This window comes from Acidobacteriota bacterium (assembly GCA_039030395.1).
GTDB lineage: Bacteria > Acidobacteriota > Thermoanaerobaculia > Multivoradales > JBCCEF01 > JBCCEF01.
This window is the reverse complement of record JBCCEF010000004.1, coordinates 1-57671: the sequence shown is the minus strand read 5'-3', so window position 1 is coordinate 57671 and position 57671 is coordinate 1. Positions and strand designations below refer to the sequence as shown.

46 protein-coding genes (1 of these 46 running past the window's edge) are annotated in these 57671 nt (G+C 66.1%); 26 read left to right on the top strand and 20 right to left on the bottom strand.

Going from position 1 to position 57671, the window contains the following annotated elements:
- The 5 genes from AAF481_06140 to AAF481_06120 all read right to left on the bottom strand — a co-directional run.
- On the bottom strand, positions 1-658 hold the 5' portion of the coding sequence (locus tag AAF481_06140) for a pyridoxal-phosphate dependent enzyme (GenBank protein MEM7480733.1). It extends 332 nt beyond the left edge of the window; the window shows 658 of its 990 coding nt (coding positions 1-658); it begins with the start codon at positions 656-658; the stop codon falls past the left edge of the window.
- 361 nt (positions 659-1019) lie between these two features.
- Positions 1020-1442: a PIN domain-containing protein gene (locus AAF481_06135; protein MEM7480732.1), complete on the bottom strand. Its 423-nt coding sequence runs from the start codon at positions 1440-1442 to the stop codon at positions 1020-1022.
- Positions 1439-1669, bottom strand: coding sequence for an AbrB/MazE/SpoVT family DNA-binding domain-containing protein (locus AAF481_06130; GenBank protein MEM7480731.1), 231 nt, complete (start codon positions 1667-1669; stop codon positions 1439-1441). The genes AAF481_06135 and AAF481_06130 overlap by 4 nt, the downstream gene beginning before the upstream one ends.
- 33 nt (positions 1670-1702) lie before the next feature.
- Entirely contained in the window at positions 1703-2413 is a 711-nt protein-coding gene (locus AAF481_06125) for a hypothetical protein (protein ID MEM7480730.1), read from the bottom strand.
- Complete coding sequence (locus tag AAF481_06120) at positions 2410-3090, bottom strand: hypothetical protein (protein ID MEM7480729.1); 681 nt, start codon at positions 3088-3090, stop codon at positions 2410-2412. The genes AAF481_06125 and AAF481_06120 overlap by 4 nt, the downstream gene beginning before the upstream one ends.
- 231 nt (positions 3091-3321) lie before the next feature.
- On the opposite strand from AAF481_06120, the gene AAF481_06115 reads away from it, so the two are divergent.
- The 4 genes from AAF481_06115 (at position 3322) to AAF481_06100 (ending at position 10043) form a co-directional block, all read left to right on the top strand.
- Positions 3322-4077: a response regulator transcription factor gene (locus AAF481_06115; GenBank protein MEM7480728.1), complete on the top strand. Its 756-nt coding sequence runs from the start codon at positions 3322-3324 to the stop codon at positions 4075-4077.
- Positions 4074-5717, top strand: a complete 1644-nt coding sequence (locus tag AAF481_06110) for an ATP-binding protein (GenBank protein ID MEM7480727.1) — start codon at positions 4074-4076, stop codon at positions 5715-5717. Before AAF481_06115 ends, AAF481_06110 begins: the two co-directional genes overlap by 4 nt.
- 27 nt (positions 5718-5744) lie before the next feature.
- Positions 5745-6875: a hypothetical protein gene (locus AAF481_06105; GenBank protein ID MEM7480726.1), complete on the top strand. Its 1131-nt coding sequence runs from the start codon at positions 5745-5747 to the stop codon at positions 6873-6875.
- Between the two features lie 147 nt (positions 6876-7022).
- The gene (locus AAF481_06100) at positions 7023-10043 is read left to right on the top strand and encodes a hypothetical protein (GenBank protein ID MEM7480725.1); all 3021 of its coding nucleotides are present in this window, start codon (positions 7023-7025) and stop codon (positions 10041-10043) included.
- Positions 10044-10046: 3 nt separating this feature from the next.
- Here the strand turns inward: AAF481_06100 and AAF481_06095 are convergent, their stop codons facing one another.
- Entirely contained in the window at positions 10047-11036 is a 990-nt protein-coding gene (locus AAF481_06095) for a cysteine synthase family protein (protein ID MEM7480724.1), read from the bottom strand.
- Positions 11037-11193: 157 nt separating this feature from the next.
- On the opposite strand from AAF481_06095, the gene AAF481_06090 reads away from it, so the two are divergent.
- Positions 11194-11988, top strand: coding sequence for a VOC family protein (locus AAF481_06090; GenBank protein ID MEM7480723.1), 795 nt, complete (start codon positions 11194-11196; stop codon positions 11986-11988).
- Between the two features lie 28 nt (positions 11989-12016).
- On the opposite strand, the gene AAF481_06085 is transcribed toward AAF481_06090, so the two are convergent.
- Entirely contained in the window at positions 12017-13699 is a 1683-nt protein-coding gene (locus AAF481_06085; GenBank protein ID MEM7480722.1) for a CRTAC1 family protein, read from the bottom strand.
- A gap of 147 nt (positions 13700-13846) precedes the next feature.
- Here AAF481_06085 and AAF481_06080 point away from each other — a divergent pair, with 147 nt between their 5' ends.
- Positions 13847-17509, top strand: coding sequence for a hypothetical protein (locus AAF481_06080; GenBank protein MEM7480721.1), 3663 nt, complete (start codon positions 13847-13849; stop codon positions 17507-17509).
- A 127-nt stretch (positions 17510-17636) separates the two neighbouring features.
- Entirely contained in the window at positions 17637-18047 is a 411-nt protein-coding gene (locus AAF481_06075) for an OsmC family protein (protein MEM7480720.1), read from the top strand.
- A gap of 15 nt (positions 18048-18062) precedes the next feature.
- Here AAF481_06075 and AAF481_06070 read toward each other — a convergent pair whose 3' ends face one another.
- From AAF481_06070 to AAF481_06045, 6 genes are all read right to left on the bottom strand, one after another.
- On the bottom strand, positions 18063-20927 hold the full coding sequence (locus tag AAF481_06070) for a tetratricopeptide repeat protein (GenBank protein MEM7480719.1): 2865 nt from the start codon (positions 20925-20927) through the stop codon (positions 18063-18065).
- A 104-nt stretch (positions 20928-21031) separates the two neighbouring features.
- A complete protein-coding gene (locus AAF481_06065) occupies positions 21032-23950 on the bottom strand; it encodes a TonB-dependent receptor (GenBank protein MEM7480718.1) in 2919 nt (972 codons plus the stop codon).
- 350 nt (positions 23951-24300) lie between these two features.
- Positions 24301-25566, bottom strand: a complete 1266-nt coding sequence (locus AAF481_06060; protein MEM7480717.1) for a tetratricopeptide repeat protein — start codon at positions 25564-25566, stop codon at positions 24301-24303.
- Between the two features lie 176 nt (positions 25567-25742).
- Positions 25743-26642: a histone deacetylase gene (locus tag AAF481_06055; protein MEM7480716.1), complete on the bottom strand. Its 900-nt coding sequence runs from the start codon at positions 26640-26642 to the stop codon at positions 25743-25745.
- Positions 26643-26649: 7 nt separating this feature from the next.
- Positions 26650-27432, bottom strand: a complete 783-nt coding sequence (locus AAF481_06050; GenBank protein MEM7480715.1) for a tryptophan 2,3-dioxygenase family protein — start codon at positions 27430-27432, stop codon at positions 26650-26652.
- 99 nt (positions 27433-27531) lie between these two features.
- The gene (locus AAF481_06045; protein ID MEM7480714.1) at positions 27532-28218 is read right to left on the bottom strand and encodes a metal-dependent transcriptional regulator; all 687 of its coding nucleotides are present in this window, start codon (positions 28216-28218) and stop codon (positions 27532-27534) included.
- Between the two features lie 259 nt (positions 28219-28477).
- On the opposite strand from AAF481_06045, the gene AAF481_06040 reads away from it, so the two are divergent.
- Genes AAF481_06040 through AAF481_06025 form a run of 4 tightly spaced genes read left to right on the top strand, consistent with a single transcriptional unit; the run spans position 28478 to position 32677 of the window.
- Positions 28478-29332 carry a zinc ABC transporter substrate-binding protein gene (locus AAF481_06040; GenBank protein ID MEM7480713.1) on the top strand — a complete coding sequence of 285 codons (855 nt, stop codon included), beginning with the start codon at positions 28478-28480 and terminating at the stop codon, positions 29330-29332.
- On the top strand, positions 29329-30153 hold the full coding sequence (locus tag AAF481_06035; protein MEM7480712.1) for a metal ABC transporter ATP-binding protein: 825 nt from the start codon (positions 29329-29331) through the stop codon (positions 30151-30153). Before AAF481_06040 ends, AAF481_06035 begins: the two co-directional genes overlap by 4 nt.
- Before the next feature lie 20 nt (positions 30154-30173).
- Positions 30174-31511, top strand: coding sequence for an iron chelate uptake ABC transporter family permease subunit (locus AAF481_06030; protein ID MEM7480711.1), 1338 nt, complete (start codon positions 30174-30176; stop codon positions 31509-31511).
- Positions 31508-32677 carry a metal ABC transporter permease gene (locus tag AAF481_06025; GenBank protein MEM7480710.1) on the top strand — a complete coding sequence of 390 codons (1170 nt, stop codon included), beginning with the start codon at positions 31508-31510 and terminating at the stop codon, positions 32675-32677. The genes AAF481_06030 and AAF481_06025 overlap by 4 nt, the downstream gene beginning before the upstream one ends.
- 170 nt (positions 32678-32847) lie before the next feature.
- Here AAF481_06025 and infC read toward each other — a convergent pair whose 3' ends face one another.
- The 3 genes from infC to AAF481_06010 all read right to left on the bottom strand — a co-directional run bounded on the left by infC (position 32848) and on the right by AAF481_06010 (position 34822).
- Positions 32848-33393 carry a translation initiation factor IF-3 gene (gene infC, locus AAF481_06020; protein MEM7480709.1) on the bottom strand — a complete coding sequence of 182 codons (546 nt, stop codon included), beginning with the start codon at positions 33391-33393 and terminating at the stop codon, positions 32848-32850.
- A 200-nt stretch (positions 33394-33593) separates the two neighbouring features.
- Positions 33594-34310, bottom strand: a complete 717-nt coding sequence (locus AAF481_06015; protein MEM7480708.1) for a metal-dependent hydrolase — start codon at positions 34308-34310, stop codon at positions 33594-33596.
- Positions 34311-34495: 185 nt separating this feature from the next.
- Positions 34496-34822, bottom strand: a complete 327-nt coding sequence (locus tag AAF481_06010) for a metalloregulator ArsR/SmtB family transcription factor (protein MEM7480707.1) — start codon at positions 34820-34822, stop codon at positions 34496-34498.
- 534 nt (positions 34823-35356) lie between these two features.
- Between AAF481_06010 and AAF481_06005 the strand changes: the two genes are divergently transcribed.
- Both AAF481_06005 and AAF481_06000 read left to right on the top strand, forming a co-directional pair.
- On the top strand, positions 35357-36028 hold the full coding sequence (locus AAF481_06005) for a ferritin-like domain-containing protein (protein ID MEM7480706.1): 672 nt from the start codon (positions 35357-35359) through the stop codon (positions 36026-36028).
- A gap of 94 nt (positions 36029-36122) precedes the next feature.
- The gene (locus AAF481_06000; GenBank protein MEM7480705.1) at positions 36123-37010 is read left to right on the top strand and encodes a 3-hydroxyacyl-CoA dehydrogenase NAD-binding domain-containing protein; all 888 of its coding nucleotides are present in this window, start codon (positions 36123-36125) and stop codon (positions 37008-37010) included.
- A gap of 28 nt (positions 37011-37038) precedes the next feature.
- On the opposite strand, the gene AAF481_05995 is transcribed toward AAF481_06000, so the two are convergent.
- Positions 37039-38352 (bottom strand): aminotransferase class I/II-fold pyridoxal phosphate-dependent enzyme, encoded by a 1314-nt coding sequence (locus AAF481_05995; GenBank protein ID MEM7480704.1) that lies wholly within the window; start codon positions 38350-38352, stop codon positions 37039-37041.
- A gap of 168 nt (positions 38353-38520) precedes the next feature.
- Here AAF481_05995 and AAF481_05990 point away from each other — a divergent pair, with 168 nt between their 5' ends.
- The 7 genes from AAF481_05990 (at position 38521) to AAF481_05960 (ending at position 45880) form a co-directional block, all read left to right on the top strand.
- Complete coding sequence (locus AAF481_05990; protein ID MEM7480703.1) at positions 38521-38907, top strand: DUF1499 domain-containing protein; 387 nt, start codon at positions 38521-38523, stop codon at positions 38905-38907.
- 108 nt (positions 38908-39015) lie between these two features.
- Positions 39016-40824: a translational GTPase TypA gene (gene typA, locus AAF481_05985; protein ID MEM7480702.1), complete on the top strand. Its 1809-nt coding sequence runs from the start codon at positions 39016-39018 to the stop codon at positions 40822-40824.
- 187 nt (positions 40825-41011) lie between these two features.
- The gene (gene map / locus AAF481_05980) at positions 41012-41902 is read left to right on the top strand and encodes a type I methionyl aminopeptidase (protein ID MEM7480701.1); all 891 of its coding nucleotides are present in this window, start codon (positions 41012-41014) and stop codon (positions 41900-41902) included.
- Positions 41903-42058: 156 nt separating this feature from the next.
- Complete coding sequence (locus AAF481_05975) at positions 42059-43084, top strand: LamG domain-containing protein (protein ID MEM7480700.1); 1026 nt, start codon at positions 42059-42061, stop codon at positions 43082-43084.
- A gap of 255 nt (positions 43085-43339) precedes the next feature.
- Positions 43340-44062 carry a DNA alkylation repair protein gene (locus AAF481_05970; GenBank protein ID MEM7480699.1) on the top strand — a complete coding sequence of 241 codons (723 nt, stop codon included), beginning with the start codon at positions 43340-43342 and terminating at the stop codon, positions 44060-44062.
- A 25-nt stretch (positions 44063-44087) separates the two neighbouring features.
- Positions 44088-45494, top strand: a complete 1407-nt coding sequence (locus tag AAF481_05965; GenBank protein MEM7480698.1) for an ankyrin repeat domain-containing protein — start codon at positions 44088-44090, stop codon at positions 45492-45494.
- Positions 45491-45880 (top strand): S4 domain-containing protein, encoded by a 390-nt coding sequence (locus tag AAF481_05960; protein ID MEM7480697.1) that lies wholly within the window; start codon positions 45491-45493, stop codon positions 45878-45880. Before AAF481_05965 ends, AAF481_05960 begins: the two co-directional genes overlap by 4 nt.
- A gap of 159 nt (positions 45881-46039) precedes the next feature.
- On the opposite strand, the gene AAF481_05955 is transcribed toward AAF481_05960, so the two are convergent.
- The 3 genes from AAF481_05955 to dinB all read right to left on the bottom strand — a co-directional run bounded on the left by AAF481_05955 (position 46040) and on the right by dinB (position 49277).
- Positions 46040-47170, bottom strand: a complete 1131-nt coding sequence (locus AAF481_05955) for an AI-2E family transporter (protein ID MEM7480696.1) — start codon at positions 47168-47170, stop codon at positions 46040-46042.
- Between the two features lie 301 nt (positions 47171-47471).
- Positions 47472-48173 (bottom strand): urease accessory protein, encoded by a 702-nt coding sequence (locus AAF481_05950; GenBank protein MEM7480695.1) that lies wholly within the window; start codon positions 48171-48173, stop codon positions 47472-47474.
- Between the two features lie 27 nt (positions 48174-48200).
- Positions 48201-49277: a DNA polymerase IV gene (gene dinB / locus AAF481_05945; protein ID MEM7480694.1), complete on the bottom strand. Its 1077-nt coding sequence runs from the start codon at positions 49275-49277 to the stop codon at positions 48201-48203.
- Positions 49278-49392: 115 nt separating this feature from the next.
- On the opposite strand from dinB, the gene AAF481_05940 reads away from it, so the two are divergent.
- From AAF481_05940 to AAF481_05915, 6 genes are all read left to right on the top strand, one after another.
- The gene (locus AAF481_05940; GenBank protein ID MEM7480693.1) at positions 49393-49947 is read left to right on the top strand and encodes a hypothetical protein; all 555 of its coding nucleotides are present in this window, start codon (positions 49393-49395) and stop codon (positions 49945-49947) included.
- 75 nt (positions 49948-50022) lie between these two features.
- The gene (locus AAF481_05935) at positions 50023-51003 is read left to right on the top strand and encodes a hypothetical protein (GenBank protein MEM7480692.1); all 981 of its coding nucleotides are present in this window, start codon (positions 50023-50025) and stop codon (positions 51001-51003) included.
- Between the two features lie 121 nt (positions 51004-51124).
- Positions 51125-54592 carry a tetratricopeptide repeat protein gene (locus AAF481_05930; GenBank protein MEM7480691.1) on the top strand — a complete coding sequence of 1156 codons (3468 nt, stop codon included), beginning with the start codon at positions 51125-51127 and terminating at the stop codon, positions 54590-54592.
- Between the two features lie 57 nt (positions 54593-54649).
- On the top strand, positions 54650-54940 hold the full coding sequence (locus AAF481_05925; protein ID MEM7480690.1) for a hypothetical protein: 291 nt from the start codon (positions 54650-54652) through the stop codon (positions 54938-54940).
- Between the two features lie 129 nt (positions 54941-55069).
- The gene (locus AAF481_05920) at positions 55070-55951 is read left to right on the top strand and encodes a serine/threonine-protein kinase (GenBank protein MEM7480689.1); all 882 of its coding nucleotides are present in this window, start codon (positions 55070-55072) and stop codon (positions 55949-55951) included.
- A gap of 284 nt (positions 55952-56235) precedes the next feature.
- Positions 56236-57036, top strand: a complete 801-nt coding sequence (locus AAF481_05915; protein MEM7480688.1) for an EAL domain-containing protein — start codon at positions 56236-56238, stop codon at positions 57034-57036.
- Positions 57037-57671: the final 635 nt, after the last annotated feature.

Below are 57671 nucleotides of genomic sequence, written 5' to 3'. Positions count from 1 at the left end.
CGGCGAAGCTGCGGTGCATCGAGTCCGCCCCGGTCGGTTCAACGCCGATCACCCGACAGGCCGGCCGCATCTGCTTCACCGCCGCGGCCACCCCGCCGCACAGCCCACCGCCGCCGACGGGAATGATCACCGCATCGAGATCCGGCACCTGCTCACACAGCTCCAGGCCCAGAGTCGCCGTGCCCAGCGCCGTCGTCGGTCCGTCGAAGGGATGCACGAAATAGCGGCCTTCCTCGCGCTCGATCTTCCGCACCCGCTCGAAGGCGTGATGAACATCCGGCGCCAGCAGCACCTCCGCCCCCCAGGCGCGGGCGGCCTCCACCCGGAACGGATCGGCGTTCTCCGGCATCACGACCTTGGCACGGCGCCCGGTCGCTTGAGCAGCGAAGGCCACCGCGATGGCGTGATTCCCCGCCGACACCGCCGTCACCCCCTGGCCTTCGGGAAGATCGAGGCAGTTCAGCAGTGCGCCCCGCGCCTTGAAGGTGCCGGTGACCTGGAAGATCTCCAGCTTTAGGAAAACAGCGGTGTCGTCGCCGAGGCGCTCGGTCAGTTCACGGCTGCGCCACTGCCAGGTGGGAGTGGTCACTACGCGATCCGCGAGGCTCTTCCGCGCAGCGCGGATATCCTCAGGAATCGGGATGGATCCGTCGCTCATGGGTGCGATCTTATTGCGCGGCACGGCGGCTCCGCGCCGTCGATCGAGAATCACTAGAGAGCACACGAAATGGTCCTTCGTTTCCAGGGATCTCTTTCAAAGACCAAGAGTTCGCCCAAGACAGCTAGATCGAACGAGCAAACATTGACGTATCCCATCACGTTAGCCATAAGGGCCACATCGGACCGACTTTGAGATACCGCTAGCGCCTTGACAGCTTTGATTCCCTCGAGGCTCTTCTCGAGCACGGCCTGTTTATCTCTCCAGGACTCAAGCAGTTTGGAACGATTGGCGTCTATCAATCGTTCGAGCTCCTGCGAATGATCAGAGTCAGGCCCGTAGAGGCTGGGAAAGTCCATATCTACCCGAGGTCATTCTTGAAGGGATCCACCCATCTCACTTTAGCCAGTTCAAAATCACGCTGATTTCGTGTTGCGACCGTGAGATTCTGAGCCAGTGCCGAAGCCGCGATCATGCTGTCCTTGATCGGCATGGCGCGACCGGCAGCGCGGAGATCAGCCAGCAGCCTAGCCCAACGCATCCCGGTAGATGCGCTCCAACTCAAACACTCGATCGACGCGATTCCCTCGTCGAACCATTCTTCTAGACGACGCCGGCGACGCCCCTTTGGCAACCTCAAGATGCCAAAGCGGACCTCTCCCAAGACGATGGGATCGATCACGATCTCGCGTTCGTGTCGGAATAGCCATTCCAGGACCTCTGGGGCAGGATCGGGCTTGGTCGGTTCGCTGAGGACGTTCGCGTCCACCAGGTAGCGAGTCACAGGGTGTCTGTCGACTCCGATTCGATGGGAACGAAGAAACCTTTCTCAGGGCAGCTCAATAGCCAGTCCACCAACCCTCGATTCTTCGGCGGATCGAGCCGTTTCAGCCGGTACTCTCCATCATCCAGCCGCTCGAACTCGAAGGTTTGGCCGGGTTCGATATGGTCCTGCCGGCGAACTTCCGCCGGAACGACGAGTTGGCCTTTGCTTGAAATCGTCGTCTTCATGTCGGGTAAGATATCGTCTTACTCGATACCTGTCTACTGCCCCTCCCCACTCACATACTCCCCAGCCTCCACAAACCGCACCAGAAACGACCCCTTCTCCAGCGGAAACAGCGCCTCCTCCGGTTGGCGCACCAGCACCGGTCCCAGGTAGGCGACGAGTTGGAGCACCACCAGTCCGAACATCGCCGACCACACGAGGATCGGGCCGACGGCCGCTCGGTTGCCGAGGGAGCGGAAGAGGAATCTCGCACCGAGGAGGGCGACGAGGGTCCACAGCAGCGCGTGGAAGAAGACGACGAAGCCGAGGGAGCGGCTGGAGACCGAGAACAACCAGAGGATCGGGCCGAGGGCGAGAAGAACCAGGCCGGTGAAGGCGGCGTAGCCGGCGAGGAGGGGAGCGAAGGCGCGGCTGGGAACGTGCACTTCGCCGAGGCGGTGGAAGACGATGAAGCTCGGGATGCAAAGGAAGAGCGCGCCGGCGCCGATGAGCGTGGCCTTGAGGGTGGCGATGAACACTTGCCCGCCGCCCGGCTCGAAGAAGCCCGCAAGGGCGCCGTAGAGGGCGAAACAGGCCAGGGCGATGACGCTGAGCCGCACGACATCCCGGAGGGTGGCGCGGACGATCCACGGAGCGAGACCCTCGCCGGCGCTTCCCGCCGAAAGAACGTGCGACAGGAGGCCGCCTTCGTTCTCGATCTCGACGGCTGGGGAGTTCACTTTCGGTTTCAACTCTTCGTCGGTCATCTCTTCCTCTCCTTCGGATCTGCAGCGGATGCTCCCGCCGGCTCCGCCCGCTCGGGCGCGGCCAGCAGAAAAGGCGCGATGTCGCGCAGGATGAATTCGTAAACGTTGCCGTCGAGGGCGTCGGCGCGCAGGAAAGCCACCGGCTGGTGCACGCTGCCGACGAACGGGCGGAGGGCCCAGGTGACCTCGCCGCCGACCAGGGCGAGGGTCAACACCCAGGCGACGAACAGGTTGCGAGCGCTCTTGCCGCTGGCGCACAGCCACCGCAGGCGGGATCGCAAGGCGAGACAGCCGGCTAGACCGGCTCCGCCCACGGCCGCGACATGCAGCAGGTACAGCAGGTTGTGGGTGGCTTGCGCTTCCGGCGAAGGCTCGTCGAGGGTATGGGTGAAGAGCGCCGCCACCGGCGCCAGCGAGGCCAGCACGACGGCGGCGCGGGCAAAAGTGGCGAGGTTGAGGGCAACGACCGCGCCGAAACCGAGGCGTTCCCCGAAGACTCGGGCGATCAGCACGTTGAACAGCAGGGCGAAGCCCGCCGTCACCAGCAAGGCCAGGGGCAGCTTGATCGCGGCGTAAAGCGCCAGTTCCGCACCGGACCATGAGCCGAGCACCGCTCCGTAGAGGCCGCCGCCAGCGAGGGTTGCCGCAAGGTCGCGTCCGGGTCTGGAAGGGCTCAAAGACTCTCGATCACCGTCGGTCATGGCGGACTGGCGCCGGACCCCGCCGCTCTCCTCAGGATTGAGGAGCCCTGGGTCGAAGGGTCTGGGAGGGGCCGGCAAGGTGATTGGAGCGCGCCGCGGTGCCGAGATCGAGCCGCTCTCGAGGCGGTGTCGTGGCCGAATGTGGCAAGGCGCGGGCACGAGCCGCGAGCGCTTGTCAAGGGCCGCGGCGTTCCGTAAATTGGGATCATGGATACCCACGGAAACGTTGACGGAAGCGGTCGCATCGCCCTGGTGGACGACGAAGAGAACATTCGCGACACGGTGGGCTTCGCCCTGCGCCGGGAGGGCTACCAGGTGGACGCCTATGCCGACGGCGGCGCCGCCTGGGAAGCGCTGGAGAACCCACTGCGCCGGGCCAACGGCGAGGCGCCGCAGGTAGTGATCCTCGACATCCTGATGCCGCGCATGGACGGCCTGGAGCTGTGCCGCCGCTTGCGGAGCGCCTCGGAGCGCCTGCCGATCCTGTTCCTCACCTCGAAGGACGACGAGTTCGACCGGGTGCTCGGCCTAGAGCTGGGGGCGGACGACTACCTGTGCAAGCCGTTCTCGATGCGCGAGCTGCTGGCGCGGGTGAAGGTGCTGTTCCGGCGGCTAGCCCTGGGATCGGCGGGAAGCGACGCTTCGCGCCGGTTGGTGGTGGGGAATCTCGACCTCGACCTCGATCGCTACCAGGCGCGCTGGTGCGATCAGGCCCTGCCGCTGACGGTGACGGAGTTTCTGATCCTTTGCTCCCTGGCGCGGCGGCCGGGCCACGTGAAGACCCGCCAGCAACTGATCGAGGACGGCTATCCGCACGACACCTATGTCAGCGAACGCACCATCGACAGCCACATCAAGCGTCTGCGCAAGAAGGTGGCCGGCGCCGCGCCGGAATTCGACGCCATCGAAACGGTCTACGGCCTGGGCTACCGCTACCGGGACGCGGAGCTGCCCGAGGGGTGAACCGCCTCCGCTCGCTTTCGCCCCTCACCCTCCGCCTGCTGGCCTTCAACTTCCTGCTGGTCTTCCTGCCGGTGGCGGGAAATCTCTCCCTCGGCACCTACGAGCGCCAGCTCCTCGCCTCCCAGGAGCGCGCCATGGTGCAGCAGGGGCGGCTGCTGGCGGCGGCGTTGGCCCGCGGCGCGGCGGATGACAGCACCACCGCCGGCACCGGCGGCGACCCCGGAGGCCTCGACGTGGCCGAGGCGGAGCGGGTTCTCGCTGCCCTCAACCGGCGCCTCGAGGCCCGCCTGCGGGTGGTCGACGCGAGCGGTCGGGTGGTGGCCGATTCAAGCGGCTTCGGGCCGCGGCGCGATCAGACCGAGGTCACCTCGAAGATCTCGCGGAACGACCCGCCGGCCAGCCGCGAGAATGTCCTCTACCGGGTCGCCTCGGCGGCCTACCAGCTCTATCGGCGGGTGCGGCCGGGGCCGGAATTGCCGACCTCCGAAGCCGGCCTCTACAGCACGGCGGAGCCCGGCGGCACGCTCTCCGGCCTGGCGGTGCGGGAGGCCCTTGCCGGGCGCTACGGAGCGGATTTGCGGGTGACCCGCGGCAGCGGGCCGGAGGGCCGCGCCTTTACCACCCTGCACATCGCCATTCCCATCCCCGCCGGCGAGCGGGTGATCGGCGCCGCCCTGGTCTCGCAGTCCACCTTCCGCATCCTGCGCGCCCTGTCGGAGGTGCGCCTGTCGAACCTGCAGGTGTTCGCCGCCTCGCTGGTCGCCGCCTTCGTGCTGTCGCTCCTGGTGTCGACCACCATCGCCCGGCCGCTGGTACGCCTGCGGGACGAGGCCCGTGCCCTGGTAGACCGCCGGGGCCGCCTCAAGGGGCGCTTTCAGGGCTCCGAGAAGCGCGGCGAGATCGGCGACCTGGCCCGCGCCCTGGAGGATCTCACCCGCCGCCTCGAACAGCGCGCCCGGCTGACCGAATCCTTCGCCGCCGAGCTGTCCCACGAATTCAAAAACCCCCTCGCCTCGATCCGCATGGCGGCGGAGATGCTCGGGGACGTGGAGTCCGGCGACGACCGCCTGCGCTTCCAGCGCATGATCCTCGATCAGGGCGCGCGGCTGGAGCACCTGCTGTCGGCGGTGCGCGAGATCAGCGGCATCGACCTGATGATCGACCAGGAAGAGGCGAGCCCCCTGCGCCTCGATCGGCTGCTGGCAGCGGTGGCTGAGGGCTATCGACTGCGCGGCGAGGAGGTCGATCTGGGATACCTCGCCCCGGTCTTCGTGCGAGCCACGCCGGAGCGCCTCGCCCAGGTAGTGGAAAACCTGCTGGACAACGCCATCGGTTTCAGCCGCAGCAACTCGGACAGCCCGCCGGTGCGGCTCCAGCTTACGGCCGACGAAGACTTCACCACGCTGACCGTCACCGACCGCGGCCCCGGCATTCCCACCGAACACCTGGACCGCATTTTCGACCGCTTCTTCACCTATCGCCGGGATTCCGACCGGGAAGGTCACATCGGCCTGGGGCTGGCCATCGCCCGGGCGATCGTCGAGGGCTATGGCGGCACCCTGACGGCGGACAATGTGACGGTGGCCGGCAAGGTGCGGGGCGCCCGATTCACCGTGCGCCTGCCGCGCGAACGGAAGTGATCCTGTCGGCCGCGCTATCCTTCGGAGATGATCGGCGCACGCTCAGCTCTCACCTTTCTCTCGGCGGTCGCCCTCGCCGGCACCCTGGCGGCCTGTGAGACTTCGAGCCGCGAGGAGAACCCTCCGCCGGTAGAAGCCAACCGACCTTCCGAAGCGACCGCGACCGGCCGCTCTCTGGCGCCACCGATCCGCGGCATCACCGTTTCCACCCACCGCGACGGACAGGACTGGGGGAACTACGAGATCGGCCCGACCTTCGACGAACTGAAGGATCTCGGCACCAACTGGGTGGCGACGCACCCCTACGGCTGGATACGCGCCGACGGTTCAGTGCGGTTCCGGTCCTTCGACCCGGAGAATCCCCCGGCGCACCTCACCCGCCCGATCCGCGAGGCCCATGCCCGCGGGTTGAAGATCCTGATCAAGCCGCACCTCGGCTACTGGCGTTCACCGTTCCGCTGGCGGGGCGACATCACCTTCGAGGACGACGCCTCCTGGGAGCGTTTTTGGACCACCTATGAGGCCTGGATCACCGCCATCGCCCGGGCGAGCAGCGGAGCGGATGCCTTCGTCGTGGGGGTGGAGCTCGACCGCACCCTCGACCACGAGGCGCGCTGGCGCGAGGTGATCGCCGCCGTCCGGCGGGAGATCGACGCGCCCCTCACCTACGCCGCCAACTGGCCGGACTTCGAGCGGGTGGGGTTTTGGGACGCCCTCGACCTGATCGGCATCCAGGCCTATTTCCCCATTCTCGAAGGCCCGTTCCGCCCGGGTCCGACGCCGCCGCTGGCCGACCTCGACGCGGGATGGCGGCGGGTGATGGCGCGACTCCGGACCTTCGCCGACGAGCGCGAGCGCGACATTCTTTTCACCGAGCTGGGCTACAACCGCTCCTTGACGGCGCCGGTCAGGCCATGGGAGTACGCCACCGACGATGGCCCCGAAGCCGAGGCGGTGCAGCAGGCCGCCCTGCGCGCCGCTCTGGCGGCGGTGGAAGAAGAGCCGCGAGTGGTCGGCTCGTTTCTTTGGAAATGGTTCCCGATCCCCCATCAGGTGGGTCGCGACTTCCAACTCGCCACCCCGGTGATGCGCCGGGCGATTGCCGATTCCTGGAGCGACGATTCCGGGGCGCCGATTCCCGGAGCGCCGGGAGAATGAAACGGTCCCGGGCCGTCGGCACACTAAAGTAAGCAAACGAATTCCTTTCGCGACTTTGGGCGCGACGAGCGATTCGCTCCGGCGTACCGAGTCCATCAACACCGCCCGGTGGGGCTGCCCGCCGCGGCGGAAGCTCCGGGAGGTGCCGTGCCGAATCCCCAATCGCTGTTCCAGAATCCCGAATTCAAGCTGGACGTCGGCATGGCCGGAGAGCTGGTGGAGCCGGTCGGCACCCAGGCCTTCTCCCTGCCGGAACAGGCCGTGGCGACGGACGGTGCCAGCCTGCAAATTTTCGACCGCGCTCTGCCGGTGAGCGGTTCCGCCGCGGCGACGGCGGAGATTCTGGCGGCGGACGACAGCGTTGCCGATCTCTTCGGCGACGGCGTCGCCTACCGACCGGCGGACGGCGAAAGCCTGGCGCGCCTGAAGGCGGCGGGGCACTTCGGTATCCGTGGCTCCGATGCCGGCGCGACCATTCCCGGAGACCCGCTCTCCCTGACGGCCCGGGGCTCCGTTGACGGTGGCCTGACCTTGACCACGGTGATTGCCGTTGCGGAATCGAACCAGCGCCTCGACGCCTTCCGCCGACTGGCGAAGGCCACCCGCCTACCGGGCCAGATCCATCCCGCCGGCTGGCCGCGGGGCGCCGTCCAGTCCCTCGGTGCCACCTTCGATCTGGAGCTCGGCATTCAGGGACAGTACGGCACGGAGTTCCGCGCCGCGCTGTCGAAAACCGTCTTCGAAGGACTGCCCGTTGCCCTCAAGGTGCAGGGCGAGATCACCGCCAAAGCCTCCCTTGGCCTACACCTCCACGAAGCGATGAGCCTCACCGTCGGCAGCGGCCCGGGCCTGACCGTCTACCCGGACTGGGTGCGCGTCCGCATTGCCCGCCGGCACCAGCGGCAGATCACCTTCGGGGCGATGATCTCGCTGCAGGCGGAGTACGACCTCGGCAGCAGCCTGATCGCTATCCTCGACCAAGCGCTGGCGGACCTTCCGCCGCTACCGCGCCTGGCGCAGTCCTTCATCGAGATCGATCGCCTGATCGCCTCCGGCGACTGGGACACGGTGAAGTCGCAGCTCTCGGGGCGAGCCGCGGACGCCCTGAGCGAATGGCTCGACGGAACCGGCTGGCAGCAATGGGCCGCCGGCTCCCCAAAGGTCAAGGCGCTGCTGAAGGACATCAACGAAGTCGTGGATGCCTACCAGGATCTTGGACCGCGCCTCCAGAGCTGGTGGAATCAGCTCCTCGGGGCGGTGGATCTGGCACCGGGCTCGCCGGTGCGCCAGGCCCTCCAACAACTGGCCGGCCTCGACGCCGATCAGCTTCCCCTCGACGAGCTGCTCACCGGCGACGCAGCAAAGGTCGCCCACCTGGTCGAAGTGTTCACCGGCAAGAGCCTGGAGGACCTCCTGCTGCCGCCGGATTCGGACGGCCGCGAGCTGCTGCGAGATGCCGTCGCCGATGCTCGAAAAGCGGACGACTTCCTGAACTCGGTGCCGAAGAACGTGTTGGGGAAGATCCAGGACTTCGCCGACCGCACCGGAGCCGCCGGCACCATCCGCTTCCTGGCCTCGAATGCCACCTCCCTCGACCAGGCGGAGGCCTGGGTGTCCGAGCGGGTGGAGAGCTTCGCAAGCCGGCTGGTGGACAAGGCCTTCGGCCGACTCACGGCGACGGACCTGAAGAAGATCCAGGGCTGGGCCCAGCGGGTCGAGAAGCTGCTCGACGAACCGAGGGAGCTCGAGGCCAAACTGCGGGCGGCCCTCTCCAAGCTCAAGGGCGATCTCGGCTTCACCCTGTCCCTCGAGTTCGATCGGCTGGTGGACCGGCAGGCCTTGATCGACCTGGAAGTCGATCCGGAAAACAAGTTCGAACGGCTCCACGGCGGGGTGCAAAAGGGGCTCACCCGCGGCAGCATCCGCACCATCCTGCAAACCCTCGAAGCGGAAGGCTCGGAGAAGGAATACCAAGAATCGCCGCTCCCCTTCCTGCTGCGGGAATGCGCCTTCGAGAGCCGCAAGGTGCACACCACCACCGCCTCGACGCTGCTCCACCTCACCGGCCTCGACAAGGTGTTCCAGAGCCTCCAGCGGTCGATCTCCCGCCGGGTCGAGGAAACTTCGGTGCGGGTGATCCAGCGAGCCGGCGACGATGGGCCGGTGTTCTCCCGCCAGGCGACCTACGCCGCCGGTTTCGAGCGCACCGAGATTCGCAATTTGGTGACCAATCGCTCGGCGGTGTGGCTCGAAAGCCGCGAGAGCGGCAGCGGCGCGGACATCTCCCGGGCCTACGACGGTCAGGATCACACCCACGCCTTGCGGTTGTCCTTCTGGCGGGAGGATCAGGAGACCCACCCCAACGCCACCCGCTCCTTGACGAGCGTGCTGTCCGAACTGGGTTTCGTCTTCGCCGGCAGCGCGGCCGGTGACGCTCCCGCGGCGACCGCTCCACCGCCGGCCGCACGCACCCGCTTCGGCCTTTCCGCACAGTTTCCGGGCGAAGCGGCGCGGGCCTTCGGCCAGCACTTGAAGCCCAGCGAGTGGAATCCTTCGTTCCTCTCCGCCGCCCGCCGCTGGTTCGACGACGGCACCGTCGCCGTGCCGTTCCCGGCCATCGCCGGCGCCAATCTCGGGCAAGTACTCGAAGCGATCACCCGCTCGCCGGCATTCGAGGAGGAGTGGGCGGTGGGCAGCCGCGAATTCGCCGCTGCCGTCTCCGGCGGGATGCGGGTGCGAGTAGAAGGAATCGAGAAGCTCATTCAGGTGGTCCGGCCGACCGGCGGCGGTTCTCTCCAGTACCGCTCGCCGTACTTGCCCTTGAAGCGGCTGATCGACGCCCGACGGCCTTCGATCAAACACCAGAAGCGCATCGCCAAGGCCCTGGACGCGGTCACCGGCAGCCGCTCACCGGACGACTACCGGAAGCTCTCGCGCACCTTCGCCCTCGGCTGGAACGTCACCGCCGCCGCCAGCGCGTCGTGGCCGAGTTCGGCCTTTCCGCTGTGGCTGGTGTTGGCGCATCTGACGGCGGTGGCGCCGGAGACCCTGGAGCAGGCCACCGGCATCGCCTTCCTGCGCTGGAGGACGGCGGACCAGGACGACTGGAGTCCACCGGCCGCCTGGAAACTCGAGAACGGGCTGCGGCCGTTCCAGGTGATCACCTAGGAATCAGAGAAATCCGCGCTCGCGCATCCAGTCGTCGCTGTAGAAGGTGGTGAGGTAGCGGGTGCCGGAATCGGCAAAGAGGGTGGCGATGCGGGCCGGGCGGCCCAACTCACGGGCGATTCCCGGCGCCGCGCGCCGCAGCCCGCAGAGCACCGCACCGCTCGAACCACCGGTGAAGATCGCCTCCTGACGGGCGAGCTGCCGGGCGGCGTGGAAAGCCTCCGCGTCGCTCACCTGCACCATGTCGTCGAACCATTCGAACTCCGGACAGCCGATCACCTCTTCGTCACCCAGCCCCTCGACCCAGGACGATTTGGGAGTCACTTCGCGGCCGTGTTTGAAGTGATCCGTGAACACCGAGCCCTCGATGTCCACCGCCACGATGCGGACGGCGGGATCCTGCTCCTTCAAATAGCGGCCCACCCCGGAGACCGTGCCGCCGGTGCCGATGCCGCCGACGAAAGCGTCGATGCGGCCCTCCATCTGGCGCCAGATCTCGGGTCCGGTGGTGCGGTAGTGGGCTTCGTTGTTGATCCGGTTGTTGTGCTGGTCCGGGAAGTAGGCGCCGGTCTCTTCCGCCAACCGCCGCGCCTTCCGGTTGTAGCTCTCCGGATGCTCCGGCGGCAGCTCGCCGTCCACCAGCACCAGCTCCACTCCCAGGGCGCGTAGGCAGTCGAGCTTGGCAGGGCTGGTCTGCCGCCGCACCACCATGCGGCAGGTGAGGTTGTTGAGCACCGCCATCATCGCCAAGCCCATGGCGGTGTTGCCGGACGACGCTTCGAGCACCACGCCGCCCGGATGCAGCCGGCCCTCGGCCATCGCCCGTTCCACCATGAAACGGGCGATGCGGTCCTTCACGCTGCCCATCGGGTTCAAGTACTCGAGCTTGGCGAAGGCCTCCAACGCAAAGCCCTCGACACTGGCGCCGAGGCGCACCATCGGCGTGTCGCCCACGGCTTCGCTGATGCGGTCGTAAACCCGGTGCTCGCTCACGGAGACGGATTATAGGAGCGGATTGCGGCCTTCCCGAGGCAAGGCGGGGCAACCCCGTCACCGGAAGGCCATGCGATCCTCTGCAACCGTTCTTCCGCGGCAACGTATGATTACCCGTCAGCCCGATCTTGAACGTCATCTCAAACAGGAGGTTCCGATGTCCGATGCAACCCTTCGCGGCCGCTTTGTCTGGTACGACCTGACCACCCCCGACCCGGAGGCCGCCAAGGCCTTCTACGGCGAAATCGTAGGCTGGGGCATCACCACCTGGGAGGGCCCCACCGAATACTCCATGTGGACCAACGGCGACCAGCCGATCGGTGGCGTGATGGAACTGTCGGCGGAGCAAGCGGCCGATGGGGTTCCCCCCAACTGGGTGGCCTACATCGGAACGCCGGATGTCGACGCCACCGTCGATCGCGCCAAGGAACTGGGCGGCACGCTGGTCCACGGCCCGGAGGACATTCCGGAGACCGGCCGCTACGCGGTGCTCAAGGACCCGCAGGGCGCGCCCTTCGCCGTGTACACGCCGGCCCAGCAGGCCGACGGTCCGGATGGCCCGCCGGCGGCGGGTGAGTTCTCCTGGCACGAGCTGATGACCAGCGACTACGAGGGCGCGATCGCCTTCTATGGCGAGCTCTTCGGCTGGACGAAAACCGAAGCGATGGACATGGGTCCGGCCGGCATTTACCAGATGTACGGCCGCAGCGAGAACCCGGAAATGCCTCTCGGCGGCATGATGAACCTGACCCCGGAGATGCCGATGCCTCCGATGTGGCTCTACTACGCCCGCGTGCCGGACGTCCACGCCGCCGCGGAAAAAGCCAAGGAACTGGGCGGCCAGGTGGTCAACGGTCCGATGGAAGTACCGGGCGGCGATTGGGTGGTACAGATCACCGACCCGCAGGGCGCGATGTTCGCCCTCCACCACTCGTCAAAGGGCGACGCCTAGGATCCCGGCGAACTTTGGGGACAGTGGGCTATCCGGTCGCGTCGCGCCGGCGGTGCGACCGGAGGCGTAGCCCCGCCCACCCACCGGCGGCCAGCAGGGCCGCCATGAGCAGAAGGCCGAGCGGCCCCAGGACGGGAATCTCGCTCGGCCGGCCGCTCCCCTCCTGCACCACGATCCAGCGGTCCGCCGGCAGGTCCCGCAGCACATCCTCCGTTCCGCTCGGCCAGCGCACCCGAAGCCGCTCCACCCGATCCACTGCGCCCAGCCCGAAGTGGGCCTCGGCCGGGCTCTGGGACACGTAGTTGCTGCCGGCTCGGATTTCCACCAGCTGGGTCACCCCGCCGGCGGTCACCTCCACCCAGGCACCGACTCCCGCCGTGTTTCCCCCGGCACCGGAGAGCCGCACACCCAGGAAGTGTCCCAGGGCACTGCCGCCATCGTTGCGGAAAAGGCGCGACGGACCGTCGTTGTTGGCGACGAAGAGGTCAATGTCGCCGTCGCGGTCATAGTCGAAGCACACCACGCCGCGGCCCTGGCGAGGCGCATCCAGCCCCAGTTCCGCCGACCGCTCGGTGAAGGAGCCGTCGCCCTCGGCGATGAACAGCCGTGCCGGATCGTCGAAGAACTCGTCGGCCCCCTGCAGCGGCATGCCGTTGACGTGGAAGAGATCGAGCCAGCCGTCGTTGTTCAGATCGGCGAAGCAGCTCCCCCAACCCCAGTAGCCGAAGCGCACCCCGGCTTCATCCGTCGCATCCTCGAAGGTGCCGTCGCCGCGGTTGCGGTAGAGGCGATTGCCGGTGATTCCCCAGTTGCCCGCCACCACACCATCCGGATCCCAGATGCTGGAGACGAACCAATCGAGGTCGCCGTCGCGGTCGTAGTCGCCGACCGCGGCGCCCATGCCGTTCTCGTCGGTAATTTCCGGCCCGGTGATCTCCCCGAAACGCCCGTCGCCGAGATTGCGGAAGACTTGGCTGGTACCGAAGTCCGCCGCCAGCAGAAGGTCCGGTAGGGAATCGCCGTCGATGTCGCTGAAGTTGGGCGTGAAACTGAAGTCGCGGGCGGCAAAGGCGGCCCCCAGGCCGGAGGAGGCATCGATATCCGCAAAGGTGCCGTCGCCCCGGTTCTGCCACAGATGACCGGAGGAGCCGGGCACGCCCCAGTGGCTCAGGAAAGCGTCGAGATCTCCGTCGAGATCGATGTCGCCGAAGGCGATGGAAAAGGTGTCCCTTGTGCTCCGAATACCGGAGGGTCCGGTCGTTTCTTCGAAGCTGCCGTCGCCGAGGTTGCGAAACACCCGCGGCGCCGTACCTCCGATACCGCCGACCATCAGGTCGAGCCAGCCGTCGCCGTCGAGATCGCCAAAGTTCGGTCCGCTGCCCCGTTCGCCGGCCACCGCCACCCCGGCAGCGGCGGCCACCTCTTCAAAGGTGCCATCGCCGAGATTGCGAAACAGGCGATTGGGGGTCACCGTGCCGGCGACGGCATAGAGATCGACCCAACCGTCGCCGTCGTAGTCCCCTGCCGCCACCCCGCCGCACATCATCGCCGGCTCGGTCAGCGGAATCGTGCCGTAGCCGTGTTCGTAGCGCACCCCGGCTGAATCCGTGACCTCGGTGAAGGTCCAAGCCTGGCCGTAAGCCGCCCAACCGATGCCAGCCACGAGAACCAGAAGACCCCATCGGAGAAACAGAGAGGTATGCAAACGCATCCCTCGGAGCATACCGTCTTGCGCTCCCGGATGAGACGTCGTAGCATAAATGCAAATTCATCTAAGAGCGCAAATCGCCCGTCGCCATTGACTTTCTTCCGTATCGGCGTAGGTGTATCGCGCTGCGACCGGTCTACGGAGGTCCTGATGCGGTACTCAACCCGTGGTCTTCTCTTCGTCGTTCTCGCCCTGGTTTGCGTGCTTCCGGCAGCGGCCTTCGTGGAACCCACCCACACCTCGGAGCTGGACGGCCTCCAGAAGCGAGACCCGGGAATGGGCGAGGGGCGTCAGGTCGCCTCCTTGGCGGAAGTTCAGAGCCTTCTTGCCGAAAGCGACACCTGGGCGAACTATGCCGCCACCCTCGGCCCCCGTAAGGAGGTCTACTTCGACCTCGGCACCGGCGAGCCGGCGATGGTCAAGGGTGCTCCGGTGGCGATGATTCCGGGTCGCGGCAACGACCTGACCCTCGATTCGCTATCGGCCCGCGCCGGGCAGCGCATCGCCGAGGTCGACGAGGCGGTGGTCACCGGCGCCATCGACGCCTTCCTGGACGATCATTCGAAGCTGCTCGCGGTACCACGCTTCGAAATCGCCCACCGGTCGACGGACCAGATCAACGACCACATGTGGCTGGTGACCTACGAACACCGGCCCTGGAACGTGCCGGTCTTCAGCTCCCGCCTGACCTTCGTCATCGGCCACGGCAACCTCATTTTGTGGGGCAGCGAAGATTTTTTCCCGCTGGCCGCCGGCGCCGCCACGGAACCGCGCGTCGACGAAATCCAGGCCAAGACCTTCGTCGAGAACTACGTTCAGTGGGACACCAAACGCGACCGCTGGGATACCGAGCCGGAGCTGCTCTACCTGCCGCGCAAAACCGGCCTCGGCGCCCTCAGCGCGGAGTTGCCGGGCAAGAGCCATCGCCTCGTTTGGGAGATGATCTTCCGTCGCCAGGGCGTCATCGGCACCTGGTTGGCCCACCTGGACGCATCGACCGGCGAGGTTCTCCAGTTTGCGGACATCAACCAGTATGGCTGGGTACGCGGCGGCATTGAGCCCAACACCTGGACCGACACGGAAGAGAACCGTCCGCTACCGCTGGTCAACCTCAGCACCGCCGGCTTCACCTCGATCGAGAGCCTGCACACGGAAGCCGGTCCCTTCGACGCCAGCCTCGACGGCGAGCTGACCCGCATCCAAGACCAGTGCGGCGGGGTCGGCTTCCCCGTCCTCGCTGCCGACGGCAACGACAACGTCAACTTCGGCAGCGGGCCGCCCAACCCCGACGGCGACGCCGACTGCACCACCAACGGCATCGGCGGTCAGCACAACACCCACGCCGCCCGTTCGGCGTACTACCACATCACCCGATTGAAGGATAAGGGCCGGAGCTGGCTACCGGCGAACACCTGGCTCGATTCCTCCCACGATGTGCGGGTCAACATCGAAGACACCTGCAACGCCTACTGGTCGCCGGGCGGCGGCTTCAATGGTTTCTTCCAGGAAGGGTTCAACACCCAGCTCAACCTCTTGTGCTGGAACACCGGCGAGGTCGCCGCGATCTTCCAGCACGAAGTGGGCCACGGCCTAGACCAGAACGACGCCCAGGGCACCGCCGACGGCGGCACCGGCGAGACCTACGCCGACACCCTGGCGATGTTCGATCGTCACGAGTCCTGTATGGGACCGAGCTTCTGGGACCGCATGTGTCCGAGCTACGGCTTCCCCTGCACCGAGTGCTCCGGCGTGCGCGATCAGGACTACGCGAAGCACGTCGACAGCGGCGGCGTACCGGTCACCACGCCGTTCACGCCGGACAACTTCACCCGCACCTGCCCGGGTCCCGGCTTCAGTGCCGGCCCCTGCGGCCGACAGGTCCACTGCGAGTCGATGCCCGCCGGCGGCGCGATGTGGGATCTGGCGGTTCGCAAGCTCGCCCCGGCCCTCGACATCGATTCCGCCTGGCTGATCGCCGAGCGCACCTGGATGCTCGCGATGCAGACCTCCACGGCGATGTTCAACTGCAACAGCGGCACCTTCGTGTCGGACGGATGTGCCGCCACTTCTTGGTTCCAGGGGCTGTTGGCCGCCGATGACGACAACGGCGACCTGACCGACGGTACACCGCACGCGGCCTTCCTGTTCGAAGCGTTCAACGATCACGCCATCGCCTGCGGCAGCGTCGGCGATGCCGGCAACCAGAACTCCTCCGCCTGTGCCGCCCTGGCGACACCGGCGGTCACCGCCACGGCGGCCGCGTCCACCATCGACCTGTCGTGGCCGGCGGTAACGAACGCCCAGGGCTACGCCGTGCTCAAGAATCACGGTGAGTGCAACCGCGGCTACCAGCAAGCCGCCAACCTCGGTTCCGGCGCCACCAGCTTCAGCGATCCGGATGTGGTGGACAACCAGTCCTACAGTTACCGGGTGGTGGCCCTGGGGGCCGCCGGAGACCTCGCTTCGAACTCCTGCTATTCAGACATATCGAACTGCGCCGAAGCGACCATCAGCTCGTGCCCGGCGGCCATCGCCTCGGCACCGGCCTTGGCAACCCCGGCGGACAATGAAGTGACCGTGAGCTGGGACGACAGCGGCACCTGTTCCGGCTTCAACCTCTACCGCCAGCAGGGGGGCTGCGCGGCGGGTGGCGGCTTCCTCCAGGTCGCCAACAACGAGAGCACCTCGCCCTACACGGACAACGCGGTCTCCGGCGGCATCACCTACGGCTATCGCCTCTCGGCCCTCGACCCGAGCGGCTCCTTCGAAACCGGCCAGTCGCCCTGCGCCGAGATCACCCCGACGGGACAGTGCAACGAGATCCCGACCTTCGACTCGTCGGCGGTCACCGCCGAGAACCGCGAGAATGTGGAGTGCGGGGTCACCCTCGACTGGACCGCCGGCGCCACCACTTGCCCGGCCCAGGCGGTGGTCTACAACGTCTATCGCTCCACCATCCCTGGCTTCGAGCCGGGAGACGCCAACCGGATCGCCTCCAACCTCGCCGCCACCACCTACCTCGACACGGATGTCGACTCCGATGTGGAGTACTTCTACACGGTGCGGGCGGAGGCCCTGTCGGGTCTCGGCGGCGGCCCCAACGGCGGCGTCGAAGACACCAACTCCAACGAGGTTTCGGCGGTGCCCACCGGCCCCTTCTCACCGCTCTTCGAAGACGACCTCGAAAGCGGCTCCGGCCAGTGGGCCTCCACCACCGGCCCGACGGACGAAACGACGCCGGCCTGGGCCCTGGTGACCGACGATTCCAACTCACCACCGACGGCCTGGTTTGCTCCGGACACGGCGGACGTAGGAGACCAGCGCATCGAGTTCCTTGCGGACGTCGGCATCACCAGCGGTGCAGGCCTGCTGCGCTTCTGGCACCATTACAACACCGAGGCGACCTTTGACGGCGGCGTCCTCGAGTACTCGACGGACGGCGGAACGAGCTGGTTCGACATCCTCGCCGGCAACGGCGGTTCGGTGCCGGACAACGGGGACCGGTTCCTCGCCAACGGCTACGACAACACCATTCGCGCCACCGCCACCACCAACCCGGTGGCCGGTCGCGATGCCTGGAGCGGCGACGGCGGCACCACCTTCCTGCAGGTGATCGTCGACCTCGGCGACTTCGACGGGGAAACGGTCCGGTTCCGCTGGCGCATGACCAGTGACACCTCCGTCTCCCGCGACGGCTGGTGGGTGGACGACGTGGAAGTGGTGCAGGGCTCGATGTGCAACGACGACAGCCTGATCTTCGCGGACGGCTTCGAATCCGGCGACACCCTGTCCTGGAGCGACACCATCGATTGACCGGTCACACCGTGGCTTGGGAACTCGGGGCGGCCTGCGGGCCGCCCCTTTTCGTAGCCTCCAAGGGTCAAGGGCTGATACGTTGCCCTCACCAGACCTCTATCGAACCCGCGAGGAGAAACCAACGATGGCCGTAGATATCCAAGGCAAGTACCAGGGCAACCTCAAGGTCCGCCTACAGCACGGACCTTCGGGTCAGAAGGTCACTACCGCTGCGCCGATCGACAATCAGGGCGACGGCAGTTCGTTTTCGCCCACCGACCTCGTGGCCGCGGCGCTGGGCGCCTGCATGGTGACCCTGGTCGCCATCGTCGGCGAGCGGGAAGGGATCGACTGTTCAGGGGTCTCTTTTCGCCTCGAGAAGCACATGAACGCCTCTCCACGGCGCATCGGGTCGGTTCCGGTGACGATCCTCATGCCGCCGGGACTGAGCGACAAGCAGCGCACCTTGCTCGAGCGGGCAGCCCTCACCTGCCCGGTCCACCGGAGCCTCCACCCGGAAGTCGAAAAGCCGGTGACCTTCGACTACGGAGCGTAGGCCCTGCGGGAATGCCTAGCCGGGCGCCTGCTCGAGCACCCGCAGTAGACGGCTGGCTTCGGGGTGGCCAGGCTCGACTTCCAGCGCCTGCCGTAACGCCTCTTCGGCCTTCGCCGGATCACCGAGGCGGAAGGCCACCTTGGAGATGGCAACGTACACGGCGGGAGAGCGGAAGCCGTTGTCCACCGCCGCCTGGAGGGCCGGGAGGGCCTCATCGAAACGACCTAGGTTTGCCAGCATGGCGCCGAGGTTGAACTGATTGCTGGCGTTGTCCGGGTTCCGCTCCACGGCTGAGGTCATCGCCTCCAGGGCTTCACTGGTCTTGCCTTGCTGAGCCAGGCTGGCAGCGAGATTCGCCAGCACGCCGGGGTTCCCCGGATCGGAGGCGAGCACCCGCCGCAGGAGGCGCTCCGCTTGCGGCGCCCAGCCCTGCCGCAGGGCGATCACAGCCACCTGGTTCATCTGCGCCATCTGGCCGGCGGCCAATTCGAAGGAGCGATCCAGAAACGCCCGCGCCTCCCTTTCCCGGCCGGTCTTGCGCAGCAGACCGATCTTCTGCTCCGTCGCCAGGTGGTCGAGGGGGTCGATCGCCAGCGCCTGGTCATAGGCCGCCAGGGCCTCTTCCGGCCGCCCCATCTCCTCGCGCAACAAACCGACGGCGGCGAAGAAGGCAGCCTGCCCACCGTAGCCCGGGCGGATCCGCTCCAGGGCGGCCTCCGCTTCCGGTAGCCGTTGGACGCGCTTGGCTTCGTCCACCAGGCCGGTCACCGCCGACATCGGCATCGAGCCGCTCTTGGAGAATCCTTCCACCAGCAGATCGAAGGCGTCGCCGTGGCGGCCGCGCAGGGCCTCCACCTGGGCCAGGGCGGCCCACGCGGTGCCGAAGGTGGGCATGCGATCCACCGCCACCCGGTACTGCTCCTCGGCCTGGTCGTATTCGCCCTTGCGCTGGTGGATACGACCCAGGTTGTAGGCCTCCGTCGCCATGCCCTGCAGGTCCTGGGAAGTGGCGCCGCGCGGCTCTGCGGCGGAGCGGGTTCCATCGCCGGCGGGCCTGCCCGCCGGCGATGGTTGCTTTCGATCTTCGAGCACACTGGCCGAGATGTAGCCGAGGGCGACGAGTTCGCGCAGGCGCTCCTCATCGAGAGCCGAGGCCACCCGGGTGGTTCCGGGACGCTCCCGCGGCAGGATCTCGAAGCTCGCCAGCTCCGCCCGCGGCCCGACGAGGGGCTGGGCCACCTGGGGGAGCACCTTGCCGGGCATGTCGTCCGGCACCGGCAGTCCGAGCGCCGCCAGCACCGTGGGAGCGACATCGAACACCGAAGCTCCCCGCACCGTACCGCGCTCGACCCCCGGGCCGGCAGCCACGAACACCCCGAACTCGCGATGCCACTGAGGAGCGCCGGCGGCGAAATCCGAAGGATCGCTGGTGGGGCGCGCTTCACCGGTAAAGAAACCGTGATCGGAAACCAGCATCACCACCGTATCGGACGACACCTGCGCCAACAGCTCCCCGAGCAGCTCATCGGCGTAGCGGTAGCCCTCCTCCAGGGCCTTCCCAAAGCGCCGCACTTCACCCTCCGTCACTCCCGGCAAGGGTGGGGGCAAGAACCGCGCGAACAGGTGACCGATGGTGTCCGTCAATTCGTAGTAGGTCATCGTGAGGTCCGCCTGCTCGGCGAGCAGCGATCGGGTGATGGCATGGTACGAGCGGGTGGTTGCCAGGATCTTTCGCAGGTGATTGACTCGCTCTTCCTGGCGGCGGTCCGGCGGCAGGCTGTCCCACAGCCGCGCCAGCTCCGTGGCGTCGATGTCCACGAAGCGCCGCATGTCTTCGAAGGGCACCTGCTCCGCTGCCACCAACCGCTCCTGCACCCGCTCCCAGGTTGCCTCCGGGTAGACCTTTCGGTCGTTGCCTGCGGTCTCCTCATAGTCGAAGAGCTGATAGGCGACGCGGTCCGTCACCATCGTGCCCTGGATTGCCTCCGCCGGCCAGGTGGCCCACCAGGCGACCACGTCCGTCGCCAAATCAAAGGCCGGGAGGATGGTCCACAGGGCGTGGACCTTGCGCGACGCCGAGCTGATCGGCACCAGGCCGCCGCTCTCCGGATCTTGGACCAGGAAATCGGCGATGCCGTGCTCGACCACCGGCTTGCCGGTGGCGATGGTGGTCCAGATCAGGGGCGAAAGCAAAGGCTTTTCGGCGCGTAGCTCGCCGGAGACTCCACGGCGGATCAGAGAGTCCAGGTGAGGCAGCTTTCCGGCTTCGAGGAGCGGCCGAATCATCAGCCAGTCGGCACCGTCCCAGCCGATCAGCAGAACTTTGCGGCCGGTGGGCCGGGCCTGGCTCTTCAACTGGTTGCGCACTACCGCCGCCGCCACCGGATTGCGCTCCACCGGTACCCGCACGTCGAGGGCCGGCACCTCCAATCCGGCATCAGTCAAGGCCGTGAGCAAAGAACCCGTCAGGCGTTTCTCGGCGTCCGGCTGGAAGAGATCCGAGGAGTCGATCTCGCGCACCACCGGCTGCAGGGCGGCGGTGGTGACGGTGACCAGACCGTCGCCGAAAATCCCGTCGCCGGCCGCTTCCAACCAGGCCGCTTCACCGCCCTGTGCTACTCCGAAGGATCCGGCCAGAGCCAGCGCGATGGAGGCGCCCTCGGCCGTCTGTACCTGGACGTCCTGTGCAAAGGGAATCGGCTCCCGCGGCAAGCGGCGGACCTCCCCGCTTCCGGGCAAGCGCCAGTGCCACCCTTCCTCATAGACCTTCGGAGGCGAGCCTTGCTGTACCGCGACCTCGCCGGGCCGAACCCGGAAGGCGCCGAGCGCCAGAACGGCGATCACGAGGAGAAGAATCGGTAGGAGTACGCGCTTGCTCATGACCCACCGAGCCTAGCAGGAAGGGAATGGAGAAAGGGGTTTCGCCCAAACAGAAAAAGGAGGAGCCCGAAGGCCCCTCCTTTCATGACCTACTGGAAGATCGCTTAGAAAGCGAGCTTCACGCCGAACCGCACCGTGCGAGGTGCCTGGAAGGTCGTCGGGGTGCCGAAGTTCGGGTTGCCATTCGGGCACGCAGTGCCCCTACCGGTACCCGGACCGCCGCAGTCCGGTGGAGTGGGCGTCGCCGTCAAACGTTCGAACGTCCAGTCCTGGTCAACAGTCGTCGCCTCCTGCTCATCGGTGACATTGAAGATGTCGCCGATGAGCTTCAGCTCGACACCGTTACCGAACTCGATCGGGTACTCGACGTGGAGGTCGAGGTTCCAAACGTCCGGGGTCCGACCGAAGGAACCGCGAGGCGTGACGAAGCGCTCGCTGGTGCCGTAGATCGGGTGGGCACCCAACTGGCTGATCGGCGTACCGGACAGGAACTGCCCGTAGAAGCCGGTGATCAGCTTGAAGGGCCACAGGTAGGAGCCGTAGATCTTGAACTGGTGCTCGCGATCGTTCGGCAGCAGGCCTTCGGCACCGACCAACAGGGACGGCAGGTCGTACAACGAGGTGATGTTCGGGTCGAGCTGGCCGTTGTCCTGGCGGAAGAGACCGCCGTAGTTGCCAAAGTTCTCCGAATTCACGTAGCTGGAGTAGAGCTGCCAGTTGTTGGTGAAGCGCTTGTTGATCGTAAGCTCGATGGCCTCGTAGTCACGCACCGGCTCCGGGAACACGGCCGGCGACGCCAGCGGCGCACCGGTCACCGGGTTAACGGTCGTGATGCCGCCCGGGTTGGTGATGAAGTAGGTCTGGCCACCGTCGACCGAGATGTCCTCGATCACGTTCTCGATGCCGCGCTCGGTGTACTTGATACCCAGCGCAACGTTCGGCATCACCTCGTACTCGAAGCCCACCAGGGTCTCGGTGGTGTACATCGGCTCGATGTCGTCGCTCACGCCAACGCCAACGCCCAGCGCGTAGGTGTAGAAGTGCGTGCCGGGGTTGGCGGCCGTCGGCAGGTTGCCGTTCGTCGGGTAGTAGAAGTAGTAGAAGTTGAACTGCTCGTTACCGAACGCGCGAGCGTTGATGTCGAGCGGCACAGACTCGTAGAACTCACCGTAGTGACCGTAGAGCTTCGAACGGCCGTTCTGGAACACGTCCCAGGTGAAACCGATACGCGGCGCGACCATGTCGCTGAAGCCGAAGTCCAGGGCCTGGGTAGAGTTTGCCGAGGGGTTGCTGCGGGAAGCCGCCGTCGCCGAACCGGTCGACTCGAACTGGTCGGCGCGGACACCGAGGTTCAAGGAGAAGTAGTCGTTCAGACGAACGCGATCCTGCACGTAGAGCGCAGCCTCGTCGGTCTCACCGACGGAATCCTGGTCGTACTCGATGAGCAGACCGAAACCTCCGGCGTTATCTAAGAGCAACCAGCGCTGTCCGGCAAGGCCTTGCGGATCGTAGACGAAGCCCGTCTCGTCTGCGGCCGGACCGGCGACGGCACCCGGGTAGTGGGCAGCGTCGGTGTACTCGACCGCACGCACGGTGGTGCCGACCTTGATTTCGTGATCGACCGGTCCCGTAGCCCCGAACCAGGTCAGAGCGCCGCGAGCTTCCTGCCGCTCGGAGTCACCGGACTCCTGGACGAAGGTGCCGCCGCGGCAGCCGGCGTTAGCGACGAATCGCGTATCGAACTGCCCCGTGGAGTAGCACGGGAAGCTGGCGTCAAAGATTGCCTCGGACTGACCTCCAAAACTGCGAAGAGAGTAGAAGGGCGCATCGGTCAGCGGCTCGACTTCGAAAGTCTCGTCGTAGGCGCCCACACTGACCTCGGCAAACAGGCTCGAGGACAAGGTGCCGTTGTAGGTGACGCCGTAGTTGTTGGCGCCGCGGTCGGAGTTGCTGGCCACGATACCGGCACTGTTGCGGACGCCGTCATTCGTGCGCTCGCGAGGGTCACCGAACAGCGAGAAGACCACCTGATGGCTAGGGTTGAGCTGCCAGGTGAGCTTGCCGGCGTAGAAGAGGGACTCCTCCTCCTCGGCATAGGTGGTGAGATCGCCCCGGCTGGTGTAGTTGTTCTCGACGACCGACGGATTGATGGCCACGAAGTACCACAGCTTGTCCTGGATGAGTTTGCCGCCGACGGCGGCGCCGAAGTCATACTCGGTGAAGCCCAGGTCGGTGCCGAAGACCGCCGTCGACGGGCTGTCGGACTGCAGGCTGTCGTCGGACCAGTAGCCGAAGATGTCGCCTTCCAGCTCGTTGCCACCGGACTTGGTCACGACGTTGAGGATGCCGCCCAGGGCGCCACCGAACTCGGCCTCGTAGCCACCGGTCTTGACCTCGACCTCCTTGATGAACTCGAAAGGCACCGCGGTACCGGTGGTGCCGAAGGCCGGATCGGTGGTGTCGAGACCATCGATCACGTAGCGGTTCTCAGCGGCGGAGGCGCCACCGATGGAGGGGTTGTCGCCCAGGCCGCCGCCGACCACGCCCGGCGCCGCAAAGGCCAGACCGGCGAAGGTACGGGTGGTGGGGAGCTCTTCGAACAGATCCTCGCCGAAGCTGGCGCCACCGGTGGTGCTGGTGGTGTCGATGATCGGCGCGGCGCCGCTGACGGTGACCTGGTCACCGAAGGCGGGGCTCATGGTGAGCTGGAGGTTGACGGTGCGTCCCAGGCCGACATCGATGCCGCCCTGCTCAAGGTTCGAGAAGCCGTCGAGGGCCGCCGTCAGGTCGTAGTCGCCGACCGGCAGGCCGACGAAACGGAACTTGCCTTCGGCGCCGGTCACCGCGACACGGTCACCCTGCAAGCTCGGGCTGGTGAGCGTGATCGTCACGCCCGGAAGGGCCGCGCCGCTGTCGTCCACGACGGAACCGTCGACACGACCGGTCGTCTGGGCGAAGGCGGCGGGGACCACCAGCAGCACAATCGCCGCGACGGCCAAGCCTTTGATCCACTTAGAATTCATGCTTTGGAACCTCCTAAAAATGTCCCAATGGGCGAAGTCCGTCGGACACGCTCCGCCGGATCTTCGGTTGTCTAGGTTGCGCACCCTCGGACGTGGATGCCGGACGACTTGTTCGCTCGTCAGGCCGTACTCATCAATGGACGTCTCGTTTCCGAGGCGCGCTCTGCGTTCTCGCTAGAAACTAGAGCATACACCATGCCATCCTCCGGCGGTCAAATGGCGGACAAACATACACCTGGAAACAAAGCACTTAGCACGACAAAACCCTCGACGGCCGGAAGCCGCCGAGGGTCGATATCCAAAGGGCCGAAGATTCGATTCAATGAAATGAATCGCCTGTAGCAGCCTCGCTAGCCGAGGTAGCTCAGCATTTCCTTCGCCGTGCCCACTTCGGGATCGTCCGGCACCTCGTCGATAAACTTCTGCAGGTGCTCCTTGGCCTTGGCGCTCTCACCGCTGTTCACATAGCAGAGACCGAGGTAGTAATGGGCGCGCAGGTAGGTCGGATCCGCCGCCAGGACCTGCTCGAAGGCGGCCGCGGCGCCGGCGATGTTGCCGCCGTCGTACATCGCTTCGCCCTGGTCGAAGAGCGCCCGGGCGGTTCCTTCAGGATCCTCCGCGGACATCTGCTGGAAGACTTCGAGGGCCGCCTGGTCCTGCCCCAAGCCGCGGTACGACTCGTACTTGAATTTCAAGACGTCGGCGGTCATGCCGGGATCGATTTCCATCGCCAGGTCTGCCGCCGCGATCGACTTCTCGAACTCTTCCTGCAGGAAGTAGACCCGGGCGAGGGCGTTATGGCCGGCGGCCAGTTCCGGATCCAGTTCCACCGCCTCCTCAAAGCGCGCCCGGGCGGCGTCGAGATCGCCCAGGCGAGCCGCTTCGGCGCCCTCGTTGAAAATCCGCACCGCGGTGTCGGTGCCGCCGTCGGCTTCCTTGAGCTGCTCGAGCACCGCATCCGCCTCGGCGTCATTACCCTGTTCCCGGTAAACGTCGTACTGCACCCGCAGGGCGCGGGAGTTTCCCGGCTCCAGCTCCAGCACCTTGCTGGCCATGGCGAGGGCCTGATCGTTGTTGCCTTCGTCGATGTAGATGCCGGCGAGGGCGGAGTACGGCTCCACCAGCTTGCGATCCTGCTCCGCCGCCTTCAGGAACTTGGCCTTGGCGGTTTCCAGATCGCCCTCCTGGAAGGCCGTCACGCCATCATTGAACGTGTTGATGGCGGGATTGGTGGACGGGCCGCTGTCCGTACCGGTACCCTGCTTGGCGCCCTCGGCGCCGACGGTGGGCACCACGAACTCCTGCCGCATGTTGTCGCCGATGATCGGCTTCAGGGGTTGCTTGACGTTGACGTAGCCTTCCTTTTCGAAGACGAAGTCGTAGACCCGCGTCGCATCGACGAAGAGGATCGCGAAGCGCCCCTTCTTGTCCGTTGTCTTCACCTCTTCGAAGGCGAAGTTCTCCGCCGTGATCGTGACCTTGACCCCCTGGATCGGGTCTCCGTTCTCGTCGACGACGGTTCCCTGCACGCGCCCCTGGGCCTGGCCGAAGAGCACTCCGGTCAGCAGCAGGAGTGCTGTGAGGGTCAGAACAGCGTTACGCAACGCTCGGGTCATGGGGTACCACCTTTCTATCGTTCAGAACTTCGGATCGTTCAACACAGTCATTACTCAGAACCGCTGGGAGGGCTTTACACCAACGCCGCCCTGATCAATTCTGGATGGGAGACATTCTATCCTGTCGGTTATTCTGCACCGCCGGGCTGAGTCTCCACCCCCTAGGAATGCAGCAATCAGCGTGCCGATGCCACCGCACAGTGCACCGTCGCGGCATGGATACGGACGATTTCGTCGATTTCCCGAGCGTAGCCGCCCCCCATCACCACCGCCACCGGCGTCCCCTCCCGGCGACAGCGGGCGAAAACCCGCCGATCCCGCTCCTCCAGCCCCTCGAAGGTCAGGGCGAGGCGGCCGAGCCGGTCGCCGGCATAGGGATCGGCACCGGCCACGTAGATCACCAGATCCGCCCCGCTGACCGCCAGGGCGCGCTCGAGAGCAGCGTCGAGGAGGGCGAGATACTCCTCGTTCCCGGTACCGTCCTCTAGCGCCAGGTCGAGGTCACTGCGCTGTTTGCGGGCCGGAAAGTTGCGCCGGCCGTGCATGGAAAGGGTGAAGACCCGCGAATCGTCCCGGAAGATGTGGGCCGTGCCGTTGCCCTGATGGACGTCCAGATCCACCACCAGAACGCGCCGCACGGCATCGTCCGCCAGCAGGGCCCGGGCGGCGACGGCGATGTCGTTGAACACGCAGTACCCCTCGCCGTGGTCCGCAAAAGCGTGATGGGTGCCGCCGGCCAGGTTGACCCCGACCCCATCGCCCAGGGCCGCCCGGCACGCCGCGAGGGTGCCGCCGACGGAGCGCCGCGACCGCTCGACCATCTGCGGCGACCAGGGAAAACCGATCCGGCGCACCTCCGGCCGCTTCAGAGTACCCCGGACTACGCGGTCGAGGTATCCCCGATGGTGTACCCGCAGCAGATCCTCGTCGGACGCCGCCGCCGGCACCCGCAGCGAAACTCCCGTCCGATGCCGGCCCGCCGCCACGGTTTCCCGCAGGCGCCGGTACTTGGCCATCGGGAAGCGGTGACCTGCCGGCAGCGGCAGCTCGAAGGAGTCGCAGAAGAACGCTTGCACGGGCTGGCTAAAGTCGCGTGCGGATGGCCCACAGGTCCGGATAGAGCGGCTGGAACAGGGTTCTCTTGAGGTACTCGGCACCGGACGAGCCGCCCGTTCCCACCTTCGTTCCGATGGTCCGTTCGACCATCTTGACGTGGCGGTAGCGCCACTCCTGGATGCCCTCGTCGAGGTCCACCATGCGCTCACAGACCTCCCGCAGCAACGGATGCTCGCGGTAAATCTGGATCAACACGTCTTGCAGTTCCAGCGACGGCTGGTGAGGCGCAGCCAAGTCGCGCTCCAGCAGCTCAGTCGGAATCGGTTGCTCCTTGTTGTTCAGAAAGCGGAGGAAGGCATCGTACAGGCTGGGTTCTCTGAGCCGCTGTTCGATGCGACGACGGCCGGGGCTGTCGGCCGGCTGTCGCTTCGCCATTCCCGGTCCTCGCAGACCGAGCACCACCTCGACCTCTCGGAACTGCCAGGACTGAAAGCCGCTGGCCGATTCGATGCGGGAACGGAAGGAGAGGAACGAAACCGGCGTCATGGTCTCCAGAATGTCCACCTGGCCGACCAGGGTCTTCAAGATGGTCAACACCCGTTTGAAGGCCGCCATGGCGGTGGCGAGATCGCCTTCCGGTAGGCAGGCCCGCAGCAGACCGAGTTCGTGCAACACCTGCTTGAACCACAGCTCGTAGACCTGATGAATGATGATGAACAAGGTCTCATCATGCTCCGGCCCGTCGGAGAGGGGGGTCTGGAGTTCGAGAAGCTCGTCGATTCGAAGGTAGTCGCCGTAGGTCAAAGCCACTGATCTGCACTCCGGGTTCGGGGAGGGTAGGTTCTCTCAGTCCAAAGCGAAGCCTAGCAGGATGGACCGCCTCCGCGGCGGTGCGCTCTTCCCTGACCCTCAGTCGGCGGCGCTCGCCGGAGCGACGAAGATCTTCGAGGCGGCGCGCCAACCGAGGTTCACCACCACCTCATCGTCCGCCGATTCCACACGCACCAGCTCGACCGTATCGGCCGCCGCGTCGCGGCTCTCGACCCGCAGGCGGCTGCCGGGCATCAGGCCGCGGCGTTCGACCAGGCGCAGGAACTCGGCGCTCTGATCGTCCACCCGCACCACCCGCAGCGGACGACCCGTCGGGCAGGCGACCAGGCTGATCCGCTCCGGTTCTTCCAGCACCCCGCGGGCGTCGGGAATCGGATCGCCGTGGGGATCGACGGAAGGATGGCCGAGCATCTCGTCCATTCGTTCCAGCACCCGGTCAGAGACCACATGCTCCAGATCCTCCGCCTCGGCGTGGACCTCGGACCAGTCGAGGCCGAGGATGCGAACCAGAAAGAGCTCGACCAACCGATGGCGGCGCAGGACGTGGGCGGCGAGCTGACGGCCAGAGTCTGTCAGCCGTACTCCGCTATAGGGCTCATAGGAAACCAGGCCGCTCTGGTCGAGGGTCTTGACCATCGCCGTGGCGGTGCCCGGCGCCACTCGCAGGGCGGAGGCGATGCGGCCAGTGGTCACCCGCTCCGCAGGCAGCTTCTGCTGCTCGAGAAAGATGCACTTTAGATAGTCTTCAACGGTACTCGTAGCCATCACCCAAGCCTACTCGAAGGCTCGTCCGAGCCCAAGGCAGTCGCTCTCTATCGCCGGCGCGCCGGGCCCTGCAGGGCTTGACATTTCTATTTGCCTCGATCATGATTTTGATATGCCAAAAAATCACCTCTGGTCCAGTGTCCGACCGTTCCATCGGGGGCTCTCCGTTCAACGAATTTGTGCCTTCGCTCTGCTGGCCGGCCTGCTGGCTACCGGCTGCCAACCGGCTTCCGACGGGTCCTCCGACGAGCTTCTTCGAGTGGTGACCACCACCGGCATGATCGCCGACACGGCGCAGCGCATCGCCGGCGACGATGCGGACGTCGAGGCGCTGATGCCGCCGGGGACGGATCCCCACCTATTCAAGGCCAGCGAGAGCGACGTGCGACGCCTGGGCGAAGCAGACCTCATCCTCTACAACGGCCTGCACCTCGAAGGAAAGATGGGCGAGGTGCTGGAGAAAATCGCCCGGCTGCGGCCGGTGTCGGCGGTCACCGACGAAATCTCACGCGACACGCTGCGCGCCCCAGCGGACCTGGCGACCCAGTACGACCCGCACGTCTGGTTCGATGTGGAGATGTGGCGCGGCACCGTCGAGCCGGTGACCCGAGCGCTGATCGAGCTGCGGCCGGACCAACGCGAGGTCTACGAACAGCGAGCGGCGGCCTATCAAGAGGAACTGATCGCCCTCGACGCCTGGGTGCGCGCGGAGATCGAAAGGCTGCCGCCGGAGCGGCGCATCCTGGTCACCGCGCACGACGCCTTCGGCTACTTTGGCGCCCGCTACGGCGTGGAGGTGGTGGGCCTGCAGGGCATTTCCACCCTGTCCGAGGCAGGGCTCAAGGATGTCGAACGGGTGGTCGATCTGGTGGTCGAGCGGCGGGTGCCGGCGATCTTCGTCGAATCGAGCGTGCCCCGACGCTCCATCGAAGCGGTGCAGGCGGCGGTTCAGCAGAAGGGTCACGCGGTCGAAATCGGCGGTGCCCTCTTTTCCGATTCGATGGGACCGGCCGGTACCCCGGAGGGCACCTATCCGGGCATGGTGCGCCACAATGTCCACACCCTGGTAAAGGCTCTGGGCGCGGCAGCGGCGCAGGAGGAAACGACGGAATGAGCGAACAACCGGACCACCCGAGCGACGGCACCGCCCTGGAGGTCCACGACCTCACCGTCGCCTACCGCACCCAACCGGTGCTGTGGGACATCGACCTCGAGCTGCCCGCCGGCCAGCTCATCGCCATTGTCGGCCCCAACGGCGCCGGCAAATCGACCCTCTTGAAGGCGGTGCTGGGGCTGGTCAAACCGATCACCGGCTGGGTCAAGGTGTTTCAGGCGCCGTACAAGCAGCGACGTTCCTGGGTGGGCTATGTGCCGCAGCGCGAGAGCGTCGACTGGGACTTCCCCACCAGCGCCCTCGACGTGGTGACCATGGGCCTCTACGGTCAGCTCGGCTGGTTCCGCCGGCCCGGCCCGGCACAGCGCCAAGTGGCCCTCGATTGCCTCGCCAAGGTCGGCATGGAGGACTACGCCGGCCGCCAGATCAGCCAGCTCTCCGGCGGCCAGCAGCAGCGCGTGTTCCTCGCCCGTGCCCTCGCTCAGGACGCTCGTTTGTATTTGATGGACGAGCCCTTCGCCGGAGTCGACGCCACCACCGAGCGGGCGATCCTCGAACTCCTCAAAGAACTGCGCGACCGCGGCCGAACGGTGATCGCCGTGCACCACGACCTGCAGACCGTCGCCGAATACTTCGACCACGTGGTGCTGTTGAACATGCGGCTGGTGGCCGCCGGACCGGTGGAGACGACCTTCACGCCGGAAAACCTCCAGCGCACCTACGGCGGCAAACTCACCCTGCTCACCCAGGCGGCGGAAGCGCTCCTCGGACGCCGGCCGGTCGAAACCTCCATCGCATCCGGCTCCGAATCCACTCCCTGACGGTGGCTCCCTGAACCGAGATGACCTTCGAACTGTCCTTCGCCGCCCGCAACGTGCTCCTGGGAGCTGCCCTCCTCGGCGGCCTCGGCGGCGCCCTCGGCAGCTTCGCCCTGCTGCGGCGCCAGAGCTTGCTGGGGGACGCGCTGGCCCATGCCGCCCTGCCGGGGGTCTGCCTGGGGTTCCTGGTGAGCGGCGTCAAAGCTCCCCTGCCGCTGTTCATCGGGGCGCTGCTCGCCGGCCTGCTGGGGTCACTTTTTATCCTCGCCACCATCCGCAACAGCCGCATCAAGGAGGACACCGCCATCGGTATCGTCCTGTCGGTGTTCTTCGGCGTCGGCATCGTCCTGCTGACCTACATCCAGAAGCTACCGACAGGAAACCAGAGCGGTCTCGACCGCTTCCTCTTCGGCCAGGCGGCCACCCTGATGGCCGAAGACGTCACCCGTATGGGGTGGCTCGGAGGAGCGGTGTTGGCGGTGATGCTCCTGACCTACAAAGAACTCAAGGTGCTCTCCTTCGATCCGGAATTCGGCGCCAGCCTGGGGCTCCCCATCCGCCGCCTCGAAATGCTCCTCACCCTGCTGCTGGTGGTGGTGGTAGTGGTGGGCCTGCAGACCGTCGGTGTGGTGCTGATCGTCGCCACCCTCATCACCCCCGCCGCCGCCGCCCGCCAGTGGACCGAGAGCCTCGGCCGGATGATTGTCCTGGCCGGCGTCCTCGGGGCCACCGCCGGGGTACTCGGAGCGATGGCCAGCGCCACCGTAGACCGTTTGCCGACAGGACCCTCCATCGTGATCGTGTCGAGCGTCGTGCTGGTCGGCTCGCTGCTCTTTGCCCCGCAGCGCGGCATCGCCTGGGCGATACTGCGGGAGCGGCGCCTCAGCCGCCGTATCCGGCGCGAAAACCTGCTGAAGGACATCTACCGCATCGGCGAAGACCATCCGGCGCGGGCTTCCGGAAGGAGCGGCTGGGACGAGTTCATTCCGGCGCCGCGGCTGATGGGGGTACGCGGCCAGTCCGCTCCGCAGCTCGCCAAGAGCGCCCGCCCGCTCGTAACCGCCGGGCTCCTCGAAACCTCCGGCCGGCGCTTGCGGCTAACCGCCGAGGGACTCGAAGAGGCGGCACGGGTGGTGCGCAAGCACCGCCTCTGGGAGCTGTACCTGACCCGCAAGCTGGAACTCGCCTCGGATCATGTCCACCGCGAGGCGGAGGCCATGGAACACGCCTTGACGGACGAGGCCGTCGCCGCCCTCGAAGCCAAGCTCGGCTGGCCCCGGGTGGACCCCCACGGGCGGGCGATTCCGCCGGCTCCGGATCTGGCGCCGCCAGCCGGCGAAGACGAGAGGATCGCCTCGTGAGCCCCACCGTGGTCATTCTGATCGTCGGCAGCATGATCGCCGCCAGTTGCGCCCTGGTCGGCTCCTTCCTGGTGCTCCGCCGGATGGCGCTGATGGGCGACGCCATCAGCCACGCGGTGCTGCCGGGCATCGCCCTGGCGTTCCTGTGGACCGGCGACCGCGCTCCCCTGCCGATGATCCTCGGCGCCGGCGCCTTCGGCGTGCTGACGGTCTTCCTGGTGGAGCTCTTCAACCGCAGCGGCCGCCTCAAGGAAGACGCCTCCATCGGTGTGGTCTTCCCGGCCCTTTTTTCCGTTGGGGTGATCTTGATCAGCCGCTACGCCTCGCAGGTGGATATCGACCTCGACTGCGTGCTTTACGGCGAGATCGCCTATGCCCCCTGGGATTTGCTGTACTTCGGCGAACGCTCGATCGGCCCGAAGGCGCTGTGGGTCGGCGGCGGCATCCTGCTTGCCAACCTGGCCTTGATCGGCGCTTTCTTCAAGGAACTCAAGCTTTCCACCTTCGATCCGGAACTCGCCGCTTCCCTCGGCTTCTCTTCCGTCGCCCTGCACTACTTGTTGATGACCGCGGTGTCCTGGACGGTAGTGGGTTCCTTCGAATCCGTCGGAGCGATCCTGGTGGTGGCGATGCTGGTGGTGCCGCCGGCTACCGCCTACCTGATGACCGACCGCCTCGGGGTGATGTTGGCCCTCGCCGTGCTGCTGGGGGTGATCTCCGCGATCGGCGGCTACTGGCTCGCCCGTTGGTGGGACGCCTCCATCGCCGGCGCCATGGCGGCGGTGGCGGGCGGGTTGTTCTCCCTCGCCCTCTTCGCCTCGCCGCGCCACGGCCTGCTGGCGCGGTTGGCCGGCCGCCGCTCGGCCAGTCGCCGGCTGGCCGATCAGCTCCTGATGCTCCACCTGCGAGAGGGGGGTGCCCTGGTGCCGCTTGAAACGCTCGAAACACGCTTCGGCTGGAGCGCCGCGCGACTGCGGAGAACCGCCGCCGCACTGGAAGCGCGGGGCTGGATCGAACGCGGTATCGGCGGCTTGGCTCTGACCCCCAAGGGCGCAACGGCCCTCGAAGAGTCCGGCCGACACCTCCTTGCGCACCCGTTGGAGGCGAGTGCAAACGCAACCGGAGCGCCTCAGGCGTCTACTAAAAAACTCGCTGCCCCCCTGTAACCTAGCCCAATGGGCGAGGCGGCAGCGAAGCTGCCGAGGATGGGGTGAAGCCGAAAAGACATTCTTTCGGCTGAGGGGGCGCCTGCGCGGCCCGGCCCAGCCCCACCCCCGGAAACGAGCAGCTGGACAACTGCCGGAAACATCCGCGAAGCGGATCTTCATGCAGTGGGCTAGCTGGCGGCCTTCGAGGTCTCGGTCTGCTCGATCGGCACCATGATCATGTTCATGGTCCGGCCTTCCATTCCGCGGGTGCGGAACTCGACGCTGCCGACATCGGCCAGATCCTCGGTCACCTTGTCGAGGATCTCTTTGCCCAACTCCGGCCGACGCATCTGCCGGTAGCGGAAGAACACCGTCACCTTGACCTTGTTGCCCTTCAATAGGAACTTGCGGGCGCGCTCCGTCTTGCGGTCCCGGTCATGAACATCGATCGTCGGCCGGTACTTGACTTCCTTGACCTCGATGGTGTGGGTCTTCTTGCGCGCCTCGCGGTCCCGCTTCTGCTTCTCGTAGCGCGCCTTTCCCCAATCGAGGATTCGGACGACGGGAGGATCCGCTTCCGCTCCCACCTCGACCAGGTCGAGGCCTTGATCTTGAGCTCGCCGCCGTGCATCGTCGAGGTCGACGATGCCCACCTGACTGCCGTCGGCGTCGATCAGCCGAACGGGGCTCTTGCGGATCTGATGATTGACACGGGGTCCTTTGGGTCTAGCGATTTTTCATTCTCCTGTTCATGCGTTCAGGTATTCCGCGGGCGTCCGCGGAGCGAAAGCCGATGCCGCGAAACGCCCGCCCGCGCCCACCGGGCGCCGGCAAAGGGATTCGCCCATCATAGCCAAATTCCGATAGCAATTCTTGGAACGTCACAAAGCGTGAGTGCGCTTCCGTACCGCCGTCAGACGAACGGCGGAAGCGGTCAGTAACTGTCACCGGGATTGAGGGTCACGATGCGGCAGTTGATCCCTTGACTGCCCACCACCCGCTCGAACTCCTGCGGCGTGCCGGTCAAAAGCGGGAAGGTACCCCAGTGAATGGGCACCGCTTCGCGCACGCCGAGGAACCGGCAGGCGCGAGCCGCCGCCGAGGGATCCATCGTGAAGCGGTCGCCAATCGGCAAGAACGCGAGCTGGGGGCGATACATCTCGCCGATCAACTGCATATCCGAAAAGAGCGCCGTATCGCCCGCGTGGTAGAAGGTATAGCCGCTCGGCATTGTCACCAGGTAACCGCTCGGAGCGCCGCCGCTGACGATCTTGTCGCCGGCGGAAATGCCTGAGGAATGGTCGGCCCGCACCATCGTGACCTTGAGGTCGAAGACCTCCACCGAGCCACCGGTGTTCATCGCCTCGCAGTTGTCGACGCCCTGGCCCTCCAGCCACTGACAGATCTCGAAATTCGCCACCACCGCCCGCGGCGAGTGCTGCTTCGCCAGCGCGACGGCATCGGCCATGTGGTCGAAATGGCCGTGGGTGATGAGCATGGCATCCAGGCGCTCGAAGGACCGGCAGTTCTCGGGGCAGGCTGGGTTGCCTGCGATCCAAGGATCGATCAAAACCACCTCACCGCCGGACAGATCGAGTCGTACCGTGGAATGGCCCAGATAGGTGAACTTCGGCCGCTGATTTTCTGTCACTTTCAATCCGTCCTCGGGCTACTTCCGCACCTTTGGGTCGTCCACGGCAACATCGCCGCTGTGACTTGCTTTTGAATGGGCGCCGATTCTAACTCGCGCCCGCCAAAAACAACAAAAGACCCGGAATTTCTTCCGGGTCCTTGAGGAGCCCGACCCGGGGTCGAGGCTCGATACGGCGAAACGCCCTACACCTGGAACTGCTTGAAGAAGTTCTCCCGCAGCTTGGTGTTGAAGACGTGCTCCGTCAGGCGGTAGTAGATGGTCTGCGCGTCGCGACGCGGAGCCACCAAGCCGTAGGCCTTCAGCTTCGACAGGTGCTGGGAGACGGCCGAGACGGAAACGCCCAGCAGATCTGCGAGGTCGCAGACGCACAGCTCTTTCATGTTGTCGAGCAGATAGAGGAGCTTCAAACGGGTCGAATTGCCCGCCAGGTTCATCAGCTCCGCGGCCTCTTCGATGTCGGGGGTAACTTCGAGACTCTGCCGGATATGCGCTAGTTCTTCACTCACCATGACATTAGCCCTCACTCGGTAAAAATTAGATTTCCTCCGCTTCCGCAAGCTTCCGGTCCACAAAAGAACTCCGCGAGACCAGGTCACCTCAAAGCGAAACTCGCTGCCAACGCCGGCCCGACGCGCCCCGCGCCTACCTCCGAAAGGGCCTTTCCCCTCTCCGAGGCTTCCGGCGTAAGAGGGTGGAACCTGAGCAGCTCCAACCCATCTCTCCGTTATTATACGCTTTTGCAACCGCTTTTCCAGAATAAAAGAAAATCAGGGCGAGATTTTTAAGCGTTTGGAACTCCACATATACCCATGGATGTACCCAGAACTTACTACAGGTCAGGTGTTTAGACGATTCTGGATCAGATTATAGAGAAATTTGGATTTTTCGCCTCATTTCCGGCAACATTAGAGGACCGGCGGGACCGGCGGTAGATCCGAGCGGTGTCCAGGGCCGTTCCCGATGCTCATCCAGGCCGGCGTTATACTGCGATCGACGAGTCGAGCCACGGCATTTTCAGCCACCACTTTGGAGGAGATCTAGACATGACCGGCGTCCTGACCGGCAAAGATTTCGTCGCCCAACTTCAAGAGGAGATGCGACACCTCTTCGACCAACTCGGCGACACCGAAACCCTCGAATCCGAGTCCGAGGGCCAGGTGGAGGTGAAGACGCTACTGCGCCTCGCCCTGACCAGCGAACTCGAAGCGAGCGAGATCGCCGCCTACTGGATGCCCTCGACCCCGGAAGTGGAAGCCAAACTGGTCCTCGCCCATCAGTGCGGCGACGAGATGAAGCACTACGCGTTGATCAGCCGCCGCCTCGAAGAACTGGGCGATGACCTGAGCGACTTCGACCCCTTCGCTGGCGGCCACAGTGCGCTCTACCAGTACCTGCGGCCACTGCGCCGGACCGTGGAGCGCATCGCCGCCGGCCCCTTCGCCGGTGAGGCCGTCGCGGAGATCCGCAACGCGCAGTTCATCGCCTTCTGCCGCTCCATCGGCGACGAAGAGACGGCGCGCCTGTATGCCGAGACCATCCAGCCGGAGGAGGTTCGCCACCACCATCTGGCGGCGGACGTTCTGGCCAACCTCTGCGACACGGCAGAGAAGCAGGAACTCGCCGCCAACGCGGCTCGCACGGCCCTGGCGATCGCCGACGAGTTGCGGCTCCTGGCAGAGAAAAACCAGGGACTGCCGCACGTGCCGATGTCCTGACTCTGGGCCGAGAGTCTTCGACTTCCTGACCCTACGATCAACCATTCCAAAGCGCCCCCCAGGCCGGTGAAGTCCGGCGGGAGGAGATCACCCGATGAGCTCGACCACGTCTGAATCCGTCCAGAACATCGCCGTTCTCGGCGCCGGCACCATGGGCTTAGGGGTCGCCCACGTGTCGGCCCTCGGCGGCTACTCCACGGCCCTCTATGACCCCCACCGGGAGGCCCTGGAGCGAGCGCGCCAGCGCATCGAGAAGAACTTCGCCAAGGGGGTGGAACTGGGCAAAGTGGAAGCGGCCGCCGCCGAGGCGGCCCTCGGCCGCCTCGCCACCACCAGCGACCTCCCCGCCGCCGTCGCCGAAACGGATTTGGTGATCGAGGCGGCGCCGGAGTCCATGGAGCTGAAAGTGGAGTTGTTCACCCAGTGCGACGAGCACGCCCCGGCGGCGGCCACCTTCGCCAGCAACACCTCAGGCCTCTCCATCACCGAAATGGCGGCGGCTTCCGGCCGGCCGGAGCGCTTCGCCGGCATGCACTTCTTCAATCCGGTCCACCTGATGCGGCTGATCGAGTTGGTACGCGGCCTCGAGACCTCGGAAGACACCCTCGACCTGCTCAAGGCCGTCGCCGAGCGGATGGGCAAGACGGTGGTGACCGTCAACGAAGCGCCGGGCTTCGTGACCTCCCGGATCAACGCTTTGATCGGCAACGAGGCCTTCCGCATGCTGCAGGAGGGTGTCGCCTCGGCGGGGGACATCGACACCGCCCTGAAGCTCGGCCTGAACCACCCGATGGGGCCGTTCGAGATGGTCGACCTGGTGGGCCTGGACGTGCGCTTCTCGATTCTCCAGCACCTGCACCGCACCCTCGGCGAAACCTACCGGCCGAACGTGCTGCTCGAGCAGCACGTCAAGGCCGGCCGCCTCGGGCGCAAGGTCGGCCGGGGAGTCTATGAGTACGATGAGAACGGCCGCAGAATGTAACCCCTAGCGACCAGCCACGGCGGAACCCTCAGCGACCGGCCACGGCGGCCACGCCAGCCTCCATCCGGCGCACCAACTCCGGCAGGGCAGCGACGGCGACGGAACAGAAGGCGAGGCGAAGGAAACGCTCGCCTACCGAAATCAACCCCGTGTCGGCGGTCGCCAGCAGGTGCCGCCGCACCTCTTCCGCATCGACTCCCTCCGGCAGCTCGACCAGCGCGAAGCAACCGCTGTTGAAAGGCAGCGGCCGCACCACCGAACGGTCGCAGAGTTCAAGCGCCGCGGCGAGAACCCCGGCGCGCTCGGCCAACAGTGCGCGAACCTCTTCCACCTCCTTCGCCACCCGCGGCGAGCCGAGGACGCTCAGCACCGCCGCCTGGCTCGCCGCCACGGGGGATCCGACGGTCGCCCGCAGCAGGCACTTGACCTTGCTTTCGAGGGCCGCCGCGGCCGGCGATTCGGGCTCGAAGGGAAAGGTGAGAAAACCCACCCGGCCGCCGAAAAAGGACAGTTCCTTGGTGGCGCCGTCGACCTTGATCGGCGTGAGGTTCGGATGGATTCCGATGAGATCCCAGAACAGCGAGCGGCGGCAGATGCGGTCGCTGTAGACCAGGCCGGCATAGGCGTCGTCGCACAGCACCGCCAGCGGCCGCGTCTCCGCCTCGGCGGTGAGCGCCGCGATCAACTCCAGACGCTCGTCGTCGGTCGGCGAATAGCCGCCGGGGTTAGACGGGAAATTGACGATGACCACCGCCGGCTCGGCGGCGGTCAGACCGGACAGTGCTTTGACCGGAGCCGCGGCATCGAAGACTCCGTCGCGGTAGGCCGGAGCGGTCACCAGCCGGGCGCCGGTGCGGGTCGAGAAGGTTTGCCGATAGTTGCCCCAGAAGGGCTCCGCCACGGCGACGGCGGTGCCCTCGCCGGTGAACAGATCCGCCGCCAGGGAGAGGCCGTGGCTCAATCCCAGGGTGACGATCGGTGTGCTCGACGGCACAGCGGAGTCGATCTCGCGCCGCTGCCACCCGCGCCAGGCGCGGCGCAGTTCCGGCAGCCCGTCAATCGGCGAGTAGAGTACCGCTCGGTCCCGCAAATCCTCTTCGAGCCCCGACACCGCCGCCGCTAGGGAAGGCAGCGGTAGGGCGCCGCCGGCACCGTCGGTGATCTGGCCGATGGTGCCGTTGTAGGTCTTGCCGCGGGCTTCGCCGGCCTGGAACGGAATGCCCTTCGGATACACCGAGCGCCGGCCGAGGGGCGACAGACAGGCCGCCAGCGGCACCGGCAAAGCATCATTGATCTCCCGGGCGGCCGGTGAAATGGCGTGAGATGTGGCGATTTGGGCCATGGGCGAAGTTCCTCCGAAGCATTCCGGTCACAAAGATTCCGGGAGCATACGGGCGTGCTCGGCCGCTGGCAAGACGACCTCACGCGTAGGCGGACGCGGACCGAAAGGGGTATCCTGAGATACCTCGCCTCTCGGCGCAATCGCCGATTGGACCAAGGCCGATCCGCCATGTCCCAAGCGACCCGCCTCAAGCCCTGCCGCCGATCTCCGAACTGCGTGACCAGCCGCACCCCGCGCAGCGCGAAGCAGCGGATCGATCCTCTGCCCTTCGACGGCCCGGCAATGGACGCCTGGGACCGCATCAAGGCCCTCGTCGCCGCCCTGCCACGTACCGAGATCGTCGAACAAGAAGCGACGCCCGGCGAGGGCTTTTACCTGCGGGCGGAGGTGCGGTCGGCGCTGCTCCGCTTCGTCGACGATCTGGAACTGGAGATTTTGCCCGGCGAGCAGGCCATTCACTTTCGCTCCGCCTCGCGCACCGGGTACTCGGACCTGGGAGTCAACCGCAAGCGCCTCGCCGGCCTGGCGCGGGCCTTCACGGACGGGAATTCCTGAGGGCATTCTTGCCACTGCACCGGCAGTCTGCTAGCTTCCGCTGTCCGAGGCGCCGGACGCGCCTCGCCCGCTGATTCCTCGACAAATCCCCGTTGGAAGGACCGAGCGATGACCCTCGCGACCCGAGACGACATACGCAATCTGGCGATCATCGCCCACGTCGATCACGGCAAGACCACCCTGGTCGATGCCCTCCTGTGGCAAAGCGGCACCTTCCGGGACAACCAGGAGGTGGCCGAGCGGGTGATGGACTCCATCGATCTGGAGCGCGAGCGCGGCATCACCATCATGGCCAAGAACACGGCCATCCAGTTCGGCAACACCCACATCAATATCGTCGACACCCCCGGCCACGCCGACTTCGGTGGCGAGGTGGAGCGCATTCTCAAAATGGTCGACGGGGTGCTGCTGCTGGTCGATGCCAGCGAAGGGCCGCTGCCGCAGACTCGCTTCGTGCTGCGCAAGGCCCTCGAGGCCGGCCTGCCGCCGATCGTGGTGGTCAACAAGATCGACCGCGCCGATGCGCGGCCGGCGGAGGTGCTGGACGAGATCTACGACCTCTTTATCGATCTCGACGCGGACGAGGATCAGCTCCAGTTTCCGGTGCTCTACGCCATCGCGCGAGACGGCATCGTGCGCCGCGAGCCGGACGGCGAGGACGCGACCCTGCTACCGCTCTTGGAGGAGATCGTGCACACCGTGCCGCCGCCCTCTTACGACACCGACATGCCGCTCCAGATGTTGGTCACCACCCTGGACTACGACGACTACGTCGGCCGCCTGGCCGTCGGCCGAGTAGTCAACGGCACTCTCGAAAAAGGTGCCGAGGTGCTGCTCTGCAAACACAACGGCCAGCAGATCCCGGGGCGCATCGCCATGCTCTACGGCTACAGCGGTCTTGCCCGGGTCGAGGCGAGGCAAGCCCGCGCCGGCGCCATCGTCGCCTTGACCGGCCTCGATGACATCAACATCGGTGAGACCATCACCGATCCCGAAGACCCCCGGCCGCTGCCGTTGATCCAGGTCGACGAACCGACCCTCTCGATGGTCTTCACCATCAATTCGTCACCCCTCTCCGGCCGCGACGGCAAGCACCTGACCTCCCGCCGGCTGCGCCAGCGGCTCGAGCACGAAGCGATGATCAACCCCGCCGTGCGCATCGACCCGACGGACTCGCCGGAGGCCTTCCAGGTGTCCGGCCGCGGCGAGCTGCAGCTCGCCATCCTGATCGAGATGATGCGCCGAGAAGGGTTCGAGCTGTCCGTCGGCAAGCCGCAGGTTCTGATCAAGCAGATCGACGGCAAGACCCATGAGCCGATGGAACACCTGGTCATCGACTGCCCGGAGGAATTCATCGGCCCGGTCACCCAGATGACCGGCACCCGCAAAGGCCGCATGCTGCAGATGATCAACCACGGCTCCGGCCGGGTGCGGCTGGAATTTCGCATTCCCGCCCGCGGCCTGATCGGCTTCCGTTCGGATTTCCTCACGGAGACCCGCGGCACCGGCATCCTGAACCACCTGTTCGACGGCTGGGATGAGTGGCAAGGCGACTTCGCCCACCGCGCCACCGGCTCCCTGGTGGCGGACCGCGCCGGCAAGACCACCGCCTATGCGATCGAGAACCTCCAACCTCGCGGCACCCTGTTCGTCACCCCCGGCCAGGAGGTGTATGAGGGCATGATCGTCGGCGAGCACGTCCGGAACAACGATCTGGACGTCAACATCTGCCGCGAGAAGAAGCTCACCAACATGCGCTCCTCGACCTCCGATGAGCTGGTGCGCCTGGCCGGAGCCCGCAGCCTCAACCTGGAGCAGGCCCTCGAATTCGTGCGCGAGGACGAACTGGTGGAAGTCACGCCGTCGGCCATCCGCATGCGCAAGCGCGAGTTGGCGGCGAACCGCCGTCCCAAGTAGAGATTCTTCCGAACTCGGAAAGACCTCTACTGATTGGTTTCTCAGGGGGCAAGGCGCCCCCTCGCCGCTTCGCGGCTCACCCCGTCCTAGGCGGCTTCGCCGGGGGCGCCTAGCCGCCGCCTCGCCTCACGGTTCGGTCGTACCCGCTCCACTGAAGAGAACCTGCGGTAAGCTCGCGGACGCCGTGATGAACGATCCTCTCCTCGCCGAACGCCCGGCCGTCGTACCGGGGCGCAACGCTCCGTGCTGGTGCGGCAGCGGTCTCAAGTACAAGAAGTGCCACCTGGCGGGAGACCGGCGGGCAAAGGCGGCGGCGCGGCCGCGGCGCAAAAGCGGCATCCGCCTGAAGACCCCGGAAGAGATCGAGGGTATCCGCCGCGCCGGCCAGCTCACCAAGAAGATCTTGGATGACGTCGGCGAGTTCGTCGTGCCCGGCGCCGTCACCGGCGACATCGACCGCTGGATCTACCAGATCACCCAGGACCACAAGGCCATTCCGGCCACCCTCGGCTACAAGGGCTACCCGAAGAGCTGCTGCATCTCGATCAACGAGGTGGTGTGCCACGGCATCCCCGGCGAACGGCGGTTGGAGGAGGGCGATATCGCCAACATCGATGTCACCTCCGTCGTCCAAGGCTACTTCGGCGATTCGAGCCGCATGTACCCGGTGGGAGAGGTGTCGCCGGAAGCCCAAAGGTTGGTCGACACGGCCAAGGAGTGCCTCGACGCGGGCATCGCCACCATCCACCCGGGCTCACACCTGGGCGACATCGGCGCCGCCATCCAGCAGCTCGCCGAAGGGCGTGGCTATTCGGTGGTGCAGGCCTTCGGTGGCCACGGCACCGGCGTGTCCTTCCACGAGGATCCCTTCGTGCCGCACTACGGGCAGCCGGGAACCGGCGTGGAACTGACGGCCGGCATGGTCTTCACCGTGGAGCCGATGATCAACGCCGGCGGCTATCGGGTGAAAGTGCTCGCCGACGACTGGACCGCCGTCACCGTCGACGGCTCCCTCTCCGCCCAGTGGGAGCACACCCTGGTGGTGACCGACGACGGCGTGGATCTCCTCACCGGCTAAGAACCGGAGATTTGATGTCTATCCTGCAATCCAGGGGAAACGATTCGGCCGAGAAGCGTACTAACCCTCTCGAATGAAGAACTGATTGCAGACTCGGGACTCCTCGAAGTGCGGGGAGCCTTTTCAGCTTGCTCGGAAACATTGAAAGGGATCGACATGCGCAGAGCTCTCTACCCGGTATTACTCCTCTCTGCCGTCCTCGCGGCGGTACCCGTGGCGGCGCAGCCCTATGGCGCCTGGATCATCATCGACCGCGACGACCTGGGCTACATCAACGTACCCCACGACAACGCCTTCAACCCCGGCTCGGAGATGACCATCGAAGCCTGGGTCAACATCGACACCCGCGGTGACTGCGTCAGCGTCGCCGGCAAGGGCTGGATGTCTTCCTACTGGCTTGGCGTCTGCAACACCACCGTCCGTACCTATGTACGAGGCACCGCTTCCAGCCGCGACGGCGGTACCATCCCGCTCAATCGCTGGACCCACATCGCCATGACCTACGACGGTGCCGAGCGCCGGCACTACGTCAACGGCATCCTGGCGGCACAGTGGGCGGAGTCCGGCGCCATTCCCTCCAACAACAACCCCTTCCAGGTCGCCCGCGACCCGAACTGGGCCACACCGCCGGACGGCACTCTGGACGAGGTGCGGCTGTGGAACCGCGCCCTGTCGATCGACGAGATCCGCGCCAACATCAATCAGGAATTCACTACCCCGCGGCCGAGCCTGATCGCCGTCTACGGCATGAACGGCGCCGACGACAGCCTCGGCAACTACGACGGCACCCTCGAAGGCAACACCGCCTTCCTCACCTTCCCGGTCACCACCGGCTGCTTGACCACCAACGAGGTGCTGTGCCTGCAGAATCGCTTCTCCACCACCATTTCCTGGCGTCGCAACACCGGCGAATCGGGCACCGGCAAGGTCGTGCCCTTCCAGACGGTGGAGTCCGGCCTGTTCTGGTTTTTCGGTCCGAACAACTGGGAGGTGATGGTCAAGGCGATCGACGCCTGTGGCCCGGAGAACCGCTTCTGGATCTTCAGCGCCGCGGTCACCAATGTTTTCTACCGCATGGAGGTGTTCGACATCGTCGGCGGAGCGAACAAGATCTACTTCAACTACGCCGGGCCACCGGCGCCGGCAGTGACCGACACCAACGCCTTCGCCACCTGTCCGTAGGGCCGGGCTTTCAGGGGGCTGGGCGCCCCCCTCAGGGGAAAAGTGCGATTTTTCGCCTTCGCCCCCGCCCTCGGCGGGCCTACGCCCGCCCCCCGGGCTCGGTCGTAGGCTGATGACGAGTTTCTGATCCGCCTGCCAGCTATCTCTCGGCGAGCCGGGGCGTCCGAGGAGGACGTCCCGGCTCGTTTTGCGTTCGGCGTCGAGGCCGGTAAGAATGAAGCGACTCGATAGCTCGCTCCACAGAAAGGCATCCCCTTGAATTTCGATCAAGCCCTGAAGCAGCTAGAAGCCGCCGGCACCGCCCAGAACCGCAAGGTCTACGCGCGCCACGGCGTCAAGGATCCGCAGTTCGGGGTGAGCCTCGCCCACCTCGGCAAGCTCACCAGGGCCATCGGCACCAATCAGGAGATCGCCGACAAGCTGTGGGCGACCGGCAACCACGACGCCCAAGTCCTCGCCACCATGGTGGCGGATCCTCAACGCTTCGGTCTGCGGGACCTCGACGGCCTGTGCCGGAAGATCGGCAATTATGTCCTCGCCGACGCCTTCTCCAAGCTGGTCGCCCGCTCGCCCCACGCCCGGCGCAAGGCGGAAGTGTGGACCCGCTCGAAGAGCGATTTCGTCGGCCAGGTGGGATTCAACGTGCTGGCGGGTCTCGCCCTTTCCGTCCCGCAGGACGATCCGGACCTGGACGACGCCTACTTCGAAGGCCACCTGGTGAAGATCGAAGAAGAGATCCACCAACGTCCCAATCGCACCCGCCACGCCATGAACCAAGCGCTGATCGCGATCGGCGTGCGCAACCCGAACCTCACCACCAAAGCGCTGGCAGCGGCCGGCCGGATCGGCGGCGTGGACGTCGACCACGGCGAGACGAGCTGCAAGACACCAAACGCCTCGGACTACATCCGCAAGACCCTGGAGTATCGCCGCGCGAAAGCCCGCAAGAAGAAAACGAAGGCCAGGGCCCGCTCCTGAGTCGAGAACCGAAGACCGCCTGGGCATGAACGTCGACCCGCTCCCCCACCCGCAACCTGCAGCCGGGAAGCCGGCCCAACCCGCGGCCTGCGCCAACTGCGAAGCCGCTTTGGACGGCCCCTTTTGCGCCGCCTGCGGTCAACGGCACCGCACCGAGCGCCTGTCCCTCGGCTCCCTCTTTGCCGAGTTCGTCCAGCGCTTGTTCAACCTCGACCGGGGCTTCCTTGGCACCGCCAAAGCGTTGACCGTAGCGCCCGGCACGACGATCCGCCAGTACCTCGCCGGCCGGCGGCGGCAGGTGCTCAATCCCTTCACCTACCTGGTCCTTGCCACGGCGATCAGCCTGATCTTCCACCGGCTGTCGAGCCGCTTCGCGGACGTCGGCATCGAAGCATCGCTCTTCGCCCAGGAGGGCATCCCGCCGGCGGCTCAGGTCTTCTTCGCGAGATTCGTCGAATGGACTTTCGACCACAGCCTGTGGATCACCCTGGCGATGGCCATTCCCTTTACCCTGGCCTGCCAGCTCCTCTTTCGGCGCCACCGGCTGCATGTGGCGGAGACGGCGGTTTTCGCCCTCTTCGCCTTCGGCCACGTTCAGCTCCTCGGGTCGCTCATCTACCTGCCCTCGTTCGTCCTACCGGCAGAGATCTGGAACTTCCGCCAGGTGTCCCAAGGCAGTATTGTCGTGCTGATCGGTTACCTGGTGGTGGCAGTGGTCGCCTTCTACGGTCGCTCCTTAGGCACCATCATCAAAGCGCTCGTCGCCGCCGGAGCGGCCTGGGGCTCGATTTTCTCAGCCATCGCGGTGGGGATCGGGATCTTCATCAGCTTGAATCCGCATCTGTTGGCGGACACCACCGAGGACAACCTGCTGGCGGCGGTGGCCTCGAAGCAGCCGGAGGTCGTCGCCACCTTTCTTGCCGAGGGGGCGACCCCCAACGCCGAACGGCGCCAGACCGCCCTGCGCCTGGCATTGGAGTCGGATTCCATGGAGATCGCCCGCATGCTGCTCGCAGCCGGCGCTGATCCGGAGAGTCGCGACGGGAGCAGCCGCAGCCCGCTGCAGTACGCCATCGCGGCCCGGCGTCCGGAGTGGATGAAGTTGCTGCTGGCGCACGGCGCCGACCCGGAGCGCCGCGACCAGGACGGCAGCACGGCCCTGATGCTGGCGTCCGCAAGCAGCGTCCGGCTGGTCGAGCCCCTGCTCGCCGCCGGCGCGGAGGTCGACGCCCAGCGGGACGCTCCCCTCGCCACCGCCCTGATGATCGCCGCCAACATCGGGAGTCCCAAACGGGTGGACGCCTTGCTCGCCGCCGGCGCCGATCCACGGATCGTCGGCAGCGAGGGCCAGAACGCCCTAGACGTGGCCCATTCCAGGGTCAAAGAACCCCTGGCGACGGCCCTTGCCGAGATGAAAGACTCGCCTCCATGAACAACCCACCGGAGAGCGTACGGGTGGACAAGTGGCTGCAGGTGGCGCGCATGTTCAAGAGCCGCAGCCAGGCCACCCGCGCCTGTACCCTCCACCGGGTGCGGGTCAACGGCAACTCGACCAAACCCCACCGGCTCCTCCAGATCGGCGACACCATCGAGGTGGAAAAAGGCGACTGGACGCGCATCCTGGTGGTCAAGGAACTGGCCGACAAGCCAGTCGCCAAAGCTCTGGCGCGGGAACTCTACGAGGACCAAAGCCCGCCCCCACCCCCCTCCGACCCCATCGCCCGCGCCATGCGCCGACCGGCCGTCCAACGAGAAGCCGGCGCCGGCCGGCCCACCAAGCGGGAGAGACGGCAAACCGACCGACTGCGAGGTCGGTGAGCCCGTAGCTCACAAAGTTCGAAGCGAGCGAGTGCAGGCGCCCGTAGCCGCAGGGACTTTGGCCCCGGAGCACCGCAGGTGCACTGGTAGTTCGTCGAGGAGCGGAAGGGCCAAGTTACGCAGCGGACGCGGGTGCATGTGCTCGCGCAGCCGAACTTTCTACACCAGCTCTTGGATGTACTTCTCACGCAGCAGTCGCCAGAAGACGACGAGGAAAGCCGTCAGCGGGATGGCGAGGATCATGCCCATGATGCCGCCGAGGGCGGAGCCCCAGAAGAACACCGCTACGATGATCACCATCGGGTGCAACCCGGTGCGATCGCCCATCACCTTGGGGGTCAGTACATAGCCTTCGATCATCTGCACCGCCGTGAAGACCGCGATCACCAGGGCCACCAGTACCCAACCACCGCCATTCTGGAAGAGCGCCAGCGGCAATGCGACGCCCAAACCGACGATGCTGCCGAGGTAGGGAATGATGTTGAGGAACCCCAGGGCGAGGCCGAGGACGAAGCCGTACTTGAGGCCGATGAGCGAAAAGCCGATGGCGAAGAGCAGGCCCTGCAGGAAAGCGACGATCAACTGGCCGCGGAAGAAGGCCACGATGATGCTGACGAACTCGCGCACCAGATACACCAGGTCGCGGCGGGTTTCGGCCTTAAGGAAGGGAAGGTGGTTCTCCAGTTTGCCCAGGTTGTCCGCCTCGGCCATTAGGAAAAAGGCAAAGTAGACCGGCAAGACCGCCCACCCGAGGGCCGCACCGACGCCGCGCAGCAGGATGCCGCCGGCGGAGAGGGCCTTGTCGCCGAAGACCTGGACACCGTGCATCAGCGAGCCCTCCTGACCTTCGAGGGCCGCTCGGATCCGCTGCCCCCAGGGATTCTCGTTGAAGAACTGCGCCACCCGCGGAACGCGCTCCTTGATGGAGGCCAGCTGGCCGGACCACCACTCCGGGAAGCCGGCGATGAGGTCCGTCACTTGGTGGACGATCAAAGCGCCAAAAATCCACAGAAATCCCACGATCGGCAGAAGGATCGAGAGAAACACCACCGCCACCGCCAGGATCGGCGGCAGCTTCGCGCGGTCCCGCAACCATTCGAACCAGGGGTTGAACACCAGCGCCGCCACCCCGGCCACCGCCAGCGGCAAGAGTACGTTGGAGAACCGCTGTACGAAGGTGCCCAAGAGCCACAGGAGGGCCGCGACGGCCGCCAAAATCACCACCGCCGCCAAAATCGTGACCGCGGCGGACACCGCCGTCTGCTGACGCTCACTCAAGGAAAAAGGCATGGCACCTCCCACGTTGGATCGATCCGTCGTGTTTCGTGAACACTACCCAGCTAGCAGGTTGCTGAAAAATGCCTTCGGCCTATCATTTCAGCTGCCCTGCTAGCTCTATTCTTGAGGGGGCTGGGCGCCCCCTCGCCTGAAAACCCAGATTTTCAGGCTCACCCCGTCCCCGGCGCCTCCGGCGCCGCCTCGCCTTTCAGGCTCGGAGCGCGCTGACGGGACCAGAGGTACTCCTAGCACCCTACTAGAGCACTGGGCAAGTACGCGAGCGGAAGATCGGCCTGGCCCTTTCTCAGGCTCCCTACCAACCTCCGATCTGAGCCGCCAGGACCCACAGGCCGAGGGCGATGGTCGCCAGCCCGAGGGCACCTTCGAGGCCGTTGGCCAGGCCCGCCAGGCGCCGGTGCGAGAAGCGGAAGGGCGCCGCTATCACCGCCGACAGCACCGCCATCCCGGCCACTGAACCGACGCCGAAGAGGACGATGTACCAGATGCCCAACCAGGGCGTGCCGACGGTGCCGACGGCGAGCAGCAAGAGACCCGCCGAGCCGGCCAAGCCATGTACCAGCCCGATGGCGAGGGCGCGGTGGGGAAAGCCCTCCGGATGCGGATGTTCGTGGTCCTCCGGATCGTGCACCTCGCCCACTTCGTGGCGGTGCGCGTGGACGTGCGATACGCCGTCCTTATGGCGGTGCACATGGATGTGCACCCGCTGCCGGCGCAGCCGCCACAGCACCTCGACCCCGAGAGCCACCAGCATCACCCCGACGGCGCCCTCGAACATCCGTTCGAGATGTTCCGGCACCCTCACTCCGAGAAGCAGGCAGATGCCGCCGACCAGCAGCAGCGTCAAGGTGTGGCCCACGCCCCACACGGCGCCCCGCAGGACGGTACTCCCCAAGCTGCGTCTGCCGGTCGCCAGGCTCGCCACCGCCGCCAGGTGGTCTGCCTCCAGGGCGTGGCGCAGTCCGATGAGGAATCCGAAGAAGAGAATTGAAGTCATGACGCTCTGGGGGTTGGTGCAGGGAGATTATCCATCGAAAAGCGAAAGCTGGGACGGATCGCCTGCTGCCAACTTCGAGGCCCCCACCCCGAGGAGCCGGACGGGCCGCTGCGCCGCTTCGGTGCGGCGCAGCAGGTCCGTGGCGTGCCAGCGGATGACCTCCTCATCGGCGGTGGGCAGCCCCAGGGTGCGAGAGCGGGTGACCGTCGAGAAGTCCTGGTACCGCACCTTCAGGGTGACCGTGGCGGCCAACAGCTCGCGTTTCGCCAGTCCCTTCGCCACCTGCGCCGCCAGCCGGCCGATCTCCGCGTCCATCTGCTCCAGCGTCTCCAGGTCCTGGGCGTAGGTGTTCTCGCTCGACAGACTCTTGCGTTCCCGGTGGGTGGTGACGGGCCGGTGGTCGATTCCCCGGGAAAAGCGCCACAGAGCCTCACCCCAGCGGCCGAAGCGGGCGCCCAGCAAGTCTTTCGACAGGGCGCGCAGATCTGCGATGGTCTCCACCCCGAGCTGCTTCAGGGAGCGTTCCGTCGCCGGCCCCACGCCGTGCAGGCGGCGGGCAGCGAGGGGGCCGAGAAATTCCGCCACCCGCTCCGGCCGCACCACCGTCAGGCCGTCGGGCTTGTCGTGGTCCGAGGCGATTTTGGCCACCAGCTTGTTCGGTCCGACCCCCACCGAGACGGTCAGTCTTCGTTCCTCCGCCACCCGCCGGCGGATCTCCTTCGCCACCGCCGTGGCACTGCCCCAGGGTTCGAGGTGATCCGTTACGTCGAGAAACGCCTCGTCGATCGAGACCGCCTGCACCAGCGGAGTAAATTGGCGAAGAATTTCGAAGACCTGCTGCGATTCGGCGCGGTAGCGAGGAAAGTCCGGGCGGATGAATACCGCTTGCGGACACAGTCGGACGGCGCGCGCCGCCGGCATCGCGGAGCGCACCCCGAAACGGCGAATCTCGTAGCTCGCCGCCGCCACCACCCCGCGACCGGAAGGATTCCCGCCGATCGCCACCGGCAGACCGGCCAGGGAAGGGTCGTCCCGCACATGGACGGCGGCATAGAAACAGTCCATATCGCAATGCAGGATGCGACGAATCGGCGGCGTTTCCACCACCTCAGCCTACCGCGGAGATATACAATCGAGCCGATCGGTGTTTTGCTTGATTTTCTATGAACGGGAGCGCACGGCTGGGCGTTCTCGGAACTGGTGTCCGACCCCTGGAACGATGACCCTGACCCACGAGGCCTTCGACCACCTGCTGGACTTTCTCGGCCCCGACCGCGCCGCCGCCGGCAAGGCCTATGAAGACATTCGCGGCCGGCTGGTGCGCCTGTTTCAGTGGCGCGGCAGCCGCGATCCGGAAGAGCTGGCGGACGAGACCATCAACCGCGTGGCGGTCAAAATCGCGAGCGGCGTCGAAATCCGCTCGGAGGATCCCTTCCGCTACTTCTGCGGGGTCGCCCACTTGGTCTTCAAGGAGATCCTCCGGCGCCAGAAGCGCGACCGGGAAGTGATGGAGGACATTCGCCACGAACCGCTGCCGCCGGATCCGGAGGAGGACGACCCTCGCCTGGCGGATCTCCGGTCCTGCCTCGAAAAACTCGGTTCCGACCAGCACCAACTGATTCTCGAGTACCACCGCGGAGAGAAGGGCGAACGCATCCGTCGACGCCGACGGATTGCCGAGGAACTCGGCATTCCGATCAACGCACTGCGCATCCGAGTCCACCGTTTACGGCAGCGGGTAGAGCGCTGCGTCAAGAAAACTTCGGCGGTCTGATGAAACGAATTTCAGTCGTTCGACACTTCTGCATGAAGGCCCGCACGACAAGGGGCTCCATTGGAGGCTAGAAGGATGAACGACGCACTGAACTTGACCCAGTATCTCCTCGGCGAACTGCCGGAAGATGAACGAAATCGCCTGGAAGAGCGTCTACTCGCGGAACCGAAGCTCTTCGAACAGGCAGTGATCGCCGAAGGCGAACTGCACGACGCCTACGCCGCCGGTGAGCTGACACCGGAGCAGCGTCACGCTTTCGAGAATCGGCTCCTGCGCTCCTCCGAGCAACAGGATCGCCAGGAATTCGCGCGCCTTCTCCGCCAGGTGGCCGGCGAAACCGGCGGCGATCGGGCCACCGCTCCGCCACCACCCGCCCGGGTAATCGGCGGCGCCCGCCGTTTCGGAGGCTTCGAGCGCGTTTTTGCCCCGCTGGCCGCCGCCGCGGCAGTGGCCTTGTTGATCGCCGGCAGCGTCTTCTTCCAGCGCAGTCAGGTGCTCGAAGACCGCCTGGCGCAGGTCGAGGACGAACGTACCGCCTGGGTGGATGAGCGAGAAGCGCTGCTGTCGCGCGAGGCCGGTTCCCGGTCGGATTTGGCTGGCGAGCGGGCGGCCGCTCAGGAAGCTCAAGAAGCCCTTCGGAAGGAACTCGAGCGCACCCAGGGCCAGGTGCGGGAACTCGAAAGTCAACTCGCGAAGCGCCGTACCCGGCCACCGCGCCGGGCGTCCTTCGTCCTCGCCGCGGCGCTGCGTTCCTCCGTCGGCCCGCGAGAACTGGCCCTGCCGGCGGATGCGGAAGACATCGAGCTGACGCTCGAAACCGGCGCCTTCGAGGACTTCTCCAGCTACGTGGCCGTGATGTTCGGTCCGGACGGCGCCGAACGCTGGAGCCGAGCGGGGATCGAAGGCGCGACCGGCGACGGCGGCACCACCGTCACCCTCGACATTCCCGCCGACCTCTTCTCCGCCGGCAGCCACGAGGTGCTTCTCCACGGCCGCTCTCAGGGCGCCGAGGCGGAGCTGGTCGGCAACTTTGAGTTCCGCATCGTCAATCCCTAGGCGTCCGCGCGGTAGGACGGGCAGACGGCTGGTCGGCCCCGGGCTGTGAGTAGGTAGGCAAATCTCGCAACCTACCCGCAAGATTCGGTGAATTTTCCCCGCTATCCGTGGAAAATCGATCTTGGATCTCCCTTCCCGCACCGCTACACTCGAAGGCGGTCTCACCCACGACAACCACGGGGCGCTCAACCTGCAAGTGAAGTCGACCCTCTCAATCCTCCTCGCGTCGGTGGTCCTAGGGCTTCCGGTGATCATCGCCCAAGCGATGGTGGCAAGCGAAGATCCGTCGCCGCTTTCGACGCCGGTCGAGCGGCAGCTCACCGGGGGCAGTTCTCACGTCTACCGTCTCCATTCCACCGCCGAGCAGTTCCTGCACGTGCGAGCGGAACAGAAGGGCATTGACGTGGTGCTCTTTCTGCGACGGCTCTCGAACGGCCAGGAGGTCGCCCGCACCGACAGCCTCAACGGCTCGCAGGGCGAAGAGAACCTGCTGGCGCTGATCGAGACGTCCGGCGAATTCGAGCTGGTGGTGGCTTCCGAATACCCGGAGGACGCGGCCGGCTCCTACCGTCTGGAGCTGATCGAACACCGGCCGGAGAGGACCGACGACCGCTCCCGGGTGGACGCCGAGCGTTTGACCTTCGAGGCGGGCTCCCTGTGGGCCGCCGGCAGCCGCGAGAGCCGGCGGCAGGCCATCGAGCGCTTTGGCGAGACGCTCCTGCTGTGGCGCAAACTCGCCGATACCCGGCGCGAGGCCGAAGCCCAAACCAACATCGGCTACCTCCACCGCTCGCTGGGAGAAACCCGCGCCGAACTCGACCCCTACCGCAAAGCCCTCCTTCTGTGGCGCCGGGTGGGTGATCGAGAACGCGAAGCGGCCGTTCTCAACAGCTTGGCTACGGCCGCCAACAAAGCGGGCGAAGGAGACGAAGCCCTCGACCACGGGCACCGTGCAGCGGAGCTGTTTCGAGAGCTGGGAGACGCCCGCGGCGAGGGAACGGCCCTCAACACCCTGGGCAGCGTGCGGCTGAGTCAGGGCGATCTGGCGGTGGCGCGACGGCTCTTCGAGCGCTCCCTCGCCCTGCGCCGTCAAACGGGAGATCGCCGCGGTGAAGGGCGCACCCTCAACAACCTGGCCCGGGTCCTGCGCCAGCAGGGCGAATCCCGACAGGCGATCCGCCTGCTCGAAGAGGCATTGGAATTGGCCCGCGCCAACGGCGACCGGCTGGGCGAGACCGGCGCCCTCAACAACCTGGTGACCCTGCATAGTCTGTTGGGCGAAATGCGCCGCTCGCTCGACTTTTCTCACCAGGTGCTGGCGCAGGCGCGCAGCATGGGCAACCGGCGGGTTGAAGCCTTCGCGCTCAACAACATGGCCACCCTCCACCACCGCCTAGGCGAACCGCAGGAGGCAGTGGATCTGTACCGCCAAGCGGCGGAGCTGGCTCACCAGTTCGGCGACCGCGCCTTCGAAGCCAAGGCCCTGGACAACGTCGGCTGGGCCTACCTCGCCCTCGACGATGCCGAATCGGCCCGGCGCCACATGGAGCAGAGTCTCGAACTTCTCGCCCAGATCGACGCACCTCGCAAGCGGATCATCACCGAAGTCAATTTGAGCCACGCCCACTCGGCCCTCGGCGACACCGAGGCGGCCCTCGCCCTCGCCCGCAAAGCCCAGCAGGCGGCCCGGCAGCTCGGCGACACCTACGTCCAGGCGGTGGCGGACCTGCGCCTCGGTGAGGTCCTCCACGACGCCGGCCAGGCGGAAGCCGCCCTCGAGGTGCTGGAGACGGTGCGCTCCACAGTGCAGACAAGGGAATTCCGCCGCATCGAATCGGCCGTCCTCTTCCAGCTTGCCCGCACCGAGCGCAGCCTCGGCCGCCTGGAAGTGGCTCGAAGGCACATGGCCGAGAGCCTCGACCTGATCGACTCCCTACGAGCCACCGTCGCCGTGCACGATCTGCGAGCCTCCTTCCTGGCCTCCAAGACGAAGTTCTACCAGGCCTACATCGACTTGCTGATGGAGATGCACCTCCGAGAGCCCACCGCCGGCCACCACCTGGCCGCCCTGGAGGCCAACGAACGCGCCCGAGCACGCACCCTACTCGATGCCCTGGAAGAGATTCGAGGCGAGATTCGGCAAGGTCTCGACCCCGCTCTCTTAGAGCAGGAGAAAGCGCTGCGCATCCGCCTCAACGAGGCCGAGCGGCAGCGCATCGAAGCCCTCGCCGGCGGCGCAACGGAAGCGGAAATCCAGGGGATCAGCGGCCGCGTCCGCGACCTCCGGCTAGAGAACCGCGCCCTCGAAGAGCGCATCCGGAGCGGAAACCCGCACTACGCCTCCCTCACCCAACCGACGCCCCTCGCCGTACCGGACCTGCAGCGGTTGCTGGATGAGAAGACCGTTCTCCTGCAGTACGGCCTGGGGGAGGAGCGTAGCTTTCTGTGGACGGTCACCCAGGATCAGGTCGTCGCCCACCCCCTGCCAAGGGCCGCAATCCTGGAGGCCGAAGCGCGGCGGTTCTACGAACTCTTGACCGAGCCCAACCGTCCCGTGGCGGACGAGTCCGCCGCTGAGCGGGCGGCTCGCCTGGCCCGAGCCGAGGAGGATCTCCGTGCGGTGTCGGTGCGGCTTTCCGCCGCCCTCTTGGCGCCGGCGGGCCCACTCCTCGAACGCCGCCGCGTCGTGGTGGTAGCCGAGGGTGCACTGCTCTTCATCCCGTTCGCCGCCCTGCCGTTGCCGGTGACCGCCCCGGCTGCAAACACCCCAGATGCAACCGCCCCAGATACGACCACTCAAGAGCCGATGGTGGCGCGGCACGTCACCATCCACCTGCCGTCGGCCTCCGTGCTGGCAGGCCTACGGCGCGATGTCGCCGACCGACCCACCGCTACCGGCGAGCTGGCGGTAATCGCCGACCCGGTGTTTCGCGGCGACGACCGCCGGGTGCGCCAGGCTCAGCGGGCCGCCGAGCAGGCCACCCTGCGCTCCGGCGTTGGTGAACTCGAATTCCGGCGGCTTTACTTCTCACGCCAGGAGGCCGAGAAAATCGCGTCGCTGGTCCCGCAGGACGGCTTGCTCAAGGCCCTCGACTTCTCCGCCCGGCGGGAACTCGCTACCCAAGGCGGCCTCGCCGACTACCGCCGCATCCACCTGGCGACCCACGGCGTTCTCAACACCGAAGTGCCGGCCCTTTCGGGCCTGGTGATGTCCCTGGTCGACGAGAACGGAGAGAGCCAGGAAGGTTTTCTGCGGCTACACGACATCTACAACCTCGACCTGTCCGCCGACCTGGTGACCCTGAGCGCCTGCGAAACAGCCCTCGGCAAACACCTGCGCGGCGAAGGAATGATCGGTTTGACCCGCGGCTTCATGTATGCCGGCGCACCGCGCGTCGTCGCCAGTCTGTGGCAGGTCCAAGACCGCGCCACGGCAACCCTGATGGAGAACTTCTACCGCGCCATGCTGCAAGACGGCCAATCCCCGGCGGAAGCCCTACGCTGGGCACAGGCCGTACTCTGGCGATCGGAGCGATGGAGTTCCCCGTACTACTGGGCGCCCTTTGTGTTTCACGGCGAATGGCGTTGAGCCTTCGCCTTCAAAGCCGGCTTCGGTCGGTATCTTCAATGATGATAGGAGTTTGAGATGAGAGTAGACAATGGCACAACGGATCCCGTCGACTTCGATCAAACCGGGGGCGGCACCGATCCCGATCCCGAAGACGCCTACCTCGAGCATGAGAGCTACAAAGGACAGCTCGCCCCAGCCGGTCAGCCGGGCGACAGCCAAACCTTCACCCCGGTAGCCACCTTCCCCTACAACGTCCACTTCAACAAGACCGGCTCCAAGAACCCGCAGGCGGACTCCGGCCCGTTCACCGACCCCGACTCCACCGTCACCCTCAACGCCGACTGGACCGTCTCGATTTCCAAGTAGGGCCTTGATCTCAGGTTGACGAAGGCATCGCCGGCGGAGGCACTTCGCCGGCCTTCTTTTATTCACCGAACGACATGAAATGTTTCGCCGAGGCGGCGCACTCTCGACTAGAACGCCGAGAGAAGACCGATGCCCGCCTCAATCCACCACACCTCTGAGCCCCTTCTGCCGCGTACCGAGCGGATCGGCGGACCGCGATCCCTACCGGCTCCGCGCTCCTTCGGGACGGACTTCCGCTACCGCAACCTCGAGACCCTGGGCGAGGGGGGCATGGGCACGGTGTTCGACGCTTGGGATCCGGTCGAGCAGCGCACCGTCGCCCTCAAGTTCTTCCACTGCCCGGAGACCGATCCGGCGGAGGAGGCGCGCCTGCAAGGGCGGGTCGGTCGACCGTGGGTACCGGCGGCCTACGAGTCCGGCACCTACCGCGACCGACCGTACTTCGCCATGGAGCGCGTCGCCGGCGAACCGCTGCTGAAGATGCGTTCGCGGATGGGCCTGTCGGACAAACTGGAAGTCTTTCAGGCGATCTGCGAGTCGGTGGAAGCGATTCACCGCAGCGGCATCGTGCACTGCGACCTCAACCCGCGCAACCTGCTCATCGAGCGCCGGGGCAGCCAGTGGTACGCCCGAGTGATCGATTTCGGCATCGCCCTGGCGGAAGCGCCACGGGTGGCGCGCCCGATCATCGGATCCGCCTCCTTCATGGCACCGGAACAGGCCTTGGGCGAGATCGACGACATCGATCCGCGAACCGACATCTACGCCCTCGGCGCTACCCTCTACGCCACCCTGGCCGGCCGCCAACCCTTCCGCGCCGAAAGCTCCGCCGCCATCCTGAGCAAAGCGCTGATCGAAGAGCCGCCGCCGCTGGGAGAGATCCATCCCCACCTACCGGAGGACCTGGTGGCGGTGGTCGAGCGCGCCATGAGCAAAGAGCCGGCGGACCGCTTCGCCAGCGCCAAGGCCATGGCCAACGCCCTGGCCGACAACCACTGCGCCGTCCACTAGCAAGTCGGCTGAAACGGCGCTTCGCGCATGACTTCAGCCACCTTGCTAGTCTTCTCATAAGGGGGGCTAGGCGCCCGCACGCGGTCCGCCCCTCACCTGAAAAAACAAATCTCTTCAGGCTCACCCCGTCCACGGCGGCTCCGTCGGGGGCGCCTAGCCGCCGCCTCGCCCTCCGGGCTCAGTACAAGGTGCTGAAGAACTCTTCGGCACTCTGCGATCCGCTCCCAGAACAGGCACCGGGGCGAGGGCGAGAGAGATTTCTCCTCTGCTATGCTTTTAGATGCATGGATCCCATTGAACCGGCAGTCACCGCAGCGCCGCCCGACGACACGGAGCGCGCGACACCGCCTGGCCCGGCCAGCCCGACGGACGAGATCGAAGCACTCAACAAGCTGATCGAAGGGAAACTGCTGCGCATCGCCTTTCAGCCGATCGTCGAGATGCGCACCCGCAAGGTCTTCGCCTACGAAGCCCTGGCGCGCTCGCCCTTCCCGATCTTCGAGAGCCCGCAGCACCTCTACGCCGTCGCCGTGCGCGCCGGACGGGTGGGCGAGTTGGGGCGCATGCACCGCATCCAGGCCACCAAGATCTGCACCTCCTGGCCGCTGTTCCTGAACGTCAACCCCAACGAGTTCGACCAGGGTTGGCTGGTGCGGCCGGATGATCCGATCTTCTGGCACAAACACCAGGTGTACCTGGAAATCACTGAATCGGCGCCGCTCATCTACTTCGAGCAGTGCTACGGCGTGATCTCCGAGATCCGCAAAAAGCAGGTCAAGCTGGCCGTCGATGATTTCGGCGCCGGTTACTCCAACCTGCGCTACATCTCAGACTTGACCCCGGACATCGTCAAACTCGACCGCCAGCTCATCGCCGGCCTGCGCGAAGGCTCCCGCCTTTTCCGCCTGGTGTGCTCCATCGTCCGGCTGTGCAAAGAAATGGGCGCTCGGGTGGTCGCCGAAGGCATCGAAACCGTCGACGAACTCGCCGCCGTCGAGTCCGCCCGCGTCGACTTCGTCCAGGGCTTCCTCCTCGCCCGCCCGGGCCTGCCGCTGCCCGAGGCCACCTGGCCGGCGGCGTTGTAGAAGATCTCCTAGGCATCAGCCCCTCCCAAATTCGTCCTGTCGCAGACGTGCAGGGCTTCTTCCTGCGGGGTCCTGGATAGGCGCTGATGCCACCCGGGAGTCCAGCATCAGAACGAGTCAGGCCGTTGATCGATCCGATTACAAATTATATTATGATTCAATACGGTCAAAGTGAAAATTCTGTAGTGCAGACAAACTTCTTCGCCTGCTCGAGGGAATCCCGATGTCCTGTCAGGCAGACTTCTACACTCTCCCCGCCGACGCCTGCTTCGAATTCGTGTTTGCCTGCTACGACTACGGATTTCACCTATGCTGCTTGGTGCTAGACGACTTTCCCAGCGACTTCTGAGGATTCGAACAGGTCGGTTGTTGCAGCTGACCCTGATCCTATGGCTTGGCTTCAGTTCGATTCTGGCGGTCAGTGGACAAAGTGGAATCTCTAGCAATCCCGAAGGCTCGATCGATGGCAAGATGGCCACCGAAGTTTGGCCGGCTATCCTGCTCCCCTCCGAGTCTGGTCCACCGATAAGACATCGAGATCGACCGTCGTCGAGGCTGTGGAAACTGTGGGAAACGCGCAGCGTTTTCCAAGTGGCGGTGGGAATCGCAGAGCGATTTCCACGGGCACGGCAGTT

What these genes read in the sequence shown, in the direction of transcription:
- AAF481_06130 (MEM7480731.1), bottom strand. Translation starts at nt 1,669, where the DNA reads ATGAAGACGACGATTTCAAGCAAAGGCCAACTCGTCGTTCCGGCGGAA.
- AAF481_05955 (MEM7480696.1), bottom strand. Translation starts at nt 47,170, where the DNA reads ATGCCTTTTTCCTTGAGTGAGCGTCAGCAGACGGCGGTGTCCGCCGCG.
- AAF481_06035 (MEM7480712.1), top strand. Translation starts at nt 29,329, where the DNA reads ATGAGCGAACAACCGGACCACCCGAGCGACGGCACCGCCCTGGAGGTC.
- AAF481_06075 (MEM7480720.1), top strand. Translation starts at nt 17,637, where the DNA reads ATGGCCGTAGATATCCAAGGCAAGTACCAGGGCAACCTCAAGGTCCGC.
- AAF481_06030 (MEM7480711.1), top strand. Translation starts at nt 30,174, where the DNA reads ATGACCTTCGAACTGTCCTTCGCCGCCCGCAACGTGCTCCTGGGAGCT.
- AAF481_05965 (MEM7480698.1), top strand. Translation starts at nt 44,088, where the DNA reads ATGAACGTCGACCCGCTCCCCCACCCGCAACCTGCAGCCGGGAAGCCG.
- AAF481_05920 (MEM7480689.1), top strand. Translation starts at nt 55,070, where the DNA reads ATGCCCGCCTCAATCCACCACACCTCTGAGCCCCTTCTGCCGCGTACC.
- AAF481_06005 (MEM7480706.1), top strand. Translation starts at nt 35,357, where the DNA reads ATGACCGGCGTCCTGACCGGCAAAGATTTCGTCGCCCAACTTCAAGAG.
- AAF481_06080 (MEM7480721.1), top strand. Translation starts at nt 13,847, where the DNA reads ATGCGGTACTCAACCCGTGGTCTTCTCTTCGTCGTTCTCGCCCTGGTT.
- AAF481_06060 (MEM7480717.1), bottom strand. Translation starts at nt 25,566, where the DNA reads ATGACCCGAGCGTTGCGTAACGCTGTTCTGACCCTCACAGCACTCCTG.
- AAF481_06105 (MEM7480726.1), top strand. Translation starts at nt 5,745, where the DNA reads ATGATCGGCGCACGCTCAGCTCTCACCTTTCTCTCGGCGGTCGCCCTC.
- AAF481_05925 (MEM7480690.1), top strand. Translation starts at nt 54,650, where the DNA reads ATGAGAGTAGACAATGGCACAACGGATCCCGTCGACTTCGATCAAACC.
- AAF481_05990 (MEM7480703.1), top strand. Translation starts at nt 38,521, where the DNA reads ATGTCCCAAGCGACCCGCCTCAAGCCCTGCCGCCGATCTCCGAACTGC.
- AAF481_05960 (MEM7480697.1), top strand. Translation starts at nt 45,491, where the DNA reads ATGAACAACCCACCGGAGAGCGTACGGGTGGACAAGTGGCTGCAGGTG.
- AAF481_05975 (MEM7480700.1), top strand. Translation starts at nt 42,059, where the DNA reads ATGCGCAGAGCTCTCTACCCGGTATTACTCCTCTCTGCCGTCCTCGCG.
- AAF481_06010 (MEM7480707.1), bottom strand. Translation starts at nt 34,822, where the DNA reads ATGGTGAGTGAAGAACTAGCGCATATCCGGCAGAGTCTCGAAGTTACC.
- AAF481_06065 (MEM7480718.1), bottom strand. Translation starts at nt 23,950, where the DNA reads ATGAATTCTAAGTGGATCAAAGGCTTGGCCGTCGCGGCGATTGTGCTG.
- AAF481_05950 (MEM7480695.1), bottom strand. Translation starts at nt 48,173, where the DNA reads ATGACTTCAATTCTCTTCTTCGGATTCCTCATCGGACTGCGCCACGCC.
- AAF481_06125 (MEM7480730.1), bottom strand. Translation starts at nt 2,413, where the DNA reads ATGACCGACGAAGAGTTGAAACCGAAAGTGAACTCCCCAGCCGTCGAG.
- AAF481_06090 (MEM7480723.1), top strand. Translation starts at nt 11,194, where the DNA reads ATGTCCGATGCAACCCTTCGCGGCCGCTTTGTCTGGTACGACCTGACC.
- AAF481_05940 (MEM7480693.1), top strand. Translation starts at nt 49,393, where the DNA reads ATGACCCTGACCCACGAGGCCTTCGACCACCTGCTGGACTTTCTCGGC.
- AAF481_05935 (MEM7480692.1), top strand. Translation starts at nt 50,023, where the DNA reads ATGAACGACGCACTGAACTTGACCCAGTATCTCCTCGGCGAACTGCCG.
- map (MEM7480701.1), top strand. Translation starts at nt 41,012, where the DNA reads ATGAACGATCCTCTCCTCGCCGAACGCCCGGCCGTCGTACCGGGGCGC.
- AAF481_06000 (MEM7480705.1), top strand. Translation starts at nt 36,123, where the DNA reads ATGAGCTCGACCACGTCTGAATCCGTCCAGAACATCGCCGTTCTCGGC.
- AAF481_05995 (MEM7480704.1), bottom strand. Translation starts at nt 38,352, where the DNA reads ATGGCCCAAATCGCCACATCTCACGCCATTTCACCGGCCGCCCGGGAG.
- typA (MEM7480702.1), top strand. Translation starts at nt 39,016, where the DNA reads ATGACCCTCGCGACCCGAGACGACATACGCAATCTGGCGATCATCGCC.
- AAF481_05915 (MEM7480688.1), top strand. Translation starts at nt 56,236, where the DNA reads ATGGATCCCATTGAACCGGCAGTCACCGCAGCGCCGCCCGACGACACG.
- AAF481_06045 (MEM7480714.1), bottom strand. Translation starts at nt 28,218, where the DNA reads ATGGCTACGAGTACCGTTGAAGACTATCTAAAGTGCATCTTTCTCGAG.
- AAF481_06085 (MEM7480722.1), bottom strand. Translation starts at nt 13,699, where the DNA reads ATGCGTTTGCATACCTCTCTGTTTCTCCGATGGGGTCTTCTGGTTCTC.
- AAF481_06070 (MEM7480719.1), bottom strand. Translation starts at nt 20,927, where the DNA reads ATGAGCAAGCGCGTACTCCTACCGATTCTTCTCCTCGTGATCGCCGTT.
- AAF481_06115 (MEM7480728.1), top strand. Translation starts at nt 3,322, where the DNA reads ATGGATACCCACGGAAACGTTGACGGAAGCGGTCGCATCGCCCTGGTG.